Consider the following 57369-nt stretch of genomic DNA (forward strand, 5'->3'; position numbering starts at 1 on the left):
GCTAGCGCACAGAACGGTGCGTCGCGATGTGGCGCGATGTGACGCGAGCACTGCACGATGACGCGCGATGACGACGCGCCCCGCACCCGTGACGGACCGCTTCAGGTTGCGGACATCATTCGTCCGCGCGCGTGGCGCACGCGAGCGCGCCGATGTCGATTCGCCTCACGTCGCCGTGGACCGCGTGCACCTGTTGGACGAGATGCTCGGTGCCGCCGGGACCGTCGCCGGGCTTGCCGTCCCAGACGCAAATGAAGCGCAGCGCGCGCGCCGTAATCTGCTCAGCCTGCGACAGCATCAGCAGGTTGTTGCGCGCGAACGGATCGTCGCCGGGTTGCAGCGGGCCCAATACGTCGTCCGCAACCATGCACCCCGCCGCATCGATCACGCGACGAAAAAGCGCGACCCAACGCTCGCCGCCGAATGCGACGGACTGTTTAAGGAACTCGCGTTCGCGAAACGGAAGATAGATGCGCAGCGTCATGCGCCGATCGAGCGCCGCTTGCGCGAACAGCAGGTCGCTGCCGCATGCGGCGCTGCACACGCCGATGTCGGCGCAACCCGCGCCGATCGCGTCGAGCTCGCCGGCAATCGCCTGCGCGACGCGGCTTTCGAGACGCGCGGGAAAGCGTTCGGCGCGCCGCCCGGGCGCGTCGATCATGTGCCCGCAGAACAGGACAACCTGGCCTTCGATTCCCGTGGTCATGCGATGTCCGTTTCGATGATGATCGCCCGATCGGGCGCGGACAAGTATGGACGGCGCCGCCCCATCGCGCAACGCGGCCCGCGGGTCATCGCCGGTTCGCACGACGCCGATTGCTCTGCTTTAATGAAAATGCTCTTGAATTGCACGCATGGCTCGCCGTTCAACCGGTACGGAGGATTCATTCGATGCAGCCCGTCTTCATCAGTTATCGGCGCGACGACACGGAGGGCCAGGCGGGACGCCTGTTCGAATCGTTGCGTGACGCATTCGGCGAGCACATGGTCTTCATGGACGTCGAGACGATCGAACCCGGCGCCGACTTCCGGCGCGCGATCGAGTCGAATATCGAAAAATGTTCCGTGCTGCTGTCGCTGATCGGCCGCACATGGCTGACTGTCACCGACAAGCAGGGTCAGCGGCGGCTCGACGATCCGAACGATTTCGTACGGCTCGAAACGTCGTCCGCGCTCAAGCGCGGCGTGCGCGTGATCCCCGTTCTCGTGCAAGGCGCGACGATGCCGCGGGAAGCCGATCTTCCCGCCGACATCAAGGAGCTCGCCTATCGCAACTCCGTCGAACTGACGCACGCGCGTTGGGATAGCGACGTGCAGTTGCTGATCAACGCGCTGCGCGGGCCAGGTGCCGACGCGCCGACTGCCGCCGCGCCGTCTGCGGCCACAGTCGCGCAGTCGTCGAACGATAGCCACGGGAAAAGCCCCGCGCGCATCTGGGTGATGGGCGGCGCAGTCGCGGCCATCGCCCTGACAGGCGCCGTGCTGCTGAAAGTGACGGGCACCTCGCGCGACGCAGGCACGGGCAGCACGACGTCGACGCAGCAGCGCGCCGCGCTGCCTTCCACGTCGGAGCCCGCTTCCGTCCCCGTGCCCGTCTCCGTTTCCACGCCCGCTGCGACGGCAACCGACCAGCCCGTGCGCGAAGGCGATCAGGTCGTGTCGAAGAAGGAGCTGCAGCGGCGCGCGCACATGCGCGGTGCCTGCGTGAAGCCGTTCATCTGGCGCGAGGCGCAACCGGGCGACAAAGTCTGCGTCACGCCCGACACGCAGACGCGCATTCTCGCGGAAAACCGCGCCGCCACCGACAACCGCTCGCCGACGGGCGGCACGTATGGACCGAACACCTGCAAGAGCGGCTTTGTGTGGCGCGAGGCGTTTGATGGCGACACGGTTTGCGTGACCCCGGAGTCGCGCGAACTGACGGCCGTCGACAACGCGCACGCGCTGCAACGGATCGTGCCATTGCCGCAGTGAGTCGGTGACGTGAAGCGCTGACGTGAAGCGCTGACTTCAGTCGACAAGGCCTCGCGCGAATTCGTGCGATGCGCGCCGTGATCGCATTCCATTCGGCGCTACAAACCGACGACTCTTCCCCTCCGTAAATGGACAGGCCCGCGCTTGCGCGCCGGGTCGCGCCGTTTCGCGAGATATGATTCCCATCATCCTTCTCACGAAAAGACCCGATGCAAATCGAACCGCAGGCCAGTGTCATTCGACAGATTCCGCGCAGCGTATGGGTCCTTGGCTGTGTCAGTTTGTTCATGGATGTTTCGTCCGAGATCGTCCACAGTTTGCTGCCCATGTTCCTGATGGCGAGCCTCGGCGCCAGCGCGACGACGATAGGCATCATCGAAGGCATTGCCGAGGCCACGGCTCCCGTCGTCAAGGTATTTTCCGGCACGCTGAGCGATTACTTGGGCAATCGCAAGTGGCTGGCCGTCGCCGGATACGGGCTTGGCGCGTTGAGCAAGCCGCTTTTTGCCATTGCGCCAACTGTCGGTGTAGTGGTCGCGGCTCGTGTCATCGACCGCGTCGGCAAGGGCATCCGGGGCGCGCCTCGCGACGCGCTGGTTGCCGATGTCACGCCGCCGCATCTGCGCGGCGCGGCGTTCGGTCTGCGGCAGTCGCTCGACACGGTCGGCGCTTTTCTCGGACCGCTGCTGGCCGTTCTGATCATGCTGACGTGGGCCGATAACTTCCGGCTTGCGTTCTGGCTTGCTGTTGTGCCCGGACTCGTTGCCGTCGTCCTGTTGACGCTTGGCGTATCGGAACCCGTGCGCGAACCGGGTGCCAGGAGGGTCAATCCCATTCGGCCGGAGAGTCTCAGGCAGCTGGGCGCGAACTACTGGTGGGTGGTTGGTGTGGGCGCCGTCTTCGCTTTGGCACGATTCAGCGAGGCGTTCCTGGTTCTGCGCACCATGGGAAGCGGGGTGCCGATTGCGCTGGTGCCCCTCGTGATGGTTGCGATGAATGCCGTCTATGCCTTATCGGCCTACCCATTCGGCAAGCTCGCCGACACGACGAGCCACTCGCGACTGTTGGTGGCCGGCCTGATCGTGCTGATCGCATCCGACGTCGTGCTTGCGCACGGCACTCACTGGAGCATCGTGCTCGTCGGCGTCGGGCTGTGGGGACTGCACATGGGCATGACGCAGGGGCTGCTTGCCACGATGGTGGCACACACGGCGCCCGCACAACTGCGCGGCACGGCGTTCGGTTTTTTCAACCTGTCGAGCGGAGTTGTGACGCTGATTGCCAGTGTCATCGCTGGCAGGCTGTGGGACCGTCTCGGCGCGGCCACCACCTTCTACGCGGGTGCAGTGTTTTGCGCCGTCACCATCGCGCTGCTTTTGCTCCGTCCGACGCCGCATTCTGCCGAAGCCCGCTGAGCTGGGCATGACCAACGTCGCCGAACAAAAAAAGCCCCAGCTTCTCTCGAAGCCGGGGCCAATCCCATGTCAAGGAGTTTTCATGGAGGAGACGCCTCGATGTTAGCGGGCTTGCAACCGCGTTCCAACGAAGCCTTTTGCACATGCATTTCACGCCAATGCACGCGGCCGATAACCCTGATGCCGTTATATCGTTAGAACAAAAAGTCGTTTCCCGCTGCTAACATCGGTCACTAAGATGGCGATTCAGGCCTTGGGCCGTTCGCGTGCAAAAGATGCCACGCGTGTCCAACATGCATCCGGCCGGCCGCCACAGCAGCAAGGAGCTTCAAGTTGACCCGTTTCGATCACAACCGCCGCCCGCTCGTCGTCGGCATCGGCGGCACCACGCGCGCGGCCTCGTCCACTGAGCGCGCACTCGCTTCGCGCTGCGCGGCGCGGAGCAGGCGGGCGCGCGCACGCGCCTGTTCGGCGGCGCATTTCTGCACAGTCTGCCGCACTACGCACCCGAAAGCGCGCAACGCACGGCCGAACAACTCGAACTGATCGAGGCTGTACGTCAGGCGGATGCGCTCATCATCGCGACGCCCGGTTATCACGGCGGTGTCTCGGGCCTCGTGAAAAATGCGCTCGATACGCTCGAAGAGTTGCGCGCCGACGACCGTCCGTATCTCGACGGCCGCGCGGTCGGCTGCATCGTCACGGCTTACGGATGGCAGGCGGCCGGCTCCGTGCTGACTTCCCTGCGCTCCATCGTGCATGCGCTGCGCGGCTGGCCGACGCCTTTCGGCGCGGGCATCAATACGCTCGAAACGCGCTTCGACACGGCCGATAGCTGTTCCGATCCGAAAGTCGTCGAGCAGTTGTCGACGGTCGGGCAACAGGCCGCGCAATTCGCGCTCGCGTTCCGCTCGCACCATGCGGCGAGCGCGTCCGGCGTCTCGGCGTTGCCGGCAGACCACGACGACGACACGCGCAGCGGCCGCGTGCTCGCGCTCGCCAACTGATTCCCGCTGTTCCGCTGGACGATTTCGACTGAACGCCGCGCGCCGCCAGGTGCGCGGCGTTTGCTCGTGTGCCATTCCGTTGCATCGTCGGCGCCGGTAGGCAATTGCACGAGCGGCGCGCGCGTTGCTGCGTGCGCTCCCGAACATCTGTTCGCCCCAATGGTGGCTTGAAATTCGTGGCCTGCATCGTGGCCCAAGCAACAGACGCAGCCGCAAGGGCTGCCGCATCATCGCCTCATGCATGTATGACGCACGCGATACCGCCACATCCAGATCCTGAAGACCGTTCCCGGCCGCCCGTGATTTGCTTGCGACGAATGATTGGTTCACGCGCCCGGCGGCCCGGCCTACGCTAGTCCCTGCCCGCCCTGTTGACCGATCGACGCGTCGCGAGCACATCCGCCGTGGGGAGGCGATCGCACATGAGACACATGAACCGACATATCCGCTATAAAGGCTACGAAGTAGCCCCCGCGGCGCAGCGCCTTCCGAACGGGCTGTTCGCCGCCAATCTCACCATCGAAAAAGCCACGTCCGCCAACGGCACGCACGCCTACTCGTTCGACGCGCTCGACTATTTCTTCGACGAAGAGCACGCGCTCGCCTATGCGTGCCGCTGGGGGCGTCTGTGGGTCGACAGCCGTCAGTAAGCCCGGAGCGGGTTGCGCCACCTTGCAACTTTTGACGCGATGCCGCGCGAAACCTCGCGCGCCAGCGCGGCGCATGCCCGCTCAACGCCACAAAATGACGGGGTATGACAGAATAGCCGGAATAACTCGCCAAAAGTTCTCCGCCTGACATGTCAGACACCCTGATAACAGAAGCCGAACACGATCATGCGCTACGTAACTGGACATTCGATGCTTTCGAAGGTCACGCGCGCATGCGAGTCGGGTCCGAGGCGCACAAGCAGATGTTCTGCCGGATGCTTCTCGAAACGCACAATCCGTACAAGCCGGCCGTCATCGACTGGCCGCAATTGCCTGCCGATGCGCTCAAGCGCATCACGTCGCTGCCTATCTGGGACATCGCCGTGCAGACGGAAGGCCGCGCGTCGATCCGCGTCGCCACGTATGCCGCGCAGGTGCAAGACCCGCTGATACGCGAAGCAATCGAAATGGACGCGGCTGAAGAGGCCCGCCACAAGCACGTTTTGTCGCGGCTCGTGGCCGCGTATGGCATCGAGCTCGCGCCGGAACCCGACTATCCGGCGCCGCGCGACCCCGAATGGGCATGGATGTTCACGGGCTACAGCGAATGTATCGACAGCTTCTTCGCGTTCGGCCTGTTTCGCTCCGCGCAGTTGTCGGGCTACTTTCCCGAAGAACTGGTCGAAACGTTCGAGCCCGTCATTCAGGAAGAAGCGCGCCACATCCTCTTCTTCGTCAACTGGATCGCGTGGTATCGCCGCACGATGCCGTGGTGGCGGCGCCCGTGGCACTCGCTGCGCGTCGGCGCGATCTGGATCAAGCTGATCTGGGACCGCGTCGCGATCGCGAAGGGCATCGACTCGAACGGCGTGGCGCACGACTCCAACTTCCTGCCCGCCAACAGCGCGACGATCGGCCAGGCGCTGTCCACACGTCAATTGATCGAACTCTGTCTCCAGGAAAACGACCAACGGATGAGCGGCTACGACAAACGGCTCGTACGCCCCACGCTCGTTCCGAAGCTCGCGCGGCTTGCTTTGCGCCTGTTGCGCAAATAAGTCGCAATTGGGTCGAGCGCGCGCATCCGTGCGTCAGGACGCGCATCGCCGCCGACGCGCGTTCCGTGCGCTTCAAAAGGGAGACAGAACACATGCAATGGACCGTCGATGAACAACTCGCGCTGACGGCGACGCAAGCCGTCGCGGCGATCCGGTCAGGCCGGCTCAAGGCGACCGACTATGTCGCCACCCTGCTCGCGCGCGCGGCCGCGCTCGCGACGCTCAACGCCTTCACCGCGCTCGACATGGAAGGCGCGCTCGCCGCCGCCAAACGCATCGACGCCCTCACGCCCGACGAAAAAGCCCGCTTGCCGCTCGCGGGGCTGCCCGTCGTCATCAAGGACAACATCAACACGGCGGGTCTGCTGACCTCGGCGGGCACGCCCGCGCTCGACGGCTTCAAGCCGAAGACGGACGCGCCGTCCGTGCGCAAGCTGAGGGACGCGGGCGCGATCGTGCTGGGCAAGACCAACATGCATGAACTCGCGTTCGGCATCACCAGCGCGAATCTGGCCCCGCATGCCGGCCCCGTGCGCAATCCGTACGACCCGTCGCTGATCTCGGGCGGCTCGTCGGGCGGCACGGCTGTCGCGGTCGCCGCGCGCATCGCACCCGCCGGCCTCGGCAGCGACACGGGCGGCTCGACGCGCATTCCCGCGGCGCTGACGGGCATCGCGGGCTTTCGCCCGTCCGTCGGCAACGGCGGCGCCGAACGCCGCTATCACGATGCGAACGCCGTCGTCCCCATCAGTCACACGCGCGATACCGTCGGACCGATGGCGCGCACCGTCGCCGACATCGCGCTGCTCGACGGCGTGATCGCGGGCGACGCGGCATTGCCCGGCGTGCAACTATCCACGTTGCGCATCGGTCTGCCGCAGCCGCTGTGGGCCGATCTCGAGCGCGCGACGGAACACGTCGCGCGCGCCGCGCTCGCCAGGCTCGAAGCGGCGGGCGTGACGTTCGTCCCAGTGGCGATGCCCGACCTGCTGCACCTGAACGAGCAGACGGGCGGCCCGATCGCGATCCACGAAGCGCTCGAAGACGTGCGCGACTATCTCGTCGCGAACGACGCTCCCGTGAAAACCGTCGGCGAGATCGCGGCGCGCATCGCGAGTCCCGACGTGCGCAACATCTACGACGCCGTGCTGGCGGGCGCGCTCACGCGGCATTACCCCGACGCGCTGCACACCTGGCGGCCGCAATTGCAGCAGCATTACGCGGACACGTTCGCCGCCGAACGGCTCGACGCGCTGCTCTTTCCGACCACGCGCCTCGTCGCCGTGCCCATCGACGAAGTGAACGGCTCGTCCGTCGTGTCGATCGACGGCACAAGCGCCATCGACGAAATGACCGCCTATCTGCGCAACACCGATCCCGCCAGCAATGCCGGCATTCCGGGCCTGTCGATACCCGCCGGGCTCACGCACGATGGCCTGCCCGTGGGCATCGAGCTCGATGGTCCGCCTGGCAGCGACCGCAGGCTGCTCGCCATCGGCATCGCGTTCGAGGCCGTGCTGGGCGCGGTGCCCGCCCCTACCATCTGACACTTCATGATCCGGTCACGCATCAGACACACCGCCCGGCAGCTGGCGGCGCTCATCGTCGCGCTCGGCACATCCGGCTGCGCGATCATCGCCGCCGCCGATCCCAACGCCCTCTGGAACATCGTCGACCATCAATGCGTGCCCGCTGCGCGCGCGTCGGGCGGCGCCGGCTTCTGCACGTCCGTCGATCTGTCCAAACGCTACGCGATCCTCAAGGACATCAACGGCAACACACAATATCTGCTGATTCCGACCGACCGCGTGACGGGCATCGAAAGCCCCAGCATCCTCGCCGCCGACGCCCCCGACTATTGGGCCGACGCGTGGGCCGCGCGGCAGGTCGTGGGCAGACGCATCGGTCTGACGTTTCCGCCGAATCAGCTTGGCCTCGAGATCAACTCCGAGTTTCGTCGCACGCAAAACCAGTTGCATATCCATATGGACTGCATGCACGACGGCATCATCAAGGACCTCGCGCGCTTTCGCGCCGCGACGCCCGGCCAATGGCACTGGACCACACTCGACGGCAGCCAGTACCGTGTGATGCGCGTGCTGTCATTGACGGGCGATAACGACCCGTTTCGCATCGTCGCGCGCGACCGGCAGGGCCGCGATGCGATGGCGCAGCAGACCATTCTCGTGACGGGCGCGGGGCCCTCGGATGATGACGGCTGGCTGGTCGTCAACAGCGGGCTCGAACTTGACGACGGCAGCGGCACGGCCGAACCGATGCTCGATCACGCCTGCATGATCGGGATGCATCGGTAAACGCGCTGGGCAATTGTTCAGCTTGCCGCGCTGATTCGTTCTTTAGCCGGTTTGTTCAAATGCTTTGCCGAACAAATTGGTTCAGCGTCGCAGCACGCGCATTTAGGATCGGTTCAATTGCACCACCACCGATCCGCCGATGGCCGTTTATCTCGACGATTCACAACGCGATGCGCTCCGGCAGCGCCGCAGCAGCCTGACATGGCGCACCGAATGGCCGACGTGGCTCGTGATCGGCGCGATCTACGGCGGATGGTTTTCCGTGGCGAGCCACGCGCGCACGCTCGGTCTGGGCATCGCGCTGCCGCTGCTCGTGCTGTTCAGCGCGTGGTACATGTCGCTGCAACATGAGCTGCTGCACGGCCACCCGACGCGCTTTCCCCTCATCAACGCGCTGATCGGCTTTGCGCCGCTGGCCGCGTGGTTTCCGTATCGCGTGTATCGCGACCTGCATTTGCAGCATCACGATGATCCGCATCTCACGCACCCCGACATCGATCCCGAAAGCTATTTCGTGACGCGCGACGCATGGCGCGAGGCGGGCACGTTGACCCGCATGCTGCTGATCGCGCGCAATACGTTCGCGGGGCGCCTGCTGCTCGGGCCCGCGTTTTCGATTGCGGCCACGGCGACGCAGGCACTGCGCAAGCCGATGCATGGCGACTGGTCCGATGTGCCCGCCTGGTTCGCACATCTGGCCGCGCTCACCGCGTTGATCGTGTGGCTCGATCGCGCGTGCGGTATTGCGCCGTGGCTCTTTTTCGCGGGCGTCGCGTATCCGGCGCTGGCGCTGAGCGCAGTGCGTTCGTTTCACGAGCATCGCGCCGCCGCTTCGCACGCCGAGCGCTCCGTCATCAACGAAGCTGCGTGGTTCTGGCGCCTTCTGTTTCTCAACAACAACTATCACGCCGTGCATCACGATCTGCCAGGCGTGCCGTGGTACGCGTTGCGCGACGTATATCGCGCGCGGCGCGGCGACTATCTCGCGCGCAACGGCGGCTTCATCGTGCGCGGCTATTTCGAATGGCTGCGGCGACATGCACTTTGGCCCGTGGCGCATGCAATGCATCCTTTCGCGGACTATCTCGACCGACATGCGGCAAGCAAGGTGGCCACACCCGCGGTTCGGACGGTCGCGCGCAAACCGGCGCACAACGCAGACCCGTTCCGCGTCACAGGCTGATCCGCCATTAAAATCGCATGCATGAACTGGATCGCCGCCCTGCCGATGTACAACGTGTCCCCCGCGCTCGCTGCCGACTGGCGCGCGCTGCTCGTGGACGTGCTGCGCCAGGTCGAACCTTCGACGGAAATCGTCGAACCCGACGACCTGCACGCCTTCTGGCGGCGACCCGATCTGCTGATCTCGCAGACTTGCGGTTATCCGTTCGTGCTCGGGCTGCACGAGCATGTACAGCTGATCGCGACACCGCAGTTCGACGCGCCCGGCTGCGACGGCGCCCGCTATTCGAGCGTGCTCGTCACGCGTGCCGATGCGCCCTTCGACTCGCTGCCCGCGTGTCGCGGCGCGCGCGTCGCCTGCAACGCCACCGACTCCAACAGCGGCTACAACGCGTTGCGTCATGCCGTTGCGCCGCACGCGGTTGAAGGCCGGTTCTTCGGCGCCACGCTCGAAACCGGCTCGCATCTCGGCTCGCTGCGCGCGCTCGCCGAAGACCGCGCGGATATCGCCGCGATCGATTGCGTGACGATGGCCTTCGCGCGCGACGCCTTTCCAGAACTCACGAGCCGCGTGCGCGAACTCGGGTTGACGCGCTCATCGCCGGGCTTGCCGTTGATTGCATCGAAACGTGTGCGGCCTGAACAGATCGACACGCTGCGCGCGCTCGACGATGCGCTCGCCGCGCTGCCCGAGCGCGCGACGCGTTTGCGGCTTAAAGGCTTCGCGCATTTGCCGCCCGAAGCGTACGACAGCATCCGTCAAATGGAAAACGAGGCGCGCGTAGCGAACTACGCGCGCCTCGCATGACGCCGGACGCTTTTTAAGGCGCTCGCGCCTTATTCGACCTCGAGCACCAGCAGCTGCGCGCCGTCCGCGACCTGGTCGCCGACGGCATACAGCACCTCCGCCACCTTGCCCGCTGCGGGCGCGCCAATCGTGTGCTCCATCTTCATCGCTTCCATCACGATCAGCGGCTGCCCCTTCTCCACGACGGCGCCCTGTTCGACCAGCACCGCGATCACCTTGCCCGGCATCGGCGCGGTGAGACGCCCTTCGCCGTGCTCGGCGTCGGCGGCGTGCGCGAGCAGGTTCTGCCACTCGAATGCGAGCGCTTCGCCGCGGCAAAAGACATGGAACGTATCGCCGTCGATGAAGACGCGGCCCGTCACGTGCTGGTCGCCGATGATTGCGCCGTATTCATGTTCGCCCGCGCCGCGCCACCATTTGAACGGCGCCGCGTGACCGTCGTGCGTGAGCGTTTGCGCGTCGCCGTCGCGCGAGAAAACCACTGCAAATGCAGCGTCTTTCTCGACGTCGCGCCAGTTGAGCGTCTGCGTATAGCCGCTGTTCAGACGCCAGTGCGACAGCGCGTCCCACGGCGACGCGCCATGCGCGACACCGCCTTCGCGCGTCAGCAGCGCGCCGCACGCGAGCGCCAGCGCCTCGCGAAATGGCTTCTTCGCAGGCGCGAACAGCGCTTCGTGATGACGCTCGATCAGCCCCGTATCGAGATCGCCCGTCGTGAACGGCACACTCGCGACGATGCGTTGCAGGAACTCGACGTTCGTATGCGGCCCGACCACTTCGAAGCCGCGCAGCGCGTGCGCCATGCGCTTTAACGCTTCGTCGCGGCTCGCGCCGTAGACGATCAGCTTCGCGATCATCGGATCATAGAACGGCGTGATCGTGTCGCCTTCGCGCACGCCGCTGTCGATACGCACGGCTGCGCGCTCGCCGCCCACGCCCAGCGCGAACTCGACACCTGCCGGCATGCGCAGATGCTTGAGCGTGCCCGTCGACGGCAAAAAGCCGCGCGCCGGATGCTCGGCGTAGATGCGCGCTTCGATTGCGTGACCGTCGATGCGCAGTTGATCCTGCGCGAGCGGCAGCGGCTCGCCCGACGCCACGCGCAACTGCCATTCGACGAGATCGAGCCCCGTCACCATTTCCGTCACAGGATGCTCGACCTGCACGCGCGTGTTCATTTCGATGAAGTAGAACTCGCCGTCGGCCGTCATGATGAACTCGACGGTGCCCGCGCCGACGTAGTTCACCGCGCGGGCCGCGGCCACGGCCGCTTCGCCCATCGCGCGCCGCACCTGCGGCTGCAGGCCCGGCGCAGGTGCTTCTTCCAGCACCTTCTGATGGCGCCGCTGCACCGAGCAGTCGCGATCGAACAGATAGACGGCGCCGCCGTGCTTGTCGGCGAACACCTGCACTTCGACGTGACGCGGCCGCGTCAGGTACTTTTCGATCAGTACGCGGTCGTTGCCGAAGCTGCTGGCCGCTTCGCGCTTGCATGACGCGAGCGCGGCGGGAAAGTCTTCCGTGCGCTCGACCACGCGCATGCCCTTGCCGCCGCCGCCCGCGCTCGCCTTCAGCAGCACGGGATAGCCGATCTCATCGGCCTGGCGATGCAGCAGGTCCGCGTTCTGGTCGTCGCCGTGATAGCCCGGCACGAGCGGCACGGCCGCCGAGTGCATCAACGCCTTCGCCGCCGCCTTCGAACCCATCGCCGCAATCGCTTCGACGGGCGGCCCGATGAACGCAATGCCCGCTTTCTCGCAAGCGTGCGCGAAGTCCTCGTTCTCCGACAAAAAGCCGTAGCCGGGATGCACAGCCTGCGCGCCCGTTGCGAGCGCCGCCTCGACGATGCGTTCGACGCGCAGATAGCTCTGCGCCGCCGTCGACCCGCCGATATGCACGGCCTCGTCGCACGCGGCGACGTGCTTCGCGTTCGCGTCGGCGTCGGAGTAGACCGCAACGCTCGTGATGCCGAGCCGCTTGCAGGTTGCGGCGACGCGGCACGCAATTTCGCCCCGGTTCGCAATCAGGATCTTGTTGAACATGAGGTGTCTCAGTCAGAAGTTGTTCTATGCGTGGCCGCCTTGAAGCGCACTTGCGGGCGCACTTGCGGGCGCACTTGCGGGCGCATTCAGCCGCGCCACGAAGGCGAGCGTTTGTCGAGGAACGATGCAACGCCTTCGCGTCCTTCGGCGCCCGCCCGAACCTGCGCGATGCGCGCCGCCGTGTCTTCAATCAGCGCCGCATTCAGTTCGCGGCCCGCGATGTCCTGCACGAGCCGCTTGCAGGCCTTCACGGCTTGCGGACCGTTCGCGCATAACGTGGCCGCGATCTGCTGGACGGTTTCGTCGAGCTTGTCGGCGCTCACGCATTCGGCGACGAAGCCGAGCCGATACGCCGTCGCGCAGTCGAACTGCTCGGCTGTCGTGAAGTAGCGGCGCGATGCCTGTTCGCCGAGCGCGCGGATCACGTACGGCGCGATCGTCGCCGGAATCAGGCCGAGGCGCGCCTCAGACAGGCAGAACTTCGCCGAGTCCACTGCAACGACGATATCGCACGCCGATAACAGACCCATGCCGCCCGCGTACGCGTCGCCGTTCACGCGCGCGATCACCGGCTTGTTGCAGCGATAGATCGATAACAGCATGTTGGCGAGCTGCATCGCGTCGGCGCGGTTCTCGTCGTCCGAGTAACCGGCCATCTTCTTCATCCAGTTCAGGTCCGCGCCCGCGCAGAATGCCTTGCCGTTCGCCGCGAGCACGACGGCGCGCACGTCGTCGCGATCGTTCAGCGCATTGAACGCCGACGTGAGTTCCGCGATCATCGCTTCGTTAAACGCGTTGCGCACGTCGGGGCGATTCAGCGTGACTGTCGCAACGGCATTGTGAAACGCGACGGTGAGGTTCTCGTATTGCATGATCGAAGCTCCTTTCGCTGTTCTCGCGTTACATGCGGAACACGCCGAAGCGCGTGTCTTCGATCGGCGCATTCATCGCCGCCGACAAACCGAGACCGAGCACGTCGCGCGTTTGCGCGGGGTCGATCACGCCGTCGTCCCACAAGCGCGCGCTTGCGTAGTACGGATGGCCCTGATGCTCGTATTGCTCGCGGATCGGCTGCTTGAACGCCTCTTCCTGCTCCGCCGACCACGTGCCGCCTTTCGCTTCGATGCCGTCGCGCTTCACCGTCGCCAGCACCGACGCCGCCTGCTCACCGCCCATCACGGAGATGCGCGCGTTCGGCCACATCCACAGGAAGCGCGGCGAGTAGGCGCGGCCGCACATGCCGTAATTGCCGGCGCCGAACGAACCGCCGATGATCACCGTGAACTTCGGCACTTTCGCGGTTGCGACGGCCGTCACCATCTTCGCGCCATTACGCGCGATGCCTTCGTTCTCGTACTTGCGGCCCACCATGAAGCCCGTGATGTTCTGCAGGAACACGAGGGGAATCTTGCGCTGCGCGCACAGTTCGATGAAGTGCGCGCCCTTCAACGCCGACTCGGAAAACAGAATGCCGTTGTTCGCGACGATCCCGACCGGGTGCCCCCAGATGTGCGCGAAGCCGCACACGAGCGTCGTGCCGTAACGCGCCTTGAATTCGTCGAAGGCGGAATCGTCGACGATGCGCGCGATCACTTCGCGGATATCGAACGGCTTGCGCGTATCGACGGGAATCACGCCGTAGATGCTCTTCACGTCGTAGCGCGGCGGCTTCGGTTCCTGCATCGTCACGGGCACGTCCTTGCGCCGGTTCAGATTGCCGACGATGCTGCGCGCAATGGCGAGCGCATGCGGATCGTTCTGCGCAAGATGATCGGCGACACCCGACAGACGCGTGTGCACATCGCCGCCGCCGAGATCTTCGGCGCTGACTTCCTCGCCCGTCGCCGCTTTGACGAGAGGCGGACCGCCCAGGAAGATCGTGCCCTGGTTCTTGACGATGATCGACTCGTCGCTCATTGCGGGCACATATGCGCCGCCCGCCGTGCACGAGCCCATCACGACGGCGATCTGCGGAATGCCTTGCGCCGACAGGTTCGCCTGGTTATAGAAGATGCGGCCGAAGTGATCGCGGTCAGGGAACACGTCGTCCTGATTCGGCAGATTCGCGCCGCCCGAGTCGACGAGATACACGCACGGCAAGCGGTTTTCCGCGGCAATTTCCTGCGCGCGCACGTGCTTCTTCACCGTCACGGGATAGTACGTGCCGCCCTTCACAGTGGCATCGTTGCAGACGATCACGCACTCCTGGCCCGCAATGCGCCCGATGCCCGTGATGACGCCCGCGCCGGGCGCATCGTCGTGATACATGCCGAACGCCGCGAGTTGCGACAGCTCGAGAAACGGCGTGCCCGGATCGAGCAGTTGCGCGATGCGATCGCGCGGCAGCAGCTTGCCGCGCGACACGTGCTTGTCGCGCGCGGCGGGGCCGCCGCCTAGCGCGAGCTTGCTGATCTTCGCCTTCAGGTCTTCGACGAGCGCTTCGAGCGCGGCTGCGTTCGCGCGGAAATCGTCGGAACGGGGATTCAGTTTCGATTCGATGATCGGCATGTTGGTGTTCTCGATCGCGTGTCGGCGACAGGAGGCGCTTGAGCGCATGACTCCCGCCCCATCGCATGCGCTTGGAGTGGCACGGTAGCGCTTACTCCAACCCCATGGCTCTTACATCGTTTCCGCGAACAGCTCGCGGCCAATCAGCATGCGGCGGATTTCGCTCGTACCCGCGCCAATTTCATAGAGCTTCGCGTCGCGCCACAGACGGCCGACGGGATACTCGTTGATGTAACCATTGCCGCCCAGGATCTGGATCGCCTCGCCGGCCATCCACGTGGCCTTCTCTGCCGTGTAGAGGATGACGCCCGCGCAGTCCTTGCGCACCTGACGCACGTGCGCGGTGCCGAGCGTATCGAGCTGACGGCCGACCGCGTACAGATACGCGCGGCACGCCTGCAATGTGGTGTACAGATCCGCGACCTTGCCCTGGATCAGCTGGAATTCGCCGATCGACTGGCCGAACTGCTTGCGGTCGTGGATGTACGGCACGACGGCGTCCATCACGGCCAGCATGATGCCCGTCGGGCCGCCCGCGAGCACGGCGCGCTCGTAGTCGAGGCCGCTCATCAGCACCTTCACGCCGCCGTTCAGTTCGCCGAGGATGTTCTCTTCGGGCACCTCCACGTTCTCGAACACCAGTTCGCCCGTATGCGAGCCGCGCATGCCGAGCTTGTCGAGCTTCTGCGCCACCGAAAAGCCCTTCATGCCCTTCTCGACGATGAACGCCGTAATGCCGCGCGGACCCGCTTCGATATCCGTCTTCGCGTAGACGACGAGCGTGTCGCAATCCGGGCCGTTCGTGATCCACATCTTCGTGCCGTTCAGCACGTAGCGATCGCCCTTTTTCTCCGCGCGCAGCTTCATGCTGACCACGTCCGAGCCGGCGTTCGGCTCGCTCATCGCCAGCGCGCCGACGTGCTCGCCCGACACCAGCTTCGGCAGATATTTTTCTTTCTGCGCGGCCGTGCCGTTGCGGTGAATCTGGTTCACGCACAGGTTCGAATGCGCGCCATACGACAGCCCCACCGACGCCGACGCGCGCGAGATCTCCTCCATCGCGACCATGTGCGCCGTGTAGCCCATGTTTGCGCCGCCGTATTCCTCGGAAACCGTCATGCCGAGCACGCCCAGATCGCCGAACTTTTTCCACAGGTCCATCGGAAATTGATCCGTGCGGTCGATCTCGCCCGCACGCGGCGCGATCTCTTTCGCCGCAAACGACGCGACGCTATCGCGCAGCATCTCGATCTCTTCACCAAGCGGGAACTGCAAACCGGGCAAGTTGCTCATGTGTGTCTCCAGGCGTTCTTTGCGGAGGGCCGCGATCGCCACCAGGCGCCGCGCCGCGTCAATCGATTGTTCTGAGCCGCGCTCAGGCGGTTCGCCGGCCGCACAGGGCGTCTTCATTCGACAGACACCCGCGCACGGCAGCACAGAGCGCATTTCACTCCAGATTTACGTAAGCGTCAACCGGTATTTTTGAGTATCACTCAACACTGGTAAGCGCACGCTGAACGGCCGCGCGTCGTGGTAGTATCGGCCGAAACGGGGGCCTTTTCCTCCGAAATCTGAACTGGACTCATATATGATGGGCGTAGCAAGAGCCGAGGCGCCGGGATCGCGCCGCCAGCCGGCGGGACGCAAGTCGCAGCAACGCGTGAAGGAAATCCTCCAGGCGGGCCGCGACGTCTTTTCTGAAAAGGGCTACGAGCGCGCGACGACAGCGGAGATCGCGCAGCGTCTCGGCATTTCGGAAGCGACGGTGTTTAGCTACTTTCGCGGCAAACGCGAACTGTGCGCGCGCGTGATCGGCGACTGGTATGACGAAATCATCGAAGCGATCGAATCGGGCCTGCCGCGCGACGGCAGCATCCGCCAGCAGTTCGCTTTCATCGTGCGGACGCACTTGCGGCTGATGCTCGTCAACGGCACGGGCTTGTGCGCGCTGGTACTGTCGGAAGGCCGCACCCGGCAGCACGAACTCAGCGAGGAACTGACGGGCCTGCAGCGCCGCTACACGGCGCCGCTGATGCGCGTGCTGTCGCAGGGGCAGCAGACGGGCCAGATCCGCTCGGACATGCCGCTGCGCCTGTTGCGCTCGCTCGTGTTCGGCCCGATGGAGCACGTGCTGTGGGACGCCGCGCTCGGCAATCGCCGCACCGACATCGATGCGACGGCTGACCGCCTGATCGACGTGCTGTGGTCCGCGCTGCAGCCGCCCGATGCGTCCCTCTCCGCGCTCGTGCAGTTTCGCCAGGAGGTGGGCGAAGCCGCACGCCGGCTCGCCGAAGCGGAGGCCACACAAAAGCGCGCAGCGGCGCAGGCTGCGCCGCGTCTCGCCACGCAGGGCGATGAAACCTGAACCGGCCTGAAAAACGCGTCTGAAGAATGCGTCAGCAGACGCGCCTCATCACGTAGCCAGGCGGCCGGCCGGGTGCGCAACTTGCTGGTCAACTCTTGTGAGCAACTCAACCCACGGAGGACCGGCCATGTCGACCACGCCCAACGAAGGCGAGAACCCGATCCGCCCTGACCAGTCGGACGTCGTGCAAACCGATTTGCCCGATGTCGGACCGTCGCAGGACCCGGACGCACCCCCGCTCGATCCCGATGTCGATCCCGACCGCGACGACGTCAAGCCCTGAGTCCGCGACCGCCTCGCCAGCATAAGCACTCAATGACAGGGAGGACCATCGTGCAACACGTATTCAACCGGACGTGCCGGCTCGGCATGGCGGGCGTGCTGGCCGCGCTCGTCTCGACGGCGGCGCTCGCGCAAGGCGCGCCGCAATCGATCACCGAGCGCCACACGCAAGTCATGCAGACGGGCAGCGGCTTTCGCGCGTCGAAGCTCGCGGGCGCGAGCGTGTATAACCGCGACAAGGACAAGATCGGCGTGATCGACGACCTGGTCGTCTCGCCGTCCGATCACACCGCGTTCGCGATTCTGTCGGTAGGCGGCTTTCTCGGCATGGGCAGACACTACGTCGCCGTGCCGTTCGGCGATCTGCAGATCAACAGCAAGCAGGTGACGATGCCCGATGCGACGAAGTCGTCGCTGGAAGCGTTGCCCGAGTTCAAGTACGCGCCCGACTGAAGTTTTCGACTGAAGTCTTCGCGTGCGCGGATGCGCTGCCTCGCCAGTCTGGCTGGCGAGGCAGCGCATTCATTCGTCCATCATCGCGGGAATGCCGCCAACGAGCGCATCGATCGCGCAGCGCGGTTTGGACGCCAATTAGCGCGTGTGCGGCCATAACACGTTGATGTGACAGGGCAGCGTCAGCGTATCGCTGTTCGCGGCGGCGAGCTTTCTGGCGTTCGGCGCAATGGCCGGGCGCCAGCCGCCCGGCGAGCCAGGCCGCCAGGCACATGCGACGGCATGTGCGCAATCCGTGGAGTGACACAAAAAAGCGTGAGCGCGATTGACGCGCCCACGCTTTGCAGCATCCGACAGCGTGCGGATCAGTAATAAGGATATGGCGAGTAGACGACGCCCGGCGGCCCGTAGTAGTAAGGGCGCGGTGCGTAGTAGACGGGCGGCGGCGAATAGTAAGCGGGCACGGCCGGTTGCGAAATGGTATTGCCCTTGGACGTCATGCACTGCGCGTAGGCCGCGTCGTAGCGCCCTTGCAAGCCGTAGGCGGAATACGACGCGCCGTTCGCGCCCGTCGCGCCGCCGATCAGCAAGCCGCTGCCCGCGCCGATGGCCGCGCCTGCGCCCGGATTGCCCGCCGCCGCGCCGAACAATGCGCCGATGGCCGCGCCGCCCAGCGTGCCGACGGCCGCGCTGCCCACGGCGCTGTTGGTGGCCTGTTGCGACGCCGCGTTCGGGTCCGTGCTGCGGTACGCATAGTTCCGGCACGCGTAGTCGTCCTGCTGGAACTGCTCGAGCGGCTCGCCCTTACGCGGCAGCGCGACCACGCTTGGCCCGGAGGGCGGCGCAACGGCACAACCGCCCAATGCGAGTAAAACCCCGACAACGAGCGCCGGTGCTGCGACTCTTTTCGCGATCTCAATCTTGTTCATCTTTGTCGACCTGCTCATGAGTAAATCCAATGTCCAACAGAAGAACAATAGTCGAATTGGCTGAGTCATGAGTTACGAAACGGTTACTGGATATTTCCATGCAAATCTGTAAAAGGCACCACCACGGCGCAACAAAGGACTAAAACGGCCGGCCGGATCGACCTTGAAATTCACCGCAGATATGTGCATCATGCACATATGCAGAGTGCACATATCGAGGCGTCCTGATGACTCGCCGCACGGAAAATCTGCTCGGCGTGCTCGCCCTTCTGGTGACCGACGAGCTGAATGCACAGCCCACCATTCCCGCCCTCGCCGGCCCCACGGCGCGCGCCATGTTGAATGCGATCGGCCAGTATCCCAACTCGTCGATCGAATTGCTGCGCGATGCCGTCGATCTCTCGCATCCTGCTGCCGTGCGAGCGGTGGCGGGCCTCGTCGATGCGGGCCTCGTCGAGAAGAACGCGGGCAGCGACAGGCGTTCCGTGGCGCTGGCGCTCACTGCCGCCGGACGCCGCGAAGCGAGCCGCCTGCGCACGGCGCGCGGACGGATGCTCGAGCGCATCGTCGCAAGACTCGACGACGACGAACGCGATGTCTTCGAACAGCTGCTGATCAAGATACTGTGGAACGAAACGCGCGACGCGCCGCACGCCATGCAGTTGTGCCGCTACTGCGACGACAAGGCGTGCCTGAAAGCGGGCTGTCCCGTCGAGTGTCGCGAACAAGGTCTGCCGATACCGGACGGGAGCGCGTCGTGAACACGTGTGCCATCGCTGCGCCCGTGCGTTGGCGCGCGGTGGCCGCGCTGACGGCCGTGTCGACGCTCGCGCAAATCGGTCAGTTCGGCATCGGCTTCATCGTCCTTCCTGTGTGGCTCGCGCATCAGGGGCTCGATGCGCCGCGCGCGGGGCTGTTCGCAGCGGCACAATGGGCCGGCATGTTCTCAGGGCTGCTGGTCACGCCGCGCCTGGTGGAACGGCTCGACGCGCAGCTGACCGTGACGCTCGGGCTCGCCAGTTCGCTGATCGCGTATGCAATGTTGAGCGCGCCTGCGTGGATCGCGCGGCCTGCGTGGCCAATGTGGCTGCTGCCGGGCGCGCTGATGGGCTTCGGCATCGGTCTGCGCTGGATCGCCAACGAGACCTGGCTCTACAGTCTCGTGCCCGCAGAGAAAAGCGGCAAAGTAGTCGGCGTTCACGAGACGTTGATCGCGTCGGCGGGCGTGCTGGCGCCATCGGTTGCCACGGTGTGGGGCGCGAGCGGCATGCTGATGTTCGCGTTGGGGTCGCTGCTGACGCTCGCAGCGGCTGTTCCGTTGTGGCTCACGCGCTCGACATCGCGGCAGCGCATATCGACGCCGTGCAGCGCGCGTCGTGTCGCGCGAGTCGAATTCGGCCCGACCGTATGCCTCGGCCTCGTGACGATCGCAGCCGGCGGGCTAGGCGATGGCGCGCTGTATGGACTCTTCCCGCTCTTCGCCGACAGCCGCGGACTCACGGCCGCGCAAACCACCATGACGCTCGCATGCTTCGGCATCGGCGGCGCGGTGTTGCAGTTTCCGGTAGGCTGGCTCGCCGACCGCTTCCGTCTCGCCCCAACGGTGATCGGCTGCGCGATCGTGAGCACGGCGGCGATCGTTCTGTTTGCGTTCGCGCCGCCCGCGTCATTCGCGTCGATGGTCGCTGCGCTCGTACTCGGCGGAATGAACAGCGCGTACATCACGCTCGGCATGTACGCGGCCGCCTGCAGCGACAAGCCGGCGATCACGCGCAACATGCGCGTGCTGTCGCTCGCGTTTACCGCGTGCTCGATGGCGGGCCCGCTGTTCGCCGGCCCGGCGATGAAAGCGCTCGGCAACGAGCTGCTGATGTGGCAACTGGCCATCATCAGCGGCGCACTCGCGATCTACACACTCGGCATGCGCGAGGGACATCGCCAGGCGCGGCGCGCGCTTTCGGCTTCTTCATCGTAAGCAGGCGCGCGCCTTCCCCTTTTGCGCGTTAGCGCAATCGCACCAGCGTCGACTTCAACTGGGTGTACTTCTCCAATGCATGCAGCGACTTGTCGCGGCCATTGCCCGATTGCCTGTATCCGCCGAACGGGAAGTTCATGTCGCCGCCTTCGTCGTAGCAGTTGACCCACACCGTGCCCGCACGCAAACGTCGCGACACCTCATGCGCCGTCGTCAGGTTGGCGGTCCATACGGCAGCAGCGAGGCCGTAGTCGCTGTCATTGGCGATCTGTACCGCTTCGTCGATCGTGTCGAATGTGATCACCGATAACACCGGCCCGAAGATCTCTTCACGCGCGATCTTCGCATCGTGCTTCGGCACATCGAACACGGTCGGCTCGATGTAGAAGCCGCCGCTTTCGTTCTGCACGCGCGAGCCGCCGTGCACCAGCTTCGCCTCTGCGCGCCCCGCCTCAATATAGCCGAGCACGCGATCGAGTTGCACCTGATCGACGATCGCGCCCATCGAGGTCTTCGGGTCTAGCGGATTGCCCGGCGCATAGCTGCGCGCAGCCGCGACGAGCTTGTCGAGAAACACGTCCTTGATATCGCGATGCACGAGCAAGCGCGAACCCGCCGTGCACATCTCGCCCATGTTGTAGAAGATCGCGCCCGCCGCCGTCTTTGCCGCGCGATCGAGGTCCGGGCAATCGGGCAGCACGATGTTCGGCGACTTGCCGCCCAGTTCCAGCCATACGCGCTTCAGATTCGACTGCCCCGCGTATTGCATGATCAGCTTGCCCACATTGGTCGAACCCGTGAATGCAAGGCAATCCACGTCGTGATGCAGCGCGAGCAGCTTGCCCGGCTCGCTGCCGCCCGGCACGACATTGAATACGCCCGCGGGAATGCCCGCTTCGAGCGCGAGCTGCGCGACGCGGATTGCCGTCAGCGGCGATTTCTCCGAAGGCTTCAGCACGACGCTGTTGCCTGCCGCGAGCGCGGGACCGAATTTCCACGACGCCATCAGGATTGGAAAATTCCACGGCACGACCGCTGCAACCACTCCAATCGGCTCGCGCGTTACGAGACCGACGAGGTGATGATCGGCAGGCGCCACTTCGCCGCCGACCTTGTCGATCGCTTCAGCGAACCATTCGACGCAATACGCCGCGCCCGGCACGTCGACAGTCGTCGTGTCGCTAATCGGCTTGCCGGCATCGAGCGTTTCTAGCAATGCGAGTTCGTCGAGATGCTCGCGTATCAGCGCGGCCCACTTCAGCAGCGTCGCCTTGCGCTGGCGCGGATTGCGCGCTGCCCACACGCCCTGTTCGAATGCGCGGCGCGCTGCTTTTACAGCCGCATTCACATCGGCTTCGCCGCAATCGGCGATCTTCGCGAGTACTTCTCCGTCGCCGGGACTGACGCAATCGAATCTGCGCCCGCTTTCAGCCGGGCGGTATTCGCCGTCGATAAATGCACGGCCTTCGATTGAGAGTGTTGCTGCTTTTTCCTGCCAGTAAGCCAATGTCGCCTTGTCCATCAGGATGCCTCAATGTTATGCGTGCAACGCGGCGCATGCGGGCTGCGTGCAATCCGATACGGCGTTGAACGCGTTGACGCGCAGCGGCGTGCGAGAAAACCTAGAAGGTGGGCGGCGAATTGGCCGACACGACTTCACACACCTGTTGCGCGCTGGGATTGCGAAAACGATGCGGTAAGCGGCTTTCGAAGTAATAGCTGTCGCCGCGGTCGAGCAGCCACGTCGTGCCGTCGACGGTCAGTTCCAGTTGACCGCTGACCACCACGCCGCCCTCGTGCCCCGCATGCTGCAGCATTTCCGGGCCCGTATCCGCGAGCGGCTGATACACCTCGCGCATGATGCCCATATTGCGGTCTTTGACGCTCGCCCCCGCCAGATAGAACTCGATCTGCTCGTTGCCGAGATTCGGCATCTCCGCGCGGCGCGAAACGACCGTGCGGTCCGCCTCGACTTCAAATGTGAAGAATTCAGCGAGGCTCATCGGAATGCATTCGAGCAGTTTCTTCAATGAGCCGACGGAAGGACTCACGCGGTTCTGTTCGATCAGCGAGATCGTGCCGTTTGTCACGCCCGCGCGTTTGGCCAGCTCGCGTTGCGAGAGACCGTGCTTTTTGCGGATGTATTGCAGGCGGGTGGCGACTTCAATGGACATCGATGGACTCACTAAGACGGAAAAGAACAGCGTCGAAAACACCGCGTTCGAATAGCACGCGCGTGTGTTGAATATTCTAATCACTTTAAATCGCCGGCTTCTGGGGAAAACCCTGAAAGCGATACGAAATTTGTACGCATTTACGGCCGTCGATGTGTACTTTAATCGGCATAGATAGCTCAGGGTAAGCCCTCATCGAAGAAACGTAAAAAGACTTTGACGGCGTTTTTGACTCGTATATCCTGATCTACAGGTTGATGTTTCCAGCTGCGTTTTGTCCATCTGTGGGCTTTAATGATCGCCGTGCGAGGACAAAAACATGCTTGTCGAACGACAACCTGCCGTCCTGTTTCTTTAAACGGTCATTGCGTTTTTTAGAGCGGGGCGTTCAAAACTTTCAACGTGCCAGTCGAGTGTAATCGTGAGAGTCCGAGGCCCTTTGGTTAGGTGGGATCGTAGTCAGTTCGCGAGGTGTCTTCGCGCTGACGGCGCCATCGCCGACGGCAGCAACGGCAGGCTTGCGTTTCGCCGCTTTCTGTCCGTCTTCACGATCCTGTCTCGTCGTTCCGTCCGCCGTCACAACTCCATTTCAGCGCGTGCGTTCATCGCGGTTCATACCGACGAAGTCGCATCGCTCTTGCCCTAGCGCCTCTCCAATCGCTGTCCGGCCCGTTTGCGGGCCAGTGCTTCGCGCGCTTCATCCCGCCGCGTGCGCAGTTGCGCTCGTCCCTACGCCGGACGTGCGCCGCTGCGCGCCTGCGAGTGAACGCAGCGGAGCCAATGGCACGGCTTATCTGTTCGCTACGCGCGGCGCGATCCGCTGACGACGCTGTCCCGCAAGCACCCTTCTGGCGGCTTCGCGCCCTGCGCGCGGCTGCGGAATCGTGCCGCGCATACCCACATGCCGCGTTCCGCTGTCATTAACGAATACTGTTAGTCATGCAAATGAAACCTTTGGTCGGCGTCACCGCCGACAAAACGATGTCGGGCATGCATCCGTCGCATACGGTCGGCGAAAAGTACATCGCGGCCGTGGTGGACGGGGCGCAGGTTATGGCGATGCTGCTGCCCGCATTGGGCGAACGGCAGGCGCCGCAAGACGTACTCGCGCATCTCGACGGCCTGGTGTTTACAGGCAGCTATTCGAACGTCGAGCCGCACCGTTACGGCGGTCGCGCGAGCACGCCGGGCACGCTGCACGACGCCGCCCGCGATGCGACCACGTTGCCGCTGATGCGTGCCGCCATCGACGCGGGCGTTCCCGTTCTTGCCATTTGCCGGGGCTTTCAGGAAATGAATGTCGTATTCGGTGGAACGCTGCATCAAAGCGTTCACGCGGTGGACGGCTACCACGACCATCGCGAGAACAAGGAAGACGACCTCGACGTGCAGTACGCGCCCTCGCATGCGCTGCAACTCGTGCAAGGCGGGCTGTTGCAGAAGCTTGCCGGCGGCGCGAGCGAAGTGCGCGTGAATTCGCTGCATGGTCAGGGCGTCGAGCGGCTGGGCGACGGCCTCACCGTCGAAGCCCGCGCGCCGGATGGATTGATCGAAGCGATCAGCGCGACGGATGCGCGTGCCTTCACGCTGGGTGTGCAATGGCACCCCGAATGGAAGCATGCGAGCGACGCGTTATCGACAGCGATCTTCCGTGCATTCGGCGCCGCGTGCCGCGATCGAATGCGCATCAGGACGGGTTCGGCAGCGGCTGCAAGCGCAAATGGCTGATCCCGTCCCGCGCAAAAACAGAGAGAACAATCATGCAAGACATTGATGAATTTCTGAAGAAGCACCACATCACCGAAATCGAAGCGATCATTCCCGACATGGCCGGGATCGCGCGCGGCAAGATCATTCCGCGCAGCAAGTTCGAGTCCGGCGAGTCGATGCGCCTGCCGCAAGCCGTGATGATCCAGACGGTGACGGGCGAGTATCCCGACGACGGCACGCTCACGGGCGTCACCGACCCCGACATGGTTTGCGTACCCGATCCGACGACGATCCGCATCATCCCATGGGCCGTCGATCCCACAGCACAGGTGATTCACGACTGCGTGCATTTCGACGGCACGCCCGTCGCCATCTCGCCGCGCCGCGTGTTGCGCCGCGTGCTGGATTTGTACAAGGCCAACGGCTGGAAGCCCGTCATCGCGCCGGAACTGGAGTTCTATCTGGTCGATATGAACAAGGACCCGGACCTGCCGCTGCAGCCGCCCGTCGGGCGAACGGGGCGCCCGGAAACGGGACGCCAGGCGTATTCGATCGAAGCCGTCAACGAGTTCGATCCCCTCTTCGAAGATATCTACGAGTACTGCGACATTCAGGAACTCGAAGTCGACACGCTGATTCATGAGGTGGGCGCCGCGCAGATGGAAATCAATTTCCTGCACGGCGATCCCCTCAAGCTCGCCGATCAGGTGTTCCTGTTCAAGCGCACCGTGCGTGAAGCGGCACTGCGCCATCACATGTACGCGACCTTCATGGCCAAGCCGATGGAGAGCGAACCCGGGTCGGCCATGCACGTGCATCAAAGTCTCGTCGATGAAGAGACGGGGCAAAACCTGTTCACGGGCAGCGACGGCAAGCCAACCGATCTCTTCAATCACTATCTGGGCGGGCTGCAGAAGTACACGCCCGCGTTGATGCCGATCTTCGCGCCGTACATCAATTCCTATCGCCGCCTGTCGCGTTTCATGGCCGCACCGATCAATGTGCAATGGGGCTACGACAACCGCACGGTGGGTTTCCGCATTCCGCATTCGGGACCGCAGGCGCGGCGCATCGAGAACCGTATTCCCGGCGTGGACTGCAACCCGTATCTCGCGATCGCGGGCACGCTCGCAGCGGGTTATCTGGGCATGACGCAACGCCTGACGCCGACGGAACCGCTCTCCAGCGACGGCTACGAACTGCCCTACCAGTTGCCGCGCAATCTGGAAGAAGGCTTGACGTTGATGAGCGCGTGCGAGCCGCTCGCCGAAATCATGGGCGAGCAATTCGTCAAGGCGTATCTCGCGCTAAAGGAAACCGAATACGAAGCGTTCTTCCGCGTGATCAGCTCGTGGGAACGCAAGCATTTGCTGCTGCACGTTTAAGCGAATGTGAAACGGCTAGCCATCTGGAGAGAACATGAGCTACAGGACAGATGAAATCGCCTACGTGCAACCAGCCGCGAAAGCATCGGCGACACAACAACAGCGCAGCACAGCGGAATATCGCGCGCTCGACGCCGCGCATCACATCCATCCGTTCTCGGATATGGGCGCATTGAATCGCGCGGGAAGCCGCGTGATCGTGAAGGCGGAAGGCGTATATCTGTGGGATTCGGACGGCCACAAGATCATCGACGGCATGGCGGGGCTGTGGTGCGTGAACGTGGGCTATGGCCGCAAGGAACTCGCCGACGCCGCGTATAAGCAATTGCAGGAACTGCCCTTCTACAACACGTTTTTCAAGACCACGCATCCGCCCGTCATCGAACTGTCGGCATTGCTTGCCGAATTGACGCCCGCGCCTTTTAACCACTTCTTCTATTGCAACAGCGGCTCCGAAGGTAACGACACGGTGTTGCGCATCGTGCATCAATACTGGGCGACGCAAGGCAAGAAGCTGAAGAAGTTCGTCATCTCGCGCAAGAACGGCTATCACGGTTCGACGATCGCAGGCGGCACGCTGGGCGGCATGGGCTACATGCATGAGCAGATGCCTTCGCAGGTCGAGCACATTGTGCATATCGACCAGCCGTACTGGTTCGGCGAAGGCGGCGACATGACGCCGGAAGCGTTCGGCCTCGAGCGCGCGCGACAACTCGAAACGGAGATTCTCGAACTCGGTCCCGAGAACGTCGCCGCGTTTATCGGTGAGCCTTTCCAGGGGGCGGGCGGCGTGATTTTTCCGCCTTCCACATATTGGCCCGAAATCCAGCGAGTCTGCCGCAAATACGACGTTCTGCTCGTCGCCGATGAAGTGATCGGCGGCTTCGGCCGCACGGGGGAATGGTTCGCGCATCAGCATTTCGGTTTCGAGCCGGATCTGATCACGATGGCCAAGGGGTTGACGAGCGGCTACATCCCGATGGGTGCTGTCGGCCTGCATGACCGCGTCGCCAAGGGGATCATCGAGCACGGCGAGTTCAATCACGGACTCACCTATTCGGGACATCCCGTCGCCGCTGCCGTCGCCGTCGCGAATCTGAAACTGCTGCGTGACGAACATATTGTCGAACGCGTGAAGAGCGAAACGGGACCGTATTTCCAGCGCTCGTTGCGCGAAGCGTTCGCGAATCATCCCATCGTCGGCGAAGTGGCGGGCACGGGTCTCGTCGCGGGAATTCAACTCGCCGAAAACCCGAAAACACGCAAGCGCTTCGCGAACGGCGGCGACGTCGGCACGATCTGCCGCGACTTCTGCTTCAACGGCAATCTGATCATGCGCGCCACGGGCGACCGCATGCTGCTCTCGCCGCCCCTCGTCGTAACAAAGAGCGAAATCGACGAGATCGTATCGAAGGCGAAAAAAGCCATCGACTCAACCGCACAACAACTCGGGCTTTCGTAACGGCAGTCAGACCACCGGCGCGGGCGCCCTGACGCATCGACAACGCGACACACGCTCATGCCGGATCTTTACCTTCAAGGGAAATCAACATGAGCGTTTGTCATCTTCGTCATGCGATCGCGGGGGCACTTATGTCATCGCAACGGAACCGCTCGATCCGACCCGCGCCGCTGCGTTGATGCCGGCGCGCGCCGCACTTCGGTCGCCTTGCGCCGACCGTTTATTTCGCACAAGGCTTCTCGGGACACGGCGTCAACACGACAGGACTCGCGGGCAAGCTGATCGCCGAGGCCATCGACGGCCAGGCGTCGCGCTTCGACCTGTTCGGTAAAATCCGCCATCGCGACTTTCCGGGCGGCGTGCTGCTGCGCACGCCGGCCCTCGTGCTGGCCATGGCCTGGTATCGAATGAAGGATCTGCTTTGATGCAAACACTCGAGCGCCGCGCAGACGCGCTGATTCGCCACTCCTACTACGAAGCCTCCGTCTCGCGTTCGCTCGCGGACGATCCCATGCTCGAAGGCTCGCTCGACGCAGACGTGTGCGTGATCGGCGCGGGCTTCGCGGGCCTGTCGGCGGCGCTGGAATGCCGCGCGCGCGGCCTGTCCGTGGTCGTGCTCGACGCGCATCGGCCCGGCTGGGGCGCGTCGGGCCGCAACGGCGGCCAGTTGCTCGCCGGCTTCGCAAAAGACGACATCATCGAGAAACAGCTCGGTCTGGAAGGTGCACGCGCCGCGTGGGCGCTATCTGTCGAGGCCGTCAAGCTCGTGCGCGAACGGATTGCGCGCTATGAAATCGATTGCGATTTCACTCCGGGCTTCATGACGGTTGCGACCAAAGAAAAGCGCGTTCCCGACCTGCGTGCATGGATGGATGCCGTCATGCAGCGCTGGGGCTATCCGCATCTGTCGTGGATCGACGGGAACGAGATTCGCGGGCGCATCGCGTCCGACCGTTATCTGGCGGGCGTCTACGATGCGTTGTCCGGGCATCTGCATCCGCTCAAGTACTGCCTGGGTCTCGCCGATGCAGCGCGGCGCGAAGGCGCGCAACTGTTCGCGCATTCGCCTGTGCTGGAAGTGGTGCGCGGCGCGCGGCCCGTCGTGCGGAGCGCAACGGGCGAAGTGCGCTGCCGTTTCGTCGCCGCGTGCGGCAACGCGACGCTCGGCAACGTGCTGCCCGCCGCCATCGCGGCACGGATCGCGCCGATCGCGTCGTACATCGTCGCGACGGAATCGCTCGGCAAGGAGCGCGCCGATGCGCTGATCAAGAACCGTCCCGCCATTTGCGACAACAATTTCTTCCTCGAGTACTTTCGCGTGTCGGCGGATCATCGCATGCTGTTCGGCGGCCGCGCCAGTTCGACGGGCGCATCGCCCGCGCAACTCACCGACGATATCCGCAAGCGCATGCTCATCGTCTTTCCGCAACTCGCCGACGCGCAAATCGAATACGCGTGGGGCGGCTTCGTCGACATCACGCGCAATCGCGCGCCCGATTTCGGTTCGATCGATCCGAACTACTTCTATGTGCAAGGCTTCTCGGGACACGGCGTCGCGCTGACGGGCATCGCTGGCCGCATCGTCGCCAAGGCGATGACGGGCGACACGAGCGCTCTCGAGCTGTTCGCGAAGATCAGGCACGCGCGCTTTCCCGGCGGCCCGGCGCTGCGCGGTCCCGCGCTGGAACTCGGCATGCTCTATCACCGGCTGCGCGAACTGTTCTAAGCCGCGCTGCAGCACGTCATGCACATGACAAAAGCGGTTCGTTAGGGGCAGAATGTGCACCTTGCCCGCGAGGCCCGCACGAGGGTCCGTGAGCCCGACCGTAACCCATGTCTGTTAGGACGAGGCGTCGATGACTGCCCTGCTCACCTCCGAGATCGCATCGAAATTTGCTGGACTCGCGCTTTCACATCTGACGCGCGAGTATCCGAACAAGCTCACGCATTCACTTGCCGGACCGCAAGACGTGCAAGGTCCGCGCGCGCTGCACCCTATCTTCTACGGCAGCTACGACTGGCACTCATGCGTGCACGGCTACTGGCTGCTGATGCATCTGATCGAACGCTTCCCCGAGTTGCCCGAGGCGCCGCGCATCATCGGTGTGATCGACGAGCACTTCACCGAACACAACGTCGCTGGCGAACGCGCGTACCTCGATTTGCCGCACAACCGTGGCTTCGAGCGTCCGTATGGATGGGCCTGGCTACTCGCGTTGTCGGGCCAGGCGGCGTCGATGAAGCTGCCGCAGGCGCAGCGATGGGCGAAGACCATCGAGCCACTGACGCAGGCGTTCGTCGAGCGCTTCGAAACGTTCTTGCCCAACGCGACGTATCCGCTGCGCGTCGGCACGCATTTCAATACCGCGTTCGCGTTGGCGCTCACGCTCGATTTCGCGCATCGTACGCAGCGCGATTCGCTGTCGACGCTGATCGGCGACACAGCGAAGCGCTGGTATCTGAACGATGCAGGTTGCCAGGCATGGGAACCCTCGGGCGACGAATTCCTTTCGCCTGCGTTGATCGAGGCGGAGTTGATGCGCCGCGTGTTGGCGCCCGCCGAATTCGTGGACTGGTTCACGCGCTTCTTGCCCGATCTCGCGCAGCGCCAGCCTGCAACGCTGTTCGTGCCGGCCACCGTTTCGGACCGCAGCGACGGCAAGATCGCCCATCTCGATGGGCTGAATCTGAGCCGCGCATGGTGCCAGCGCTCGCTTGCGCGCGCGCTGCCCAACGATGATGCGCGCCGCGCAGTGCTGTTCGAAGCCGCGGATATGCATCTGGAAAGCGCGCTGCAGCACGTGGCAGGCGACTACATGGGCGAGCATTGGCTTGCCACGTTCGCCACCCTGGCACTTGAAGCGTAGCGTTGCGGCGCTGTCATGAACAAAGGCCGGTGCCTGCAAAGACACTGGCCTTTCGTTTGGCGCGAATTTATCTGGACAGCGCTTCTTTCCCGGCGCAATACGCCTCATCGAACAGCGCTTCCAGCCCAGGATGCACACCGCGCAGCGCATCGACGACACTCTTTGCCCAGTCGAAGTATTCGAGCTTCCGTTGAAGCGGCCAGTCGGCGGGAGGACTCGTTGCAATATCGCGCAGGTTGCAGATTTTGTCGGCCAGCTTAACCAGTTTGGCAGCGGTACTGATATAGGCGGCGTGCTCGATCTGCAGCCGCTTGCGCTCCGCTTTCGGCAAAGCTTTGTCGTCGGTGACTTCCATGACGATGTCCGTCACGTCCTTCCCAAACAGGTGACACAGTTCCTGCCCGGTGGTCTGCGTGTCTTCAATGGTGTCGTGAAGAACGGCGGCAATGAGGACACGCTCGTCCTCTATCCCCGCTTCATTGGCCAGCACATTGGCCAATGCGATTGGATGGTTGATATATGGCGAGGCCTCGTGATCCTTCCGACGCTGGTTGCGGTGCTTGTCCGCAGCGAATGCAATGGCGCGAACTAGTTTGTTCATGGTCTCGCGAATCCGAAGGGCGCAGGCTATCGACAACGGACGACTTCCGTGTTCAAGCGCAACGGCAGGGAGGCGCGCGGTGCGATCCCGCGCGGCGCGGGCACCACGTGAGGCGCGCGAGCGGCGGCGCCACGCGCCGATGTCGTCAGAGTGACGGGATGCGCGAGCGCTCAGCGGTATTCGAAATCGTCTGCCGTGATTGACACGTGCGTCGACCCCTTCGCCAGCGCCTTGCGTTCTGCAACGGCGGCAATGCGGCGCTCGCCGTTGCCGAACGCCTTCGACAAATGCGATTCGTCTGCACCGCGCTCCAGCCAGAAATGCTGCTCGAGCGCATCGCGCGTGATCGAGCAGCCTATCGCACGCTTTTGCACGACGATGTCGAAAGTCACAGACTGGCCGTTGGTAGAAAGCGCGAAGTTGCGTAAGGACTGTTCCATTTTCAGCCTCTCGTGAACTGCGATATACCTGTGTTTCGTGATGCTTTCATGAACCATGCACGGATATTTCCGCACGCAAACTATCTCATTCCATTCGGCAGCGATCAGTCCGGGCGAACCCTTGAAGGCCGCACGGCAAACGTTTGTCCGTTGAAAACGCGCGACATGTGCCCATTTTGAAGCGCCGCCGGAGCGCGTGTCTGCTTGTCTGACTCGCCATCTTGCCCGCAGTTTCAGTACTTTCTTTGCGCCGATTCCGTCTGAAGAAAGCTTTGCACGCAAACCAATGCGCCCGAACGACAAGCATACAACGCAATCGTTTGCCTGAGATGTCGCATTGTCTGCAACGGAGAAATCCATGTCATGGCAGAACGCCGTATCATCGAGCCTCGCGAAAAAACTCATACGAAATGTCGATGAAGCATCCACGCTGGGCAGGGCTCGTGTACCTGCTGGTAACGGCCACGGGATGGGCGCTCAACTGGCCCGCGATGAAAGTGCTGCTGCGCGAATGGCCACCCCTCTTTTCGCGCGGCGTGGCGGGCGTGACGGCCGCCGTGTTGCTCGGCATCGTTGCCATCTGCGCGGGCGAGCGGCCGCGCGTACCGCGCGAGTACGTGCCGCGCCTGCTGATCGCCGCATGCACGAATGTGTTCGCGTGGATGGGCTTTTCAACGCTGTCGATGAAATGGCTGAGCGTCAGCGAAGGCGCACTGCTCGTCTACACGATGCCGATCTGGGCGATGTTGCTCGCGTGGCCGCTGCTCTCGCGCAGGCCGTCTGCCATCGAGTTTCTCGCGCTGCTGCTCGGTCTGGCGGGCGTCGTCGTGCTGCTCGCGACGCGCGATCGCGTTCGACGCGGGCAAGATCGCGGGCATCGCGTTCGCGCTGCTCGCCGCCGTCCTGTTCGCGCTCGGCACCGTGATCGCGCGCACGCCGATTCCCGTTGCGCCGATCAGCCTCGTTGCGTGGCAGGTCGGACTCGGCTGCATGCCGATGATCGTCGCGGGCCTGTTGATCGAGCACCCCGATCCCGCTTCGCTGCACGCCGACGGCTGGGCCGTGCTGATCTACATGACGCTCGTGCCGATGGGCGCGTGCTATCTCGCGTGGTTCGCGACTTTGCGTCATCTGCCGCCGCAGATCGCGTCGATCGGCATGCTGCTCGTGCCGATCATGGGCATCGTCGCCGCGGCGCTCGCGCTGGGCGAGCCGCTAGGCTGGAAAGAAGCGCTGGCGATGGCGCTCACGTTGAGCGGCGTCGCGCTCGCGTTAAAGCGCAAAGCGCCGTCGGTCGCGTCGCAACGCGCGTCGTGACTCGACGCATTTGACTGCTTGCGGACGATCGTGCTGAAACGCGCCGGCAGCTACTGCGCTTCAAGAACGCGTTTGAGCCGCGCGACGGCTTCGTCGGATTCCGCCTGAATCTTCGCGCGCAGCAACGCGGCGTTCAGCAACGCAAACCACAGCGTCGGCGAGCGGTAAATAAAAGTGCGCTCGAACTGCGTGCCGTTCGCATCCGGTGTCAGCGCGTAGCTGACCGTGCCCGCGGGCCGACCGTCAATCGTGCCGTCGATCGTCCATCGGGCGGGGCGATCGCGCTCGACGACCGTCCACAGCACCTGCCCGCGTCTTCCCGCGACGCGAAACGCTTCCGTCGTCTGCTCGCCGATTGCCAGCGAATGATCCGTGGCGCCCGTCACCGACAGCGACGACGGATGCCAGGCGGGCCAGTGCGTGGGCGTCGTCACATAATCGAAAACAACGGTCCGGGGGCGCGCAATCGGCATCACGGTGACGATACGCGTCGGCAGCTCGACGGCGTGCGGTAGCGGAATGAACAGCACGCCGATGGCGGCCGCCACGCATCCCAGTGTCACGATTGCTCGCAGCAGCGTTTTCATCGCGATTCGCAATGTCTGGAGGTTCAGGTCGGCGTCTGCCAGGCCGCGCGGCCCGCGAAACGATCTTACTGCTACTGTATCGATGCAGCGGCGCGCGACGCCGCGCTTTCGCACGATGCCAGCACGCCCGACGGAGACCATCCATGCGAGCTCATCCCCTCCGCCTTCAGCCCGGCCAGGACCTGCGCGACGCGCTCGAAGAAACTACCCGCCAGCTTGGCAGCCAGGCCGCCTTCGTAGTGCAAGGCATCGGGAGTCTTGGTGTGGCGCAATTGCGGTTTGCTGGCATCGCGCAGCCGACGGAACTGCGCGCGGACCTCGAAATCCTGACGCTGGCCGGCTCCATTGCGCCGGACGGCGCACATCTGCACATCTCGGTATCGGACGCGGCGGGCCGACTCTACGGCGGACACGTGGCGCGCGGCTGCATCGTGCGAACGACTGCTGAGATTCTGCTCGCGCTGTTGCCTGACCACGCGTTCTCACGCGAAACGGACCCGCAAACGGGATTCATGGAACTACGCATTCGCGCGCGCGATGCCTGAAAAGCAGGCCTGGAACATTCTTCGCTTGTCTGTGCTGTGGCCGCACTTCGCACGATGTAGGAGCCTGCACGGCAATGCCTTACACTTGTCGGGTCGGAAACGCAGGTCATCAATCAGTTGTTCAAGGAGGGAAACGTCCGTGGCAAATGAAAAAATGTTGGCGCAGATTTCTGATAAGGCCGGCTTTATCGCCGCGCTCGACCAGAGCGGCGGCTCTACGCCTGGCGCCTTGCGGCAGTACGGCATACCGGACGACGCCTACAACGGCGACGCCGAAATGTACAAGCTCATCCATGAAATGCGCGTGCGCATCATCACGGCCCCGGCTTTCACGGGCGACAAGGTCATCGCGGCAATCCTGTTCGAAGCCACGATGGACGGTCAGGCCCAGGGCAAGCCCGTGCCTTCGTTTCTGTGGGAAGACCGGGGCGTGGTGCCGTTTTTGAAGGTCGACAAGGGACTTGAAGCGGAAAGCGACGGCGTGCGCCTGATGAAGCCGATTCCCGGACTCGACGCGTTGCTCGAACGCGCGCGCAAGCTGGGCATCTTCGGCACGAAGATGCGTTCGGTGATCGAGCAGAACTCGCCGGCGGGCATCGCGGCAGTCGTCAAGCAGCAGTTCGAATACGGCGCGCAAATCGACGCGCAAGGGCTCATGCCGATCCTGGAGCCCGAGGTGTCGATCAAGACGCCGGACAAGGCAGGCGCCGAAAAGTCGCTGCGCGACGAGATCAAGAAAGGGCTCGACGCACTGCCCGCCGACAAGCAGGTCATGCTCAAGCTGACCATCCCCGACGTGGCGGACTTCTATAAGCCGTTGATCGAGCATCCGCGTGTGGCGCGCGTCGTAGCGCTATCGGGCGGCTACACGCGCACGGAAGCCTGCAAGAAGCTGGCGGAAAATCACGGCATGATTGCGAGCTTCTCGCGCGCGCTGATCAACGACCTGAAGAAGCAGATGAGCGACAGCGAATTCAACGCGAAACTCGCTGAGGCCATTGACGAGATCTACGAAGCTTCCGCCGTCAAGGTCTGACCTGCATCGAACAGCTTGACGTCAAGCCCGAAAACGCAGTGCCGCCCGAAAGCGGCACTGCATCGCGCTACTTGCGCGGCGCTTGACACCTCATCTCAATGCGCAGTGGGCGGCACGTCGGGGTCGACGTAGTCGCTGCGCGAAATCCAGTACGGATCACGGTTGTAATACGTGTGCAGCGATTCGCCCCACCGCGCATCGGCCATCGACGGCCAATGGTCCTTGTCGAAACCCGGTTCGTCCTTTAGCCGCTGTGCGCTGATATCGACGTGAAAGCATTTCTGGTCCGTATCGAGTGTCAGCGCGCTCCACGGTATGGCATGCAGCTTCGCGCCCATGCCGAGAAAACCGCCTTCGGATAGCACGGCATACGCGATTCTCCCGCTGCGAACGTCGAGCATGATGTCCGAAATCTTGCCGACATGTTCGCCATCTGACGAATACACTTTTGTTCCGTCGAGCGTCGAGGCCGCCATCACCTCCGGCCCCGGACCTTCGCCAACCCCGCCGCCGACGATCTCTGCCCCTCCTGTCCTGCGCGTTTGCGGATTGATTGAGCCCATCGTTTGCCTCCTTTGAAAATGAGCGCATTCGATTGCCGCAATGGATGTTCCCGCTTCGGCGCGCCAATTCGTGCATTTATTACCGATCATGGCATCGAACAGGTCGTTTCTACCGCATCAACGATGCGACACGCGGCCGCATCGCTGCTGCGCTGAAAAAGGGACCAACTGCTTCTTATGCGTTCGGCGCCGCGCGCCTACGATCCGCACATGACGACGCGTGATGTTGCGCGAGCTGCCGGAGAACACAAATGGCTTTGCTGAACATGATGCGGATGGTGTTGTGGAGTTTCTTCGGCGTGCGACGCGCCGCCGGGCACGAGGCGGATCTTGCGACCGTCAAATTGCCGTTGTTGCCCGTGATGGCTGTGGTACTGGCCGCGAGTTTCGGCGCGTTGCTGTTCGCCATCGCGAGAATCGCCGTGGCCGTCGCGCATTGAAGCGGCGCGACGGGCTCGCTAAGCCTGCACCGCGCGCGTGATCAGATCGCCGAGCACACGCACCGCGCGCTCGATATCGGCATTCCACGGATGCCCGAAATTGAGCCGCACGCAATGCCGGAAACTGCGCGACACCGAGAAAATGGGCCCGGGCGCGATGCTCACGCCATGTTCAATTGCCTGCCGGTGCAGCGTGAGCGCATCCACCTGAGCGGGTAGTTCGAGCCACACGAAATAGCCGCCCGACGGGCAGGTCCATCGCACGCCCTTCGGCATCGCGCGGCGCAGCGCGAGATTCATCGCATCGAGTTGCGCGCGCAATGCCGTGCGGAGCTTGCGCAGATGCCGGTCGTAACCGCCATGCTGCAGGTAATCGGCAATGCCCGCCTGCACGGGAATACTCGCTGAAAGCGTCGTCATCAGTTTTGCGCGCTGCACTTTCTCGGCAAAGCGGCCCGCTGCCGCCCAGCCGATGCGGTAGCCTGGTGCGAGCGTCTTAGAGAAAGAACTGCAATGCATGACGAGTCCTTGCTTGTCGAACGCCATGGCGGGCAACGGATACTCCGCCTGAAAATGCAGCTCGCCATAGACATCGTCTTCGATTAAAGGCACTTGATGCCGCGCGAGCAATTCGACGAGCGCCCGTTTCTTTTCTAGCGGCATCGTCGCGCCCGTCGGGTTCTGATAATTCGTCATGAACCAGCATGCGCGAATGGAATGCTTGTCGAGGGCTTGCGCGAGCATATCGAGATCGAGCCCCGTGCCCGGATCAACGGGAATTTCGACCGCGCGCAGATCGAGTCTCTCAATTGCCTGAAGCGCCGCGTAAAAACCCGGCGACTCGACGGCCACGAGATCGCCGGGACGCGTCACTGCCATCAGGCACAGGTTCAATGCTTCGAGTGCGCCATTGGTGACGACGATTTCATCGAGCGGCTGTGACAGTCCCATCCCCAGATAGCGCAGCGCGATCTGCTGACGCAGCGCTTCGTTGCCAGGCGGCAAGTCGACCACCGTGCTCCACGGGTTCATCGTCCGCGAGGTTTGCGCAAGCGACCTCGCTAGCCGCGGCAGCGGAAACAGCAGCGGCGAAGGGAACGCTGAGCCGAGCTGCACGACGCCGGGATGTTTGGCCGCTTCCAGCACGCTGAAAACAAGCTCGCTGATATCGACTTTCGCGGATTCGGCCAGCGCGCGCGCGGCCGTCACTTCGCGCCGGTCGCGCACGGCAGCGCCCGGCGCGACGTAGTAGCCCGAGCGCTCCTGAGCGCGAATGAGGCCCCACTCTTCCAACAAATAGTAAGCACGAAAAGCCGTCGATTGACTGACGCCATGCTGTGCGATCACCTGCCGCAAGGAAGGCATGCGCGAGCCCACGGCAACGCTGCCGGAGCGTATTTCAGCCGCCATCGTATTGGCGAGTGCTTCGTATCGGGTCATCGGAATGGCGCGCGGCGGGACGCGCATTGACAGAGCCTTTAATCGTAATCGGTTCCCGCCTGTGCAATCAACGTTTGCTGCGCTTCATCGATAGCGAAACGATCGATGCCGCTGCGCCCGCCACGATGGCCGCCGCACAGAACGCGCGAGCGAAGCCCGAGCCATAGCTCGCGTGCGCGACGCGAACCAGCGACTCCATCGACGCAGGCGCATAGAGTGCGAAGGCCCGCTCGAAGTCTCCCGCCATCACGCGCTCAACGAAGCCCGGCGCGATCGGCAGCCCCGCGTGCGCCATCTGCCCGCTCAAGGTGGAACGCACGCCTCCTGCGAGCACCGCGCCTAGCCCGGAAAAGCCGAGCAGAATGCCTGTGAAGCGCGACGTCGTGCTGATGCCGGAAGCCATGCCTGCGCGTTCGCGCGGCACCGTGCCCATGATCGCCTTTTGCGTTTCGCCGTTCAGCAGACCGCCGCCGCTGCCAAGCAGCGCCATCGCGACGATCAGCCACGCAAGGCTCGTGCTGCGCGCAGCGGCCATCATCGCGAGATTGCCGCACGCGACGACCGTGAGGCCGAGCGTGAGAATCCGGCGCGAATCCATGTACGCGGCGAGCTTGCGTCCCAGTTGCGGAAATACCAGCATCGCCAGCGCAAACGGCAGCATGCCGACGCCCGCGCCAAGCGCGCTTTCACCGCGCACATTCTGCAGAAACAGCGGCAACAGCGACGCCATCACCTGCGCCGACGATGCATATGCAAACATCGCAACGATCGCGCCGACGAATGGCAACGAACGGAATAGCGCGAGATCGAGCATCGGATGCGCGCACCGCTTTTCGACGCCGACGAACGCCGCGAACAGCGCGACACCGGCACTTGCACGCCATGCCACTGCCGTGCTCAGCCATCCTTGCTCCGGTCCGGCGATCAACGCCCACGTCAGCGCGAACATCGCCGCGGCGAATAGCGCAATTCCCCAAAGATCGAGCGAGCGCGGCGTCGGGTCGCGCGATTCGTCGACAATGCGCACCACGCCCGTCGCGAGCAACGCGCAGATGGGCACGTTGATCCCGAACGCCCAGCGCCAGCCGAGCCACGCATTGATGACACCGCCGAGCAGCGGCGACAGAACCATCGTCAATCCCATGATGCCGCCCCACACAGCCCACGCCCGCGCACGTTCGCGCTCGTCGTGAAACGCGTGACCAATGATCGCGAGCGCGGGCGCGAGCAGAAATGCCGCGCCGACACCCTGCACTGCGCGCGATACATATAACAGCGCAGCGCTCGGCGCGACGCCGCACGCCAGCGATGCAGCGGCGAACAGCGCAACCCCGATCAGAAACACGCGTTTGCGTCCGAAGCGATCCGCCAGCGATCCCGCTGGCAGCAACAGCGCGGCAAAACAAAGCACGTACGCGCTGATCACCCATTCGATGTCGGCAAACGAGGCATTCAATTCACGTGCGATGGTAGGCAGCACGATACCCACGACGTTGGTGTCAAGCACTGTCATCGCGCAGCCCATCGATGCGATCAGCAACAGCGGCGTGCCGCGAGACAGAGAATGATTAGCGGTGATCGAACTCATTGTCGTGGTTCGGAAAAAGTGGCGACGCAGAGGCGTATTTCACCAGTTTTCTTTATTCCATTCATTGCGACGTTTGTTCAATATAATTAGGTTCCACCTAATACCCAATCCGCTCCGTGGAGCTCAGACATCTGCGTTACTTCATCGCTGTCGCCGAGCGGCTGCATTTCGCACAAGCCGCGGATGCGCTCGGCATCGCGCCGCCCACGCTTACCGTGCAAATCCAGGAATTGGAGCACGCGCTCGGCGTGCAGTTGTTTCGTCGCACGAAGCGTTCGGTCGCGCTGACCGCTGCGGGCGAAGCTTTCCTCGCCGAAGCGCGCGAAACCCTCGCGCAATTCGAACGCGCGCTGCACGTCGGCCAACGCGCGGGGCGCGGCGAACTGGGACGCATCCATATCGGCTACGTGGGATCGGCGGTTTTTTCGGGCATTTTGCAAAAGCAGATCCGCACGTTTCGCAAAGCACGGCCTCATGTTCTCTACAAGGACTTCCACATTTTTAGCAAGCGCCATCCCATCGGCCCCGACTCACGTGATCGCGGCGCGGTTAGACAGTGGTGATGCAAATGCCCGTGGCTGTTACCGCGGTTGCTACGAGTTCGAGGTATATGGACGGCGTGTCAACAAACGGACATTGTTACTGTCGTAGTGACAGTGGTCCCTGATGAAAGACGCGCGCCAAAGGCTCCAGTCGTACAGCGGGCATCCGGACTTCACAGTCGTTCATCCCAACAACATGAGCGAGCATTCGTCGGCGCAGGTCCAACCTCTTTACTCATCAGCAACTGCACGTCACACCATGCGGGAACTCGCGAACTACAATGCAATTGTCTGCAGTTCGCGTCATTTCTGACGTTGCTTTATGTGGGTAACCTGAACGATTCTCCCAATCGCAATGCGGCCCAGCACATGCGGGCGTTCTTCGCGGCAATGGCGACCACGGCGCGACCGAACCCTCGGCGTTCTTTAAGCTTGATTGCCCATCGACTGACAGAATCGGTGTGGTTCGCAGCCTTCATTAGAAGCGACCGCGCACCCATGACGAGCAATGTGCGCAGATAGGCATCTCCGGCTTTGGTGATGCTGCCCAATCTCGCTTTGCCACCTGAACTATGCTGGCCCGGCGTTAAGCCCAGCCATGCGCAGAATTGCCTCGAGTTTTTAAAGTCGTGCCCATTCCCAATACTGGCAACAATGGCTGAAGCAGTTGTCGGGCCGACGCCGGCGAGTTTCATGAGCAGGCGAGCCCTGTCATTTTGCTTCGCAATCTTGGCGAGATGTCTGTCGGAGGTGGCGATCCGCTCGTCCAGATCAGCGAGATGAACGAGCATGTCTCCAACGACCACGTTGCACCAGCCGGGTAAATCCTCCAGGATCGAATGAATATCCCGTCGCATGAGGCTTGCCTTGAGCGGTAACGCGATTCCGAGCTCGCCAAGCAGACCACGAAGCCGGTTGATAAGCGCAGTTCGCTCTTCGATGTATCCCTGACGTGCGCGGTGGACAAACAACTCCGCTTGCTGATCGATGGTCTTGATCGGCACGAATCTCATGTTGGGTCTCGTAACCGCCTCGCAGATCGCCGCTGCATCATTAGCATCGTTCTTTCCACGCTTGCCTGCCATTCGGTAAGGAGCGACGAACTTTGGTGCCATCAGACGAACGGTATGACCGAGCTTCTCGAACTCCCGCGCCCAGTGATGTGCGCCCGAGCAGGTTTCCATCCCGATAAGACATGGAGGTAGGGAGGCCACGAGTTCGAGCAGCCTACTACGGCGGATCTCAGGTCGTACCAATTCAGGCTTACCTGTCGGCCCGACGCCATGCAGCGCGAAGACATTCTTGGCCAGATCTATTCCGAGCGTTACGATTGCCATGGACTTCCCCTTCGAGTGAGTTGATGGAGCGTGAGAACCCCATCGTGGCACCTTGATGCCGTCGCCCGCAACGGGCGCCTGATTCGGAACGGGGAAGTCCCTTTCATTCGTGCAGGCGACCGAACATCCGATGGGCGAACTCCCCGGACTGCTGATGGAAGGCCGCGTCGATGTCGCATTCGTGCGCATGCCGGTGGAATTGCCCCCGTCGCTGCGCGCCCACGTGCTCGCGCGCGATGCCTTCTGCGTGGCGCTGCCCGCCGAGCACCCGCTCGTGGCCGCGACGGGTCCGATCAAGGCGCGCGCATTGTCCGGCGAAGCCTTCGTCGTGCCGGAGCAGGATCTCGGTACACGGGAAGTCGCGCGGCGCGGGCGCTTCATTCCACGTATCGTCAGTGCGCCGGGCACGCTGCTGGCCGTGGTGACGCAAGTTTCCGTCGGCGCCGGTGTGGCCGTCGTGCCTAATGTGCTGACCCGCGTCGTCAATGTGCCGAATGTCGTGTTCAAGACGCTGGCAGGCGCACCCATCATCTCCGAGGTTGCAGCCGTATTCCGCAAATTCGAGCACTCGCCAGCAACGAAAACGCTCATCGCGCAGATCACGGGCGCACGGGATCAATAGGTTCCGGGTCGATTCCAGGTCGTTCCCGCGTCGTTTCGGGGACCTTTCCGGCTTTTACGCCACACCCGACCTATCATTGGAGAGCGATGCCGTCTCGATGTCACTCGTCAAAGACGGGAGATTCGAAAGACTGGATCGATCCTTGCTGACGGCACCGAAGCGAATGCTTCAGTCCCCCGTCCGGCGCGCATCCCCATCGCCCGGAAGGCGGTTAAGCGAGCGTTCGTGACTCTCACCTGGCACTCACGGAGAACTCAAATGACCATCGAATTCACCAGCCGCCGGCACGTCGTGGCCGCATCGCGAGTCGCATTCGAAGCGACCGTCGAAGGAAAGGAGGTATGGTGCAGCGTATCAATCGACGCCCTGAACGACCATTTCGGCAATACGGGTACGTCGTCGCACGATCTGATTGCAGCGTTCGAAGGCAATCGTAAGGCTATCGAGGACGCTGCCCGCCGCGTGCTGCAGCGAAATGGGGGACAGTCGGTTGAACTGGAGACGCGAGACTTTCACTAATCGTCGCTGAAACAGGGCATCGCGCGCCGGATGGCAAGGCCGCGCGCGGTGCGGCGAAAGCCAATCGTTCGATATGCGGATCGGCTCGAATGACGGAATCCGACCAACGTTCAACCTCAGTCAATTGGCGCGCTTTAGACGAGCAAATGCTTCAAGGCGCGGCTCATCCCGTCAAAGCTTGCGAAGAAGATTCGCACATGCGTTGCCGCAGTGCGATAAGAACGGCCTGAAAAAGGTCATCTTTAACGCGAAAGGGGCAGGAAAAACCTGCCCCACAGCGAAGCGGATTCTTACGCCCGAGCCGGCCTTCCTGCCTTGCGCCCTGCTGTCTTTTTCCGCGCGACGCCATTCAAGCCAGCCACGTTTGCCCCGTCGACCAGGAACTTGCTGCGGTCTTTTTCGCCAGCCAGCCAGGCGGGAGCGGGTCCGCGACCGCTCCAGGTGGCGCCCGTTTCCGGATGACGATACTTCGCAGGCTGCGGACCCTTCGGCTGACCGTTCCCCGGTCCACGCTTGACAGCGACGCGCGTGACAGCCGCCCTCGCCGCACCAGCAACGAGATACTTGTTGCGGTCTTTGACGTTGGCGATCCACGCCGGCGCGCGGCCATGCCCCGTCCACGTAGCGCCCGTTTTCGGATCGATGTATTTGGCTACGCCTTTAGTCTGCACCCCTGCCGACTTGAGCGAAGGGCGGCCACGCTTTTTACGGCCGAGATGCGCATCGATGTCCGCCGTCGACAGATTGTGCTTTGCCATCAATTCCCGAATGCTCTCGAGCGCCACCGTCGACTTTTTCGACGCGATGGCTTCGGCCTGGGCCTGAAGCTTTTTTATCTTTGCTTGAAGTGCTTCGAGTGTAGCCATATTGAACTCCTGATTGACGATACCGGCACTATGCCACGGACCAGTCATAATTGGCTAGAGTTCATCTATTACATGAGAAGACAGCCGTCTTCTGTTCTACTGCCTGGTTTTTCATCCGGCAAATGTCAAAAACCTTGCGAAGGCGTTGACTTTCCAATTACTCACGCTTTCCATAAGTTCCGTAAAGCGACTTTTTTCGCAACCGCCTGAGAAACGCATGGAACACAAAGCCCGCGGCTGCAGATAAATCAAGATCTGCTTTCGTTGTCGTTTCTTATTGCAACGCTGTCGAAAAGTGATTCATGCCGCCCCGATACCCGCCATATGAGATGACATGGCGCAAATATGAAAATACACCGCAAAGACTTCTTTTCTGATCTTCCCCTCGGATGCACGGCATTGCGCTTCATACAGGCGCTCAAATGAGCCATCCCGCATGACCCGGTTCTCAGCATGCGCGTCAGCAAAATGCAAAAAGGCCGGCTCCCGCGCATCATCGGGGACCAGCCTGCCATGCGATGCAGAACTGTCAGCTAGCGAGTTTGCGGAATGTTTCGAGTACTGCGTCGCCCTTGAACGGCTTGACGATCCAGCCTTTCACGCCCGCGGCCTTGCCGCGCTCTTTCATCGCGGGACTGCTTTCCGTCGTCAGCATGATGATGTTGACGCTCGAATTGGCCAGTTCGCCGCGAATCTTCTCGGCCATCGTGAGGCCATCCATATTCGGCATATTGACGTCGCTGACCACCAGACGAATGCCCGGCGACGACTTGAGTTTCGCCAGACCATCCTTGCCGTCCACCGCTGTATCGACATCGAGACCATTCTTTCTCAGGAAACCTGCCACTTCATCTCGAACCGTGCTCGAATCGTCGACTACCAGTACCTTTGCCATTGCTCACCCCGTAGCGCCTTTCAAACGACGCATTTCGTTGATTAAAAAGCTCTCTGCGCGCCGCGTCAGAAGAGTTCCAGTGCACCCCCACTTTCTTCGACGTGGTCCACTTGCGCGACGAAATCGACAGGCGCGCTCGCGCACAGGCATAGCGTCGCGCCCAGTTGTACGTTTGCGCCGATGCCCACGCGAAATGCCGCCAGATGGTCCGGTTTCAACTCCGTCAGATAAGGCACGCACGCACCGCTCAATTGGTAAGGCGTCGACATGCCGAGATCCGGAAAGAACTCGACGAGCTGCTGATTGATCGCGCCACAACACAGATTGCCGACTTCCATCAGCGCTTGCGGAAGCGAGCGGTCTTCTGCGCCGCGCAGAAAGTACTCCCGAGTCATCGCGTCGTCGTCGAAATGCAGCACCAGTAAAAAACGGAATGTGATCGACGAAATAGTCAGAACGACGATATGGCTCGCCAGCGCTCTCTCTGTCTGTTGCGCGTCGAGTGCGGTGATTTCGCACGCTTCGCCGGCGACGATGGGCAAGCGCGTGCGCGCGGAATGAATGAAGATCCGCTCGAAACTGTCTTTCGCTTGCTGACTGATCACGGCGTCGCCTGCTCTAACCGGGATTGAATCTGACCGGCAAGCGATTCGACGCTTGCCAGCGACGCGGCGATCATCTTGCCGCCCGCCTGAATGTCCTGAAACGTCGCCGTCGTAATGAGGTCGTTGCGGTTCAGGCTGTCGTGATAGCTCTTCGACAGTTCCTGCGAGCGCGCCGCGAGTGCGCGCACTTCGCTCGCGACGATCGAGAAGCCGCGGCCTGCCGCGCCCGCGCGCGCCGCTTCAATTGATGCGTTCAGCGACACGATCAGCACATGCCGCACGATCGACGACAGCTCGTTGTTCTTCGCATGCATGTCGTGGTTTTGCGCCATCAGCGAAATCATCTGCTCGTGCCAGCGCTCGAATGTGGCCGACAGATGCCGCAAACGGGCGGCCTCCGTGGCAAGGCGCGTCGCCTGCTGCAGCCACTCGCCCTTGTGCGCCTGCAATGCGTTTAACGCAGCGCGTGCTCCGTCTGCTTCGGCCAACTGCTGCGCGAGATCCTCGCGCAACGTATCGACAAGCGCATGCAGTTCGCGCGCCTGCTGCTCGTGCTGCCGGATATCGGCGGCATGACGCGCTTCGGCTTGCGCGAGCAATGCGTCGCGCGACTCGCGTGCCGTGTTCTGCTCGGCGACGGCCCTTCGCCTGTACCACCACCGATGCGCGAGCGCAGCCGCCAGCGCACCGAATACGCCGCCCGCCATCGCAGCCTCGATCACAAACTGATCAACCACAACCTGTCCTCGTCGTGCTATTAGGAAAGTGCATTCGCCTGAATCGACGTCACCGTTTTCGCGGCGTCGTGCATCGACGTGCCGACGCTATCGACTGCGCAGTGCTCGGGCAGATAGACGATCGTCTGGAACTGACGGAAGTCCGCGCCGACGCGATCGTCAGTGAAGCGCAACTCGATATGTCCGCCTTCGCGCGTGATGAAGTCACGCACGGCATCCATGCCCACGCCGCGCCCCGATACTTCCGTCACGTTTTGCGCGGTCGAAAAGCCCGGACGGAAAATAAACTCTGCCACCACTTCATCGCTCAGTTGCGAATCGGGATGGAGCCAGCCGCGATCCGCGGCGATGCCGCGAATGCGCGACAGCGCGAGGCCCCGTCCGTCGTCGCTCAGCGTAATTTGCAACGCGCTTTCCGCGACGCCCACTTCGATATCGATGACACCCGCTTCCGGCTTGCCGAGGGCAACGCGTTGCGCAGCCGGCTCGATGCCGTGATCGACGCAATTGCGCAGCAGATGCATGAAGACGTTCCTCAGCACGCTGCCCGCTTGCGTGCGTATCCGATAACCGTTGTCGTCGATACGCACGACGGGCGCTGTCTTGCCGAGTTCGGCGGCGAGCGACGGCAGCGATTGCAGCACGCCCGCGAGCACATCCTCTACTTTCTCCGTGCCGAGCAGTCGCAATGTTCTGCGCACGGCATCGCGTGCTGTCAGCAGATCGCGCATATCGGTGGTATTGGCCGTGTCTAGCAGCCGCAGGCTTTCCTGAATGTGCTCGCGATCCACCATCAGATAGCGCTCGACGCCGCCTCCGTCTGCGGACTTGCGACGGCCGAGGCTCACTTCGTTAATGGTTGCATAGTGTTGCAACGCTTCCTTTACGCGCGCGAGTTCGGCGATCAACTGCTCCTGATCCCACTCGTGCGCCGTTTCGGGGCGGCGCAATGCATCGTAGCGCTGCTCCGTTTCGTGCACGACGCTCGTCAGATGCTGAAGGCTGTACGTGCGCGCGTTGCCCTTGATCGTGTGCATGTTGCGGAACAATTCGGCGACGGCCGAGCCGTCCGCCTGCGTGTGCTGGCGAATGATGCGCTCGTTTTCGTTGATGAAGCCCGTCGCGCTGTCGACAAAGTGATGGAACTTCTCTTCGCTCACAGCGAGAATCTCGCCGATCATTTCGAGGCGGCGCTTCTGCTCGCCCGCTTGCGCCGCAAGCTCGCGCAACTCGGTCACGTCGCGCACGCAGAGCATCAGGCGCATCACCGTATCGGATTCGTCGGTGATCGCGGACCAGCTCAGATCGAGCGTCTTGACACGGCCATCGGGCATCATGCGCGTCAGTTCGTTGACAAGCAGATGCTGGTTGAATTCGAAGTTGATGCTGTCTTCGCCAATGCACGCGTGCACGGCGGCGTCGACTAGCGAGACGGTATCCGCACCGAGTTCGCTGTCGCCGAATACGAGGTCCATCAAAGGACGCCCGGCGATGTCCTTCGTTTCGAAGATCGCTTCCAGATACGCCGAATACTCCGAGTGAATCACGGCGCCCTCCACCACCGTCAGAATGCCCTGCTGCATGTTCTGCAACATGGCCTGAATGTCGGCCGTCTTCTGCTTCAGTTGCGCGGAGCTTTGCTGGATTTTCTCGATCATGCCGTTGAATGCGACGATCGAATGGCCGATTTCATCCATGCGCCCGACAGGCACGCGGCGCGTGAAATCCTGGCTCGACGCGATCTCGCTCATCATCGATTGCATGTGCAGCAGCGGCCGCGTGATCTGGCGATACAGCAACAGGCCGATCGCGATCAGGACCAGAATCGCCGCGCCAGAGGCGCTGCCGATCGCCGTCGTCGTGGTGGCGAGGCCTGCGTTGAGCGCATCGATCGCGTCGTCTTTCTGACGGTTCTTTTCAATGCGCAGCGTTTCCACAATCCCCTCCAGCTCGTCGCGATACTGCGCGACATTGGCGAACAAATAGGCTTGCGCTATATCGTTCTTGCCGTCTGCCTTCATTTTCGCCGTGTCGTTGATGGCGGCAAAGTAATTCGCGAGGCTGTCGCGCGCCTGCGTGACGAGTCCTTCCTGTGCGTGGCTCGCGGCGGCTTTGGCCTGCACGTCGAGTGCTTCGCGCAGTGATTTCTCTTTGGCTGCGAGTTCTTTTTGCGCCTGCTCGACCATGTTGGCGTCCGGCGCATAGACGAGCGTCATCGTCGCGAGCTGCACGTCCTTGACCTGCGAGACGAGATCCGCCGACGCGAGTGCGCTGGGTACGACGCCCTGTGTCACCTGGCGAACGTCGCCGGCACTGCCGCGAGTCTGATAGACGGCGTATCCGCCGATTGCCGACAAGGCAACCAGCATCAACACCACGAGTAGAGTGATGCGGTGACGGATGGTCATGTGGTTTTCCCCGTGGTCTGCCACTGCTCTGCGGCAGTGCTGCCCGTTCGCAATCGGCTAGTTGACGGGCGACGGGATTATCGTCGGCAGCTCATGACGAATCTGTGACCGGCGCGCAATCTTCTGTCGGTCAAAAGTGGAAATAGAACAAGTCTGCAAATGACCATAAAGTTTGTGGTTCAGATGCCGTTAACTCCGGACGCTCCATTGCGCATGTTCTCAGCTCGTGACGAATGGCCGCGCAGCAGGTTCCTTCGGTCCCGCGTTGAGCCGCTCGTATTCGGCAATCAGTTGCGCACCGAACAGCATCAGCGTAGCCAGCGCCTCGAGACTAAACAGGACGACGATGGCCGTCGTCAGCGAACCGTAGACGACGCTCACTTGCGAGAGCGTCGCAAAGTACCACACCAGCACGCGACGCGTGATTTCCCATAGCACGGCAGCGGCCACTGCGCCGAACAGCGCATGCCGCAACGTGGTGCGGCCCGCGGGAATCACCAGATAGATCGCTGTCAGCACGAAAATCTCGCCCGCCAATCCGAACAGGTAAAGCACGACGCGCGTCGCGCCCGTCAACGAAATTGCATGACCGAACAGCAGGATGCTATCGCTCGCGACAGCCTGCAGACTACTTGTGACGAACGTGACGAGCAGCACGCCGATACCCAGCGAAAGACTAAACAGATAAGGCAGGATTGCCGAGAAGAGAAAATGCCTGCGCCGGATCGCGACACGATGCACGAAGATGATCGACAACGCGTTTTCCAGCACCGTGAAGGCTAGCGAACTAAAGAAGATCATCGTGACGACGAGAAACCAGCCGATCACCGAGCGATGCGCAAGAAAGTTGGCCAACTCCTTGACGATGGCGCGCGATTGTCCCGGCACGAGCCATTCGAGCAACCGCGTCAGCGTTTCGAGCAACCGTTGCTCGCCGACGAAGTGGCTGAACGCTATCGCCACGAGTATCAGAAGCGGCACGATGGACAGCAGCGCGTAATACGCAATCGCGCCCGCGAGCAGCAGCCCCTGGTTCTTCCGAAACGCTTTGCATACCTGCAGCGCGAATTGCGCAGGATGCGTTACGACGAAATGCAGCGCGCGATTGTGGATCGTTTTCACGTCGAGCCTCCGCCTGCCGCGCGTGTTGCGCCTCCCGTCCAGGTACAGCAAGCGGCGGTCCCGCCTGCCTATGCGTCAGCATCGGAATTTCCGAGCATTTGCCCATTAACTGAACAAAAGAACTTAATTCGGGCATACGCCGCGCTCCTGATTTACCCGTATCTGCAGCCCCTTGCACTTCCGTTCGTTTCCGCGCGAAGCCTTATCAGGCAAGGCTTTCATCGAATTCGACGCCGAATACTCTCCGCACCGCACCAAAACTCTCGCCTTGATTTTCGCAGACGACGCTGCTGTACTAACTAAAACAACTTGATTTAGTAAGGCCGCGCGTCGCCAGGGCTGTCTGTCTGGCGAACGCATCGAGAAGGCGCGACGAGCGCCCGCCCAGGCCGTTGAACCGACTGCTGTTCACAACGTCGTTGTCAATCATCCGGAGGAGCGTCCCATGAACCCGAATTTCCGCAGGCCACAGCGTCCTGCGTCCCGCATGCAACCTGTCGCCAAAGGCGTCGCCGCCGCCTGCATCGCCGCGTCGGCGCTCTGGTGTGCGAGCGCGACGCTTGCCGCCGATCAGCCCGTCGTCGGCCTGATCACGAAAACCGATACCAATCCCTTCTTCGTCAAGATGAAGCAAGGTGCCGAAGCCGCCGCGCAGAAGGACGGCGCCAAGCTATTGACGGCAGCGGGCAAGTTCGACGGCGACAACGCGTCGCAAGTCACGGCGATCGAGAACATGACGACGGCGGGCGCGAAGGCGATCCTCATCACGCCGAGCGACACGAAAGCGATCGTGCCGAGCATCAAGAAGGCGCGTGCCGCCGGCACGCTGGTGATCGCGCTCGACACGCCGACCGATCCGCAAGACGCGACCGACGCCCTCTTCGCCACCGACAACTTCAAGGCCGGCGTGCTGATCGGCGAGTACGCGAAGGCCGCGATGGGCGGCAAGCCCGCGAAGATCGCGACGCTCGATCTCGCGCCCGGCGTGTCCGTCGGCGTGCTGCGTCACAACGGCTTCCTGCAGGGCTTCGGCATCAAGGAAGGCGACCCCGCCATCGTCTGCAGCCAGGACACGCGGGGCGATCAGGCGAAGGGCCAGACGGCGATGGAAAACTGCCTGCAGAAATCGCCGGATATCAATGTCGTCTACACGATCAACGAACCGGCCGCGGCGGGCGCGTATCGCGCGCTGAAGAGCGCGGGCAAGGACAAGAGCGTGATGATCGTATCGATCGACGGCGGCTGCGAAGGCGTGCGCAACGTGAAGGCAGGCCAGATCGCCGCGACGTCGCAGCAATACCCGCTGAAGATGGCATCGCTCGGCGTCGATGCGGGCGTCGACTACGCGAAGACAGGCAAAAAGCCCACGGGCTATCACGACACGGGCGTCACGCTGATTACCGACAAGCCGCAGAACGGCGTCGACAGCAAGGATACGAAGTTCGGCCTCGACAACTGTTGGGGCAACAAGTAATCGCGTACGTCATGCAATAGCGGAGAGATTTTCTCCGCATGTTCTTCAGCATGAGCGCGGCAGGTTCTGAACGCCTGCCGCACACCGCTCATGCATTGCTTCGAGGAAACACATCATGTCGACTCCCACCGTCCCCGCCCACAACCACCGCCGCTTCGTCGAGCATCTGCCGACGCTTGCCGAAGCCGGCCCGCTGATTGCGCTGGTGCTTGCGTGCATCTTCTTCATCTCGCAGAGCAACCGCTTCCTGTCGTTCCAGAACCTGTCGCTGATCCTGCAGCAGACGATGGTCGTCGCCGTCATCGCGATCGGCCAGACCTTGATCGTGCTCACGGGCGGCATCGATCTGTCGTGCGGGATGGTGATGGCGCTCGGCTCGATCGTGATGACGAAGTTCGCCGTCGTGATGGGCGTGCCGCCTGTCATCGCGATCATTTGCGGCGTCGGCGCGAGTACGCTGTTCGGTTTGCTCAATGGCGTGCTGATCACGCGTATCAAGCTGCCCGCGTTCATCGTTACGTTGGGCACGCTGAATATCGCATTCGCCGTCACGCAGATCTATTCGAATGCGGAAAGCGTGTCGAATCTGCCTGACGCGATCATGTTCTTCGGCAACACCTTGAACCTCGGACCGGCCACCGTCACGTACGGCACCGTGCTCACGCTGCTGATGTACCTCGGGACATGGTTCGTGCTGCGCGACACGGTGCCGGGCCGCCACCTGTACGCGCTCGGCAACAACCCGGAAGCTGCGCGCCTGATGGGCCTTTCCGCACAGCGCATCCTGATCACCGTGTACACGCTGTCGGGCGCGATCTACGGCATCGCCGCGCTGCTCTCGGTATCGCGCACGGGCGTCGGCGATCCGCAGGCGGGTCAGACGGAGAACCTCGACAGCATCACGGCTGTCGTGCTCGGCGGAACGAGTCTGTTCGGCGGACGCGGCTCGATTGCGGGCACGCTGCTGGGCGCGCTGATCGTCGGCGTGTTCCGCAATGGCTTGACGCTGATGGGCGTGTCGTCGGTGTACCAGGTGCTGATCACCGGCATTCTCGTGATTCTCGCTGTTGCTGCCGACAAGCTGTCGCGCCGTGGCGCACGCTGACCGTTATTTGAAGGAGCCTGTCATGTCGACCCCTCTCTCCACTGCCAACGTCAAGACGCCCGTTCTGCAGGCGCGCGGACTCATCAAGCGCTACGGCCACGTCACCGCGCTCGATGGCTGCGACTTCGAAGTGATGCCCGGCGAAATCATGGCCGTGATCGGCGATAACGGCGCAGGCAAGTCGTCGCTGATCAAGGCATTGTCCGGCGCGCTCGTGCCCGATGAAGGCGATCTGCTGCTCGACGGCAAGGCCGTCAAGTTCCGCAGCCCGCTCGACGCGCGTCAGCAAGGCATCGAAACCGTCTATCAGGACCTCGCCGTCGCGCCCGCGATGAGCATCGCCGAAAACCTGTTCCTCGCGCGCGAACTGGTGAAGCCAGGCTGGCGCGGCAAGATCTTCAAGATGATCGACAAGCGCCGCATGCTCGAAGAAGCGACCAATGCGATGAAAGACCTGCAAATCGGCATCCGTTCGATGCGCCAGGCCGTCGAGACGTTGTCGGGTGGGCAGCGCCAGGGCGTGGCCGTCGCGCGCAGTGCAGCGTTCGCGCGGCACGTCGTGATACTCGACGAACCGACCGCTGCACTCGGCGTGAAGGAAGGCAACATGGTGCTCGAACTGATCCGGCGCGTGCGCGATCGCGGCCTGCCCGTGATCCTGATCAGTCACAACATGCCACATGTGTTCGAGATCGCCGACCGCATTCATATCCAGCGGCTCGGACGCCGCGCGGCGCTCGTGAACAAGAGCGACATCCACATGTCGGATGCCGTTGCCATCATGACGGGCGCGAAACAGGCCGACGTGCGGGCCATCGCATGACGAACGGGCAGCGCTAACGCGATTACATCAATGGATACGGGCACACGCTCACCGCTCAAACGCACCGTCGGCTCGAACCAGGTCGGCATGCGCCAGTTCAACGAACGCATCGTGCTGCAGGCGATCCGTTTGCACGGCGCGCTGCCGAAGGCCGACGTCGGCCGCCTCACGCGTCTGTCGATGCAAACGGTATCGATGATCGTCGAGCGGCTGATCGACGACGGTCTGCTGGAAAAGCAGGCGCGTGTGCGCGGACGCATCGGGCAACCTTCCGTGCCCATCGCGTTGCGCGCGGAAGGCGCCTATACCATCGGCGTGAAGGTCGGGCGGCGCAGTCTCGATGTGCTCGCGATGGACTTTCTCGGCCGCGTCTGCTGCCGCGAAGTGCAAGAGTATGCGTATCCCGATCCACGCACCCTGTTCCCTTCGCTCGAAGCAAAGCTTGCGCGTATCAACGACGCGCTCGGCGCGCGGCGCGAGAAAGTGGTCGGCATGGGCGTCGCGGCGCCGCTGTGGCTGGGCGGCTGGCGCGATTTTCTCGGCGCGCCGCCCGAGGCGCTCGATGCATGGAACGACATCGACATCCGCGCGCGCATCGCCTCGATGACGGGCCTGCCCGTCGAGTTCGCGAAGGACACGACAGCCGCCTGCGCCGCCGAACTCGTGATGGGCCAGGGGCGCGGCATCCACAACTTTTTGTATCTGTTCGTCGGCACGTTCATCGGCGGCGGGCTCGTGATCGACGGACGCCTGCACGGCGGCCCGCACGACAACGCGGGCGCCGTCGGTTCGATTCCGATTACGGGCGGCAATGCGCGACTACCTGCGCGTCAGTTGCTGCATGCAGCCTCGGGCTTCGTGCTCGAAAAACTGTTCGTCGATGCGGGCGCGCCCGCCGCTGCCGCGCACGATCATCGCGCGTTGTCGGCGGATTTGTGGCGGCTCACGGAACAATGGCTCGACACCGCGTGCCCCGCGATTGCAGGCGCGTTGACGAACGCAGCGGCGCTGCTCGATCTCGAAGCGGTGGTGATCGACGGCGAAGTGGACCGGCAACTGGTGCGGGAAATCATCCGACGCACGGAGCGCGTGCTGGACAAATTCGAGTGGGAAGGGATTGTGCGTCCGCAACTGCTGGAAGGCACCATCGGCTCCGACGCGCGCGCGATGGGCGGCGCGATCCTGCCACTCTATGCGCACTTCGCGCCCGTGCATGAACTCTTCCTGAAGCCTGCGGCGGATGTGGGTTATTGAAGCACAACCTTCGGCGCCGCTTTATCCACCGGCTCTTCCAGCAAAGGCTGCAGTTCCGGCGCCATCGATTTCAGCAATTGCACGGCGAGCGCGCTCGTAAAGTCATAGCGCTTTGCATACGGCTCGTGCACGACAGCCGTCAGCGTGCCGAAGAAGCGATCACCGATCGCGAACACGAACGTCGCCGTGCGATTGACCTTGCGTGACTCGATCAGCCTGCGCCCCTTCGCATAGATGTTCAGCCGCTGGTCGCCCGTGCCCGTCTTGCCGTAGACCTCCAGCGTCTTGCCGTCAGGGAACGTCATGCCGCCCGCCAGACGCTTCGCGGTGCCGCCCGCGACGACGTCGCGCAACAGCGTCTGCACGACACGCGCGATATCGGGCGACACGCCTTCCGTCGGCTGCGCAGTTGCGCGCACGAAGCGCGTTTCATACGGCGTGCCCTTCGCGAATTCAAGTTCGGACAGACTTTGCGTCGGCGCCTGATTTCCCTTGTTGACGATCACGCCGATCAGTTCCGCGAGCGCCGCCGGCCGGTCGCCCGATGCGCCGATTGCGGCCGCATAAGAAGGCGTCAGATGCGCGAATGGATAGCCGAGCGCCTGCCACGACTTGCCGATGGCATCGTATGCATGCTGCTCCACCATGCGCCGAATGCGGCGATCCTGCGTCGCGTGATAGCGCGTCTTGAAGAGCCATTTGTACGATTCGGCGCGCACATCGCGGCTTGCGTCCATCACTTCGTTCACGCTCGCGTCGGGATGCTCGCGCAGATAGTCGACAAGCCATAGTTCCAGCGGATGCACGCTCGAAATATAGGCGCGATCGTTCAGATTGAACTTGTCGACGCCGTACTTCGCATAGAGCTGCGCGAGCGCGTCGGCGGGCGGATTCGCTTTCGGCGTGTTCTTGAGTTGCGCGCGCATCTGGTCATCGAACCAGGCCTGCGGCGCGTAGGGCCGCACGCTGCGCAATACGGTGGCCAGCTTTGGCGGCGATTTGCGCACGCCGCGCAGCAACGTGGCGAGCCTCTCGTCCTGCGTCTTGCCGTGATACTTCGTGTAGAAACGATTCATGTACACACGGCTTTCCTGATCGGCGAAGCGCGTCAGGTACATGTTGCGCGTATCGGGATCATCGAGCCATTGCGATGATGGCCCCGACGTCTTGATCGTTTCGTAATGGACGATGTCGCGCATCATCCGCACGAACACGAGATTCACCGAATGCTGGAACGCCTGGTGCACGGTGAGAATGCGCGAGTTCTCGTCGGCCTCGAAGTTCGTGAAGGTCTGCGCGCCGCCGCCCGTGAAGAACGTTTCCCCCGCATTCGCCGAGTATTTTCGTTCGACCGACGCATCGAGCATCGTAGCGAGCGAGCGGTCGTTGGTGTGCATGAAGTAATCGACGGCCCAGCGCGTCAATGCATCTTCGCGCTCAGGCTTGACCGCGCGCAGTTCGTCGACGCTCATCTGCCCATAACGCGCATGCAGCTCCTGCATGATCTGCAGATACGTGATGATCGTGCGCAGCTTCGCCGTCGAGCCGAGATTCAGGCGCGCGCCCGAATTGATGTCGAACGGACGATTGACGCTGTCCGTCTGCACGCGCAACAGGTTCGCGCCGTCGCGCTTTTCGAACAGCGTGAAGCTGAAGGCGATCTTCGACGGATCGTCTTTCGGCTGCAGCATGTTGTAGCCGTACAGGCCCGCTGCCTGCGCGCCGTCTTTGGTCGTCGCGGCAGCAAGGCGGTCGCTGATGTCCTGCTGCACCTTGTTGTTCATCGTCGACACGGCGCGCAGATCGAGCCGGTCGAGGTCATACAGATTCGTCACGCCCAGCGACGACAGCAGGTGCGTGCGCAGCGACGTCACCGCCTTGCGTTCGACGTAAGACCCCTCGGGCGGTGCAAGCTTGGCGCGCGTCAGCACGAGTTGCTGCGACAGCGCCGCATCGCGCAACTGCGCGCTGATCACGCCATTCGCGGCGAGCAGGCGCAGGTAGCTTTCCGTCAGTGCATTGAGGTCGTCGTTCTTGCGCAGCAGAAAGTGCGAAGGGCCGCGCTGCGCGATCATCAGCGACAGCACCTGGCGAAACGCGAGCCCCTGTTCGGCGAGATTGTCGGGCGTCAGCGGCGCTTTCAGCACGCGGTTCACTTCGTCGAAATCACGGCCGTACCACGCGGCAAGCCCGTCGCCGATACCGTTGATTTCGCCCACGCCCGGCTGCGCGGCGAGCGGCACGGAGTTCAGGTAGCGCACGACGATCTGCTCGCGCGCGTCCATCGTGCGCGGTCCGTCCAGATAGGCGCGCACGGACGCCGACGCGATTTGCCGGAGCTTTTCCTTCGGCGTCGCGGTGCGGCCGCCCGGCGAGTGGCGGAACTTCTCGATCTGCGTCGCGAGCGTGCTGCCGCCCGGCTGCGCCTGACGCTGGTTGAACAGCCGCAAGCCCTGATCCATCAGCGCGCGGCTAAAGCGCCCCCAGTCGATGGCGGGATTGCGGTTAGGCTGATCGGTGTCGAGCAGATGGCGGTCTTCGATGAACAGCAGCGCCGATACGATGAGCGGCGGCACCGACGCGAAACTGTCATACACGTGCGCCGGATACTGCGAACCGAACAGGCGCGTGCCCGTCGAGTCGTACAGCATCAGGCCCGCCTGGTCCTTTTCTTCGTAGGGAATGAACAGGCCGTCGTCGGCGAGCGACGTCATGCCTTCTGAATCGCGCGCTTGCGATGCAACGGAAAAGCCCCGCTCTTTCAAACGCCGTTCGAATGCGGGCAGGAGCGCGTAGCCAAGGCGGATGTCGTAGGGGCCGTCGGTGGGAAAGCGGACGTTGTCGCTCGGGCCTTCGGAGACAGTGAAGCCGACGTCGCGTGTGAGTTCGGACAGATAGCGCGCCTGCAGCCGCGACGTGTCCATTTCGATCTGGATGAAGCGCACGCCGAGCGCGACGGCGACAAGGAACGCGGCAAAAAACAGCCACTTGAACCACTTCCAGGCGGATGTGGTGCCGATCGCGCGTAGCGGAAACCGTAGCGGCCGATTCATGGCGGCGTCTCCTTGCAGATGCCTGACCACATTTACCTCGACTCATGTCAGTCTAACCTGTAATCCGCGATTGCGAGGGCCGCAACGTGCCGCGACAGGGCCCAGTGAGTACGCCACGCAACAGAGCCGTCACGCAGGCGCAACCCGTGCACCGTTTTGCAGCCCGAAACCGCATATTTTCAGGCTGCAAGGCGTTTGAAAACGGCCGTTCGAGCTTCGATGCCGATGCAACGGCCCGTCCCGCTACGCCGGAAATTCCGGATACGGGCGTCTCGCGATTTTGGCTAACATGGCCGCTCACCGACAGGCCCAGGGCGCCGCGCGAGACCGTCCATCCAATTGTTATGCATAGCTACTACGAAGCAACCGTCGAACGACCCGCGCGCCCTGCATTGACAGGGAATGCGGCCGGCAAACTGAGCGCGAATGTGTGCATCGTCGGCGGCGGACTGGCCGGTCTGTCGACGGCGCTGGGATTCGCCGAGCGCGGCGTGCGCGACGTTGTCGTGGTCGAGGCGAATCAGGTCGGCTACGGCGCGTCGGGCCGCAACGGCGGCTTTGTGTTCGGCGGCTACAGCCTCGATTGCGCGGACCTGCTGAAAATCCTGGGCCCGGCGCGCGCCCGGGAACTCTATGCGCTGACCGTCGATGCCGTCGACCTGATGCGCGCGCGCATCCAGCGCTACACGATCGACTGCGACGCGTCCGATGCAGGCGTGATCCTCGCCAACTGGTTCGATGATCCGGCGCGGCTCGAAACCCAGCGCCGTCTGATGAAGGAATCGTTCGGCGTCGAATGGGAAACATTGAGCGCCGCTGATCTCGGCGCGCGCCTGAAAACCGCTCGGTATCACGGCGGACTCTTCGAGCGCAATGCGTTTCACTTTCA

The 57369-nt window shown here is 63.0% G+C and carries 52 protein-coding genes and 4 pseudogenes (1 of these 56 cut by a window edge); 34 read left to right on the top strand and 22 right to left on the bottom strand.

Annotated features, from left to right (window positions below; all coding sequences use genetic code 11):
• Positions 1-115: 115 nt before the first annotated feature.
• The gene (locus tag H3V53_RS12540) at positions 116-706 is read right to left on the bottom strand and encodes a hypothetical protein (RefSeq protein WP_336598178.1); all 591 of its coding nucleotides are present in this window, start codon (positions 704-706) and stop codon (positions 116-118) included.
• 185 nt (positions 707-891) lie between these two features.
• Here H3V53_RS12540 and H3V53_RS12545 point away from each other — a divergent pair, with 185 nt between their 5' ends.
• The 9 genes and pseudogenes from H3V53_RS12545 to H3V53_RS12585 all read left to right on the top strand — a co-directional run bounded on the left by H3V53_RS12545 (position 892) and on the right by H3V53_RS12585 (position 10409).
• Positions 892-1974, top strand: a complete 1083-nt coding sequence (locus H3V53_RS12545; protein WP_336598179.1) for a toll/interleukin-1 receptor domain-containing protein — start codon at positions 892-894, stop codon at positions 1972-1974.
• A 209-nt stretch (positions 1975-2183) separates the two neighbouring features.
• Positions 2184-3389 carry an MFS transporter gene (locus H3V53_RS12550; RefSeq protein ID WP_336598180.1) on the top strand — a complete coding sequence of 402 codons (1206 nt, stop codon included), beginning with the start codon at positions 2184-2186 and terminating at the stop codon, positions 3387-3389.
• 333 nt (positions 3390-3722) lie between these two features.
• Positions 3723-4396: pseudogene (locus tag H3V53_RS12555) on the top strand (NADPH-dependent FMN reductase).
• A gap of 431 nt (positions 4397-4827) precedes the next feature.
• Positions 4828-5046: a transcriptional regulator gene (locus H3V53_RS12560; protein ID WP_336598181.1), complete on the top strand. Its 219-nt coding sequence runs from the start codon at positions 4828-4830 to the stop codon at positions 5044-5046.
• Between the two features lie 149 nt (positions 5047-5195).
• Positions 5196-6104: a ferritin-like domain-containing protein gene (locus H3V53_RS12565; protein WP_054927177.1), complete on the top strand. Its 909-nt coding sequence runs from the start codon at positions 5196-5198 to the stop codon at positions 6102-6104.
• A 92-nt stretch (positions 6105-6196) separates the two neighbouring features.
• Positions 6197-7651 carry an indoleacetamide hydrolase gene (gene iaaH / locus H3V53_RS12570; RefSeq protein ID WP_336598182.1) on the top strand — a complete coding sequence of 485 codons (1455 nt, stop codon included), beginning with the start codon at positions 6197-6199 and terminating at the stop codon, positions 7649-7651.
• A 6-nt stretch (positions 7652-7657) separates the two neighbouring features.
• Positions 7658-8419 (top strand): CDP-diacylglycerol diphosphatase, encoded by a 762-nt coding sequence (locus H3V53_RS12575; RefSeq protein ID WP_336598183.1) that lies wholly within the window; start codon positions 7658-7660, stop codon positions 8417-8419.
• Positions 8420-8558: 139 nt separating this feature from the next.
• Positions 8559-9602: a fatty acid desaturase gene (locus tag H3V53_RS12580; protein ID WP_336598184.1), complete on the top strand. Its 1044-nt coding sequence runs from the start codon at positions 8559-8561 to the stop codon at positions 9600-9602.
• A gap of 21 nt (positions 9603-9623) precedes the next feature.
• On the top strand, positions 9624-10409 hold the full coding sequence (locus H3V53_RS12585; protein WP_336598185.1) for a phosphate/phosphite/phosphonate ABC transporter substrate-binding protein: 786 nt from the start codon (positions 9624-9626) through the stop codon (positions 10407-10409).
• 29 nt (positions 10410-10438) lie between these two features.
• Here the strand turns inward: H3V53_RS12585 and H3V53_RS12590 are convergent, their stop codons facing one another.
• The 4 genes from H3V53_RS12590 to H3V53_RS12605 all read right to left on the bottom strand — a co-directional run bounded on the left by H3V53_RS12590 (position 10439) and on the right by H3V53_RS12605 (position 16252).
• On the bottom strand, positions 10439-12451 hold the full coding sequence (locus H3V53_RS12590; protein ID WP_336598186.1) for an acetyl/propionyl/methylcrotonyl-CoA carboxylase subunit alpha: 2013 nt from the start codon (positions 12449-12451) through the stop codon (positions 10439-10441).
• Positions 12452-12537: 86 nt separating this feature from the next.
• Entirely contained in the window at positions 12538-13323 is a 786-nt protein-coding gene (locus H3V53_RS12595; RefSeq protein ID WP_336598187.1) for an enoyl-CoA hydratase/isomerase family protein, read from the bottom strand.
• Positions 13324-13351: 28 nt separating this feature from the next.
• Positions 13352-14959 (bottom strand): carboxyl transferase domain-containing protein, encoded by a 1608-nt coding sequence (locus H3V53_RS12600; RefSeq protein WP_336598188.1) that lies wholly within the window; start codon positions 14957-14959, stop codon positions 13352-13354.
• Between the two features lie 111 nt (positions 14960-15070).
• Entirely contained in the window at positions 15071-16252 is a 1182-nt protein-coding gene (locus H3V53_RS12605) for an isovaleryl-CoA dehydrogenase (RefSeq protein WP_336598189.1), read from the bottom strand.
• Positions 16253-16547: 295 nt separating this feature from the next.
• Here H3V53_RS12605 and H3V53_RS12610 point away from each other — a divergent pair, with 295 nt between their 5' ends.
• The 3 genes from H3V53_RS12610 (at position 16548) to H3V53_RS12620 (ending at position 18059) form a co-directional block, all read left to right on the top strand.
• A complete protein-coding gene (locus H3V53_RS12610; RefSeq protein ID WP_336598190.1) occupies positions 16548-17324 on the top strand; it encodes a TetR/AcrR family transcriptional regulator in 777 nt (258 codons plus the stop codon).
• 127 nt (positions 17325-17451) lie between these two features.
• Positions 17452-17607 (top strand): hypothetical protein, encoded by a 156-nt coding sequence (locus H3V53_RS12615; protein ID WP_336598191.1) that lies wholly within the window; start codon positions 17452-17454, stop codon positions 17605-17607.
• Positions 17608-17693: 86 nt separating this feature from the next.
• On the top strand, positions 17694-18059 hold the full coding sequence (locus tag H3V53_RS12620; RefSeq protein ID WP_054920871.1) for a PRC-barrel domain-containing protein: 366 nt from the start codon (positions 17694-17696) through the stop codon (positions 18057-18059).
• Positions 18060-18424: 365 nt separating this feature from the next.
• Here the strand turns inward: H3V53_RS12620 and H3V53_RS12625 are convergent, their stop codons facing one another.
• Complete coding sequence (locus H3V53_RS12625; RefSeq protein WP_419539480.1) at positions 18425-19006, bottom strand: glycine zipper family protein; 582 nt, start codon at positions 19004-19006, stop codon at positions 18425-18427.
• A 209-nt stretch (positions 19007-19215) separates the two neighbouring features.
• Between H3V53_RS12625 and H3V53_RS12630 the strand changes: the two genes are divergently transcribed.
• On the top strand, positions 19216-19749 hold the full coding sequence (locus tag H3V53_RS12630; protein ID WP_336598192.1) for a MarR family winged helix-turn-helix transcriptional regulator: 534 nt from the start codon (positions 19216-19218) through the stop codon (positions 19747-19749).
• Positions 19746-20963 carry an MFS transporter gene (locus H3V53_RS12635; protein ID WP_336598193.1) on the top strand — a complete coding sequence of 406 codons (1218 nt, stop codon included), beginning with the start codon at positions 19746-19748 and terminating at the stop codon, positions 20961-20963. Before H3V53_RS12630 ends, H3V53_RS12635 begins: the two co-directional genes overlap by 4 nt.
• A 28-nt stretch (positions 20964-20991) precedes the next feature.
• On the opposite strand, the gene H3V53_RS12640 is transcribed toward H3V53_RS12635, so the two are convergent.
• Together H3V53_RS12640 and H3V53_RS12645 are read right to left on the bottom strand one after the other, a co-directional pair.
• The gene (locus tag H3V53_RS12640; RefSeq protein ID WP_336598194.1) at positions 20992-22485 is read right to left on the bottom strand and encodes an aldehyde dehydrogenase; all 1494 of its coding nucleotides are present in this window, start codon (positions 22483-22485) and stop codon (positions 20992-20994) included.
• A 100-nt stretch (positions 22486-22585) separates the two neighbouring features.
• Positions 22586-23137: a cupin domain-containing protein gene (locus tag H3V53_RS12645; RefSeq protein ID WP_336598195.1), complete on the bottom strand. Its 552-nt coding sequence runs from the start codon at positions 23135-23137 to the stop codon at positions 22586-22588.
• 421 nt (positions 23138-23558) lie between these two features.
• On the opposite strand from H3V53_RS12645, the gene H3V53_RS12650 reads away from it, so the two are divergent.
• The 7 genes and pseudogenes from H3V53_RS12650 to H3V53_RS12680 all read left to right on the top strand — a co-directional run bounded on the left by H3V53_RS12650 (position 23559) and on the right by H3V53_RS12680 (position 30561).
• Positions 23559-23783 carry a hypothetical protein gene (locus tag H3V53_RS12650; protein ID WP_336598196.1) on the top strand — a complete coding sequence of 75 codons (225 nt, stop codon included), beginning with the start codon at positions 23559-23561 and terminating at the stop codon, positions 23781-23783.
• A gap of 293 nt (positions 23784-24076) precedes the next feature.
• Positions 24077-24865, top strand: coding sequence for a gamma-glutamyl-gamma-aminobutyrate hydrolase family protein (locus H3V53_RS12655; RefSeq protein WP_336598197.1), 789 nt, complete (start codon positions 24077-24079; stop codon positions 24863-24865).
• A 32-nt stretch (positions 24866-24897) separates the two neighbouring features.
• Positions 24898-26232, top strand: coding sequence for a glutamine synthetase family protein (locus tag H3V53_RS12660; protein ID WP_336598198.1), 1335 nt, complete (start codon positions 24898-24900; stop codon positions 26230-26232).
• Between the two features lie 34 nt (positions 26233-26266).
• Complete coding sequence (locus H3V53_RS12665; RefSeq protein ID WP_336598199.1) at positions 26267-27694, top strand: aspartate aminotransferase family protein; 1428 nt, start codon at positions 26267-26269, stop codon at positions 27692-27694.
• Positions 27695-27879: 185 nt separating this feature from the next.
• Positions 27880-28119: pseudogene (locus H3V53_RS12670) on the top strand (FAD-dependent oxidoreductase); the annotation flags it as partial.
• The gene (locus H3V53_RS12675; RefSeq protein WP_419539481.1) at positions 28119-29420 is read left to right on the top strand and encodes an NAD(P)/FAD-dependent oxidoreductase; all 1302 of its coding nucleotides are present in this window, start codon (positions 28119-28121) and stop codon (positions 29418-29420) included. The pseudogene H3V53_RS12670 and the gene H3V53_RS12675, both read left to right, overlap by 1 nt.
• Positions 29421-29550: 130 nt before the next feature.
• Positions 29551-30561, top strand: a complete 1011-nt coding sequence (locus H3V53_RS12680) for a DUF2891 domain-containing protein (protein WP_336598201.1) — start codon at positions 29551-29553, stop codon at positions 30559-30561.
• Positions 30562-30628: 67 nt separating this feature from the next.
• On the opposite strand, the gene H3V53_RS12685 is transcribed toward H3V53_RS12680, so the two are convergent.
• Both H3V53_RS12685 and H3V53_RS12690 read right to left on the bottom strand, forming a co-directional pair.
• A complete protein-coding gene (locus H3V53_RS12685; RefSeq protein ID WP_336598202.1) occupies positions 30629-31162 on the bottom strand; it encodes an HD domain-containing protein in 534 nt (177 codons plus the stop codon).
• A gap of 170 nt (positions 31163-31332) precedes the next feature.
• Positions 31333-32007, bottom strand: a complete 675-nt coding sequence (locus H3V53_RS12690; protein ID WP_336598203.1) for a DUF1488 family protein — start codon at positions 32005-32007, stop codon at positions 31333-31335.
• A gap of 86 nt (positions 32008-32093) precedes the next feature.
• Between H3V53_RS12690 and H3V53_RS12695 the strand changes: the two are divergent.
• Both H3V53_RS12695 and H3V53_RS12700 read left to right on the top strand, forming a co-directional pair.
• Positions 32094-32378: pseudogene (locus tag H3V53_RS12695) on the top strand (EamA family transporter); the annotation flags it as partial.
• Positions 32379-32523: 145 nt separating this feature from the next.
• Positions 32524-32919, top strand: coding sequence for a DMT family transporter (locus H3V53_RS12700; RefSeq protein ID WP_336598204.1), 396 nt, complete (start codon positions 32524-32526; stop codon positions 32917-32919).
• A 50-nt stretch (positions 32920-32969) separates the two neighbouring features.
• On the opposite strand, the gene H3V53_RS12705 is transcribed toward H3V53_RS12700, so the two are convergent.
• Positions 32970-33506 (bottom strand): SRPBCC family protein, encoded by a 537-nt coding sequence (locus H3V53_RS12705; RefSeq protein WP_336598205.1) that lies wholly within the window; start codon positions 33504-33506, stop codon positions 32970-32972.
• Positions 33507-33649: 143 nt separating this feature from the next.
• Here H3V53_RS12705 and H3V53_RS12710 point away from each other — a divergent pair, with 143 nt between their 5' ends.
• Both H3V53_RS12710 and H3V53_RS12715 read left to right on the top strand, forming a co-directional pair.
• A complete protein-coding gene (locus H3V53_RS12710) occupies positions 33650-34051 on the top strand; it encodes a PPC domain-containing DNA-binding protein (protein ID WP_336598206.1) in 402 nt (133 codons plus the stop codon).
• A gap of 139 nt (positions 34052-34190) precedes the next feature.
• Positions 34191-35087, top strand: coding sequence for a fructose bisphosphate aldolase (locus H3V53_RS12715; RefSeq protein ID WP_336598207.1), 897 nt, complete (start codon positions 34191-34193; stop codon positions 35085-35087).
• Positions 35088-35182: 95 nt separating this feature from the next.
• On the opposite strand, the gene H3V53_RS12720 is transcribed toward H3V53_RS12715, so the two are convergent.
• Positions 35183-35650 (bottom strand): PRC-barrel domain-containing protein, encoded by a 468-nt coding sequence (locus H3V53_RS12720; protein WP_336598208.1) that lies wholly within the window; start codon positions 35648-35650, stop codon positions 35183-35185.
• A 251-nt stretch (positions 35651-35901) separates the two neighbouring features.
• On the opposite strand from H3V53_RS12720, the gene H3V53_RS12725 reads away from it, so the two are divergent.
• Positions 35902-36090, top strand: coding sequence for a DUF2970 domain-containing protein (locus tag H3V53_RS12725; protein ID WP_336598209.1), 189 nt, complete (start codon positions 35902-35904; stop codon positions 36088-36090).
• 18 nt (positions 36091-36108) lie between these two features.
• On the opposite strand, the gene H3V53_RS12730 is transcribed toward H3V53_RS12725, so the two are convergent.
• Both H3V53_RS12730 and H3V53_RS12735 read right to left on the bottom strand, forming a co-directional pair.
• A complete protein-coding gene (locus tag H3V53_RS12730; RefSeq protein ID WP_336598231.1) occupies positions 36109-37530 on the bottom strand; it encodes an aminotransferase-like domain-containing protein in 1422 nt (473 codons plus the stop codon).
• 67 nt (positions 37531-37597) lie between these two features.
• A complete protein-coding gene (locus tag H3V53_RS12735; RefSeq protein WP_336598210.1) occupies positions 37598-39118 on the bottom strand; it encodes an MFS transporter in 1521 nt (506 codons plus the stop codon).
• 116 nt (positions 39119-39234) lie between these two features.
• Between H3V53_RS12735 and H3V53_RS12740 the strand changes: the two are divergent.
• A pseudogene (locus H3V53_RS12740) lies at positions 39235-39600 on the top strand (LysR family transcriptional regulator); the annotation flags it as partial.
• Between the two features lie 380 nt (positions 39601-39980).
• Here H3V53_RS12740 and H3V53_RS12745 read toward each other — a convergent pair.
• Positions 39981-40997: an IS110 family RNA-guided transposase gene (locus H3V53_RS12745; RefSeq protein ID WP_336598211.1), complete on the bottom strand. Its 1017-nt coding sequence runs from the start codon at positions 40995-40997 to the stop codon at positions 39981-39983.
• A gap of 109 nt (positions 40998-41106) precedes the next feature.
• Here H3V53_RS12745 and H3V53_RS12750 point away from each other — a divergent pair, with 109 nt between their 5' ends.
• Together H3V53_RS12750 and H3V53_RS12755 are read left to right on the top strand one after the other, a co-directional pair.
• A complete protein-coding gene (locus tag H3V53_RS12750) occupies positions 41107-41619 on the top strand; it encodes a LysR family substrate-binding domain-containing protein (protein ID WP_419539482.1) in 513 nt (170 codons plus the stop codon).
• A gap of 258 nt (positions 41620-41877) precedes the next feature.
• Positions 41878-42138, top strand: coding sequence for a DUF1488 family protein (locus H3V53_RS12755; protein ID WP_336598213.1), 261 nt, complete (start codon positions 41878-41880; stop codon positions 42136-42138).
• Positions 42139-42428: 290 nt separating this feature from the next.
• Here the strand turns inward: H3V53_RS12755 and H3V53_RS12760 are convergent, their stop codons facing one another.
• From H3V53_RS12760 to H3V53_RS12785, 6 genes are all read right to left on the bottom strand, one after another.
• Positions 42429-43004 (bottom strand): H-NS family nucleoid-associated regulatory protein, encoded by a 576-nt coding sequence (locus H3V53_RS12760; RefSeq protein ID WP_336598214.1) that lies wholly within the window; start codon positions 43002-43004, stop codon positions 42429-42431.
• Between the two features lie 529 nt (positions 43005-43533).
• Entirely contained in the window at positions 43534-43899 is a 366-nt protein-coding gene (locus H3V53_RS12765) for a response regulator (protein WP_054920837.1), read from the bottom strand.
• Positions 43900-43964: 65 nt separating this feature from the next.
• A complete protein-coding gene (locus tag H3V53_RS12770) occupies positions 43965-44504 on the bottom strand; it encodes a hypothetical protein (protein WP_336598215.1) in 540 nt (179 codons plus the stop codon).
• On the bottom strand, positions 44501-45241 hold the full coding sequence (locus tag H3V53_RS12775) for a methyl-accepting chemotaxis protein (protein ID WP_336598216.1): 741 nt from the start codon (positions 45239-45241) through the stop codon (positions 44501-44503). Before H3V53_RS12775 ends, H3V53_RS12770 begins: the two co-directional genes overlap by 4 nt.
• A gap of 20 nt (positions 45242-45261) precedes the next feature.
• Positions 45262-47649: an ATP-binding protein gene (locus tag H3V53_RS12780; RefSeq protein WP_336598217.1), complete on the bottom strand. Its 2388-nt coding sequence runs from the start codon at positions 47647-47649 to the stop codon at positions 45262-45264.
• A 219-nt stretch (positions 47650-47868) separates the two neighbouring features.
• Positions 47869-48771: a YihY/virulence factor BrkB family protein gene (locus tag H3V53_RS12785; protein WP_336598218.1), complete on the bottom strand. Its 903-nt coding sequence runs from the start codon at positions 48769-48771 to the stop codon at positions 47869-47871.
• Between the two features lie 445 nt (positions 48772-49216).
• Here H3V53_RS12785 and H3V53_RS12790 point away from each other — a divergent pair, with 445 nt between their 5' ends.
• The 4 genes from H3V53_RS12790 to H3V53_RS12805 all read left to right on the top strand — a co-directional run bounded on the left by H3V53_RS12790 (position 49217) and on the right by H3V53_RS12805 (position 53427).
• On the top strand, positions 49217-50245 hold the full coding sequence (locus tag H3V53_RS12790) for a substrate-binding domain-containing protein (protein ID WP_054920828.1): 1029 nt from the start codon (positions 49217-49219) through the stop codon (positions 50243-50245).
• Between the two features lie 115 nt (positions 50246-50360).
• Positions 50361-51350: an ABC transporter permease gene (locus H3V53_RS12795; protein WP_336598220.1), complete on the top strand. Its 990-nt coding sequence runs from the start codon at positions 50361-50363 to the stop codon at positions 51348-51350.
• A 22-nt stretch (positions 51351-51372) separates the two neighbouring features.
• Positions 51373-52173 (top strand): ATP-binding cassette domain-containing protein, encoded by an 801-nt coding sequence (locus tag H3V53_RS12800; RefSeq protein WP_336598221.1) that lies wholly within the window; start codon positions 51373-51375, stop codon positions 52171-52173.
• Positions 52174-52203: 30 nt separating this feature from the next.
• Positions 52204-53427 (top strand): ROK family transcriptional regulator, encoded by a 1224-nt coding sequence (locus H3V53_RS12805; protein ID WP_336598222.1) that lies wholly within the window; start codon positions 52204-52206, stop codon positions 53425-53427.
• Here the strand turns inward: H3V53_RS12805 and H3V53_RS12810 are convergent.
• Positions 53421-56480, bottom strand: coding sequence for a transglycosylase domain-containing protein (locus H3V53_RS12810; protein WP_336598223.1), 3060 nt, complete (start codon positions 56478-56480; stop codon positions 53421-53423). The two genes, H3V53_RS12805 and H3V53_RS12810, sit on opposite strands and share 7 nt — an antisense overlap.
• Before the next feature lie 344 nt (positions 56481-56824).
• Between H3V53_RS12810 and H3V53_RS12815 the strand changes: the two genes are divergently transcribed.
• A protein-coding gene (locus H3V53_RS12815; RefSeq protein WP_336598224.1) for an NAD(P)/FAD-dependent oxidoreductase crosses the window boundary here: on the top strand, positions 56825-57369 show its beginning. 745 nt of this gene lie beyond the right edge of the window; only the first 545 of its 1290 coding nucleotides appear in the window; it begins with the start codon at positions 56825-56827; the stop codon falls past the right edge of the window.

The sequence above is a fragment of the Paraburkholderia bengalensis genome, assembly GCF_037126505.1.
Lineage (GTDB): Bacteria > Pseudomonadota > Gammaproteobacteria > Burkholderiales > Burkholderiaceae > Paraburkholderia > Paraburkholderia bengalensis.

Excerpts from the sequence above, each read along its gene's own strand:
- H3V53_RS12540 (WP_336598178.1), bottom strand. The coding sequence starts at position 706 with ATGACCACGGGAATCGAAGGCCAGGTTGTCCTGTTCTGCGGGCACATG.
- H3V53_RS12545 (WP_336598179.1), top strand. The coding sequence starts at position 892 with ATGCAGCCCGTCTTCATCAGTTATCGGCGCGACGACACGGAGGGCCAG.
- H3V53_RS12550 (WP_336598180.1), top strand. The coding sequence starts at position 2,184 with ATGCAAATCGAACCGCAGGCCAGTGTCATTCGACAGATTCCGCGCAGC.
- H3V53_RS12560 (WP_336598181.1), top strand. The coding sequence starts at position 4,828 with ATGAACCGACATATCCGCTATAAAGGCTACGAAGTAGCCCCCGCGGCG.
- H3V53_RS12565 (WP_054927177.1), top strand. The coding sequence starts at position 5,196 with ATGTCAGACACCCTGATAACAGAAGCCGAACACGATCATGCGCTACGT.
- iaaH (WP_336598182.1), top strand. The coding sequence starts at position 6,197 with ATGCAATGGACCGTCGATGAACAACTCGCGCTGACGGCGACGCAAGCC.
- H3V53_RS12575 (WP_336598183.1), top strand. The coding sequence starts at position 7,658 with ATGATCCGGTCACGCATCAGACACACCGCCCGGCAGCTGGCGGCGCTC.
- H3V53_RS12580 (WP_336598184.1), top strand. The coding sequence starts at position 8,559 with ATGGCCGTTTATCTCGACGATTCACAACGCGATGCGCTCCGGCAGCGC.
- H3V53_RS12585 (WP_336598185.1), top strand. The coding sequence starts at position 9,624 with ATGAACTGGATCGCCGCCCTGCCGATGTACAACGTGTCCCCCGCGCTC.
- H3V53_RS12590 (WP_336598186.1), bottom strand. The coding sequence starts at position 12,451 with ATGTTCAACAAGATCCTGATTGCGAACCGGGGCGAAATTGCGTGCCGC.
- H3V53_RS12595 (WP_336598187.1), bottom strand. The coding sequence starts at position 13,323 with ATGCAATACGAGAACCTCACCGTCGCGTTTCACAATGCCGTTGCGACA.
- H3V53_RS12600 (WP_336598188.1), bottom strand. The coding sequence starts at position 14,959 with ATGCCGATCATCGAATCGAAACTGAATCCCCGTTCCGACGATTTCCGC.
- H3V53_RS12605 (WP_336598189.1), bottom strand. The coding sequence starts at position 16,252 with ATGAGCAACTTGCCCGGTTTGCAGTTCCCGCTTGGTGAAGAGATCGAG.
- H3V53_RS12610 (WP_336598190.1), top strand. The coding sequence starts at position 16,548 with ATGATGGGCGTAGCAAGAGCCGAGGCGCCGGGATCGCGCCGCCAGCCG.
- H3V53_RS12615 (WP_336598191.1), top strand. The coding sequence starts at position 17,452 with ATGTCGACCACGCCCAACGAAGGCGAGAACCCGATCCGCCCTGACCAG.
- H3V53_RS12620 (WP_054920871.1), top strand. The coding sequence starts at position 17,694 with ATGGCGGGCGTGCTGGCCGCGCTCGTCTCGACGGCGGCGCTCGCGCAA.
- H3V53_RS12625 (WP_419539480.1), bottom strand. The coding sequence starts at position 19,006 with ATGAGCAGGTCGACAAAGATGAACAAGATTGAGATCGCGAAAAGAGTC.
- H3V53_RS12630 (WP_336598192.1), top strand. The coding sequence starts at position 19,216 with ATGACTCGCCGCACGGAAAATCTGCTCGGCGTGCTCGCCCTTCTGGTG.
- H3V53_RS12640 (WP_336598194.1), bottom strand. The coding sequence starts at position 22,485 with ATGGACAAGGCGACATTGGCTTACTGGCAGGAAAAAGCAGCAACACTC.
- H3V53_RS12645 (WP_336598195.1), bottom strand. The coding sequence starts at position 23,137 with ATGTCCATTGAAGTCGCCACCCGCCTGCAATACATCCGCAAAAAGCAC.
- H3V53_RS12655 (WP_336598197.1), top strand. The coding sequence starts at position 24,077 with ATGCAAATGAAACCTTTGGTCGGCGTCACCGCCGACAAAACGATGTCG.
- H3V53_RS12660 (WP_336598198.1), top strand. The coding sequence starts at position 24,898 with ATGCAAGACATTGATGAATTTCTGAAGAAGCACCACATCACCGAAATC.
- H3V53_RS12665 (WP_336598199.1), top strand. The coding sequence starts at position 26,267 with ATGAGCTACAGGACAGATGAAATCGCCTACGTGCAACCAGCCGCGAAA.
- H3V53_RS12675 (WP_419539481.1), top strand. The coding sequence starts at position 28,119 with ATGCAAACACTCGAGCGCCGCGCAGACGCGCTGATTCGCCACTCCTAC.
- H3V53_RS12680 (WP_336598201.1), top strand. The coding sequence starts at position 29,551 with ATGACTGCCCTGCTCACCTCCGAGATCGCATCGAAATTTGCTGGACTC.
- H3V53_RS12685 (WP_336598202.1), bottom strand. The coding sequence starts at position 31,162 with ATGAACAAACTAGTTCGCGCCATTGCATTCGCTGCGGACAAGCACCGC.
- H3V53_RS12690 (WP_336598203.1), bottom strand. The coding sequence starts at position 32,007 with ATGAGTTTTTTCGCGAGGCTCGATGATACGGCGTTCTGCCATGACATG.
- H3V53_RS12705 (WP_336598205.1), bottom strand. The coding sequence starts at position 33,506 with ATGAAAACGCTGCTGCGAGCAATCGTGACACTGGGATGCGTGGCGGCC.
- H3V53_RS12710 (WP_336598206.1), top strand. The coding sequence starts at position 33,650 with ATGCGAGCTCATCCCCTCCGCCTTCAGCCCGGCCAGGACCTGCGCGAC.
- H3V53_RS12720 (WP_336598208.1), bottom strand. The coding sequence starts at position 35,650 with ATGGGCTCAATCAATCCGCAAACGCGCAGGACAGGAGGGGCAGAGATC.
- H3V53_RS12725 (WP_336598209.1), top strand. The coding sequence starts at position 35,902 with ATGGCTTTGCTGAACATGATGCGGATGGTGTTGTGGAGTTTCTTCGGC.
- H3V53_RS12730 (WP_336598231.1), bottom strand. The coding sequence starts at position 37,530 with ATGACCCGATACGAAGCACTCGCCAATACGATGGCGGCTGAAATACGC.
- H3V53_RS12735 (WP_336598210.1), bottom strand. The coding sequence starts at position 39,118 with ATGAGTTCGATCACCGCTAATCATTCTCTGTCTCGCGGCACGCCGCTG.
- H3V53_RS12745 (WP_336598211.1), bottom strand. The coding sequence starts at position 40,997 with ATGGCAATCGTAACGCTCGGAATAGATCTGGCCAAGAATGTCTTCGCG.
- H3V53_RS12755 (WP_336598213.1), top strand. The coding sequence starts at position 41,878 with ATGACCATCGAATTCACCAGCCGCCGGCACGTCGTGGCCGCATCGCGA.
- H3V53_RS12760 (WP_336598214.1), bottom strand. The coding sequence starts at position 43,004 with ATGGCTACACTCGAAGCACTTCAAGCAAAGATAAAAAAGCTTCAGGCC.
- H3V53_RS12765 (WP_054920837.1), bottom strand. The coding sequence starts at position 43,899 with ATGGCAAAGGTACTGGTAGTCGACGATTCGAGCACGGTTCGAGATGAA.
- H3V53_RS12780 (WP_336598217.1), bottom strand. The coding sequence starts at position 47,649 with ATGACCATCCGTCACCGCATCACTCTACTCGTGGTGTTGATGCTGGTT.
- H3V53_RS12790 (WP_054920828.1), top strand. The coding sequence starts at position 49,217 with ATGAACCCGAATTTCCGCAGGCCACAGCGTCCTGCGTCCCGCATGCAA.
- H3V53_RS12795 (WP_336598220.1), top strand. The coding sequence starts at position 50,361 with ATGTCGACTCCCACCGTCCCCGCCCACAACCACCGCCGCTTCGTCGAG.
- H3V53_RS12800 (WP_336598221.1), top strand. The coding sequence starts at position 51,373 with ATGTCGACCCCTCTCTCCACTGCCAACGTCAAGACGCCCGTTCTGCAG.
- H3V53_RS12805 (WP_336598222.1), top strand. The coding sequence starts at position 52,204 with ATGGATACGGGCACACGCTCACCGCTCAAACGCACCGTCGGCTCGAAC.
- H3V53_RS12810 (WP_336598223.1), bottom strand. The coding sequence starts at position 56,480 with ATGAATCGGCCGCTACGGTTTCCGCTACGCGCGATCGGCACCACATCC.